The organism is Actinoplanes sp. NPDC023801 (assembly GCF_040639655.1).
GTDB lineage: Bacteria > Actinomycetota > Actinomycetes > Mycobacteriales > Micromonosporaceae > Actinoplanes.
In genome coordinates this window covers 57,672-115,342 of record NZ_JBFAAI010000023.1, presented here as the reverse complement: position 1 = coordinate 115,342, position 57,671 = coordinate 57,672, and the positions used below count along the sequence as shown (strand labels likewise).

48 protein-coding genes and 1 pseudogene (2 of these 49 cut by a window edge) are annotated in these 57,671 nt (G+C 71.5%); 27 read left to right on the top strand and 22 right to left on the bottom strand.

Annotation, left to right across the window (positions count from 1 at the left end; genetic code table 11):
• The 4 genes from AB0G04_RS32220 to AB0G04_RS32205 all read left to right on the top strand — a co-directional run.
• Positions 1–479 carry the 3' end of a Ppx/GppA family phosphatase gene (locus AB0G04_RS32220; protein WP_360990424.1) on the top strand. 514 nt of this gene lie to the left of the window's left edge, so only the last 479 of its 993 coding nucleotides appear in the window; its start codon lies off the left edge, out of view; its stop codon occupies positions 477–479.
• A gap of 76 nt (positions 480–555) precedes the next feature.
• Entirely contained in the window at positions 556–2,076 is a 1,521-nt protein-coding gene (locus AB0G04_RS32215; protein ID WP_360990421.1) for a methyl-accepting chemotaxis protein, read from the top strand.
• A 91-nt stretch (positions 2,077–2,167) separates the two neighbouring features.
• A complete protein-coding gene (locus tag AB0G04_RS32210) occupies positions 2,168–3,283 on the top strand; it encodes an exo-alpha-sialidase (protein WP_360990418.1) in 1,116 nt (371 codons plus the stop codon).
• Positions 3,280–3,576, top strand: coding sequence for a MoaD/ThiS family protein (locus tag AB0G04_RS32205; RefSeq protein WP_360990416.1), 297 nt, complete (start codon positions 3,280–3,282; stop codon positions 3,574–3,576). Before AB0G04_RS32210 ends, AB0G04_RS32205 begins: the two co-directional genes overlap by 4 nt.
• Before the next feature lie 54 nt (positions 3,577–3,630).
• On the opposite strand, the gene AB0G04_RS32200 is transcribed toward AB0G04_RS32205, so the two are convergent.
• Positions 3,631–4,542 (bottom strand): hypothetical protein, encoded by a 912-nt coding sequence (locus tag AB0G04_RS32200; RefSeq protein ID WP_360990413.1) that lies wholly within the window; start codon positions 4,540–4,542, stop codon positions 3,631–3,633.
• Positions 4,543–4,724: 182 nt separating this feature from the next.
• On the opposite strand from AB0G04_RS32200, the gene AB0G04_RS32195 reads away from it, so the two are divergent.
• A complete protein-coding gene (locus tag AB0G04_RS32195; RefSeq protein WP_360990410.1) occupies positions 4,725–5,312 on the top strand; it encodes a TetR family transcriptional regulator in 588 nt (195 codons plus the stop codon).
• Here AB0G04_RS32195 and AB0G04_RS32190 read toward each other — a convergent pair.
• Entirely contained in the window at positions 5,266–6,276 is a 1,011-nt protein-coding gene (locus AB0G04_RS32190) for an SDR family NAD(P)-dependent oxidoreductase (protein WP_360990407.1), read from the bottom strand. The genes AB0G04_RS32195 and AB0G04_RS32190 overlap by 47 nt on opposite strands.
• Positions 6,277–6,410: 134 nt before the next feature.
• On the opposite strand from AB0G04_RS32190, the gene AB0G04_RS32185 reads away from it, so the two are divergent.
• From AB0G04_RS32185 to AB0G04_RS32175, 3 genes are all read left to right on the top strand, one after another.
• Positions 6,411–7,613: a hypothetical protein gene (locus tag AB0G04_RS32185; RefSeq protein WP_360990404.1), complete on the top strand. Its 1,203-nt coding sequence runs from the start codon at positions 6,411–6,413 to the stop codon at positions 7,611–7,613.
• A gap of 82 nt (positions 7,614–7,695) precedes the next feature.
• Positions 7,696–9,954: an FdhF/YdeP family oxidoreductase gene (locus tag AB0G04_RS32180; protein WP_360990401.1), complete on the top strand. Its 2,259-nt coding sequence runs from the start codon at positions 7,696–7,698 to the stop codon at positions 9,952–9,954.
• Positions 9,955–10,075: 121 nt separating this feature from the next.
• Positions 10,076–10,639, top strand: a complete 564-nt coding sequence (locus AB0G04_RS32175) for a dephospho-CoA kinase (protein ID WP_360990398.1) — start codon at positions 10,076–10,078, stop codon at positions 10,637–10,639.
• Here AB0G04_RS32175 and AB0G04_RS32170 read toward each other — a convergent pair whose 3' ends face one another.
• The 5 genes from AB0G04_RS32170 to AB0G04_RS32150 all read right to left on the bottom strand — a co-directional run bounded on the left by AB0G04_RS32170 (position 10,640) and on the right by AB0G04_RS32150 (position 18,177).
• Entirely contained in the window at positions 10,640–12,130 is a 1,491-nt protein-coding gene (locus tag AB0G04_RS32170) for a glycosyltransferase family 39 protein (protein ID WP_360990396.1), read from the bottom strand.
• A 30-nt stretch (positions 12,131–12,160) separates the two neighbouring features.
• Positions 12,161–13,084, bottom strand: coding sequence for a PfkB family carbohydrate kinase (locus AB0G04_RS32165; RefSeq protein WP_360990393.1), 924 nt, complete (start codon positions 13,082–13,084; stop codon positions 12,161–12,163).
• Positions 13,085–13,159: 75 nt separating this feature from the next.
• Entirely contained in the window at positions 13,160–15,346 is a 2,187-nt protein-coding gene (locus tag AB0G04_RS32160) for an ATP-binding protein (RefSeq protein ID WP_360990391.1), read from the bottom strand.
• A gap of 164 nt (positions 15,347–15,510) precedes the next feature.
• A complete protein-coding gene (locus AB0G04_RS32155; protein WP_360990481.1) occupies positions 15,511–16,869 on the bottom strand; it encodes an NAD(P)/FAD-dependent oxidoreductase in 1,359 nt (452 codons plus the stop codon).
• Positions 16,870–17,013: 144 nt separating this feature from the next.
• Entirely contained in the window at positions 17,014–18,177 is a 1,164-nt protein-coding gene (locus AB0G04_RS32150; protein WP_360990388.1) for a S8 family peptidase, read from the bottom strand.
• Positions 18,178–18,368: 191 nt separating this feature from the next.
• Between AB0G04_RS32150 and AB0G04_RS32145 the strand changes: the two genes are divergently transcribed.
• On the top strand, positions 18,369–20,399 hold the full coding sequence (locus AB0G04_RS32145) for an ATP-binding protein (RefSeq protein ID WP_360990385.1): 2,031 nt from the start codon (positions 18,369–18,371) through the stop codon (positions 20,397–20,399).
• Between the two features lie 4 nt (positions 20,400–20,403).
• On the opposite strand, the gene AB0G04_RS32140 is transcribed toward AB0G04_RS32145, so the two are convergent.
• The 3 genes from AB0G04_RS32140 to AB0G04_RS32130 form a co-directional block, all read right to left on the bottom strand.
• Entirely contained in the window at positions 20,404–20,976 is a 573-nt protein-coding gene (locus tag AB0G04_RS32140; RefSeq protein WP_360990383.1) for a hypothetical protein, read from the bottom strand.
• 16 nt (positions 20,977–20,992) lie between these two features.
• The gene (locus tag AB0G04_RS32135; RefSeq protein ID WP_360990380.1) at positions 20,993–22,189 is read right to left on the bottom strand and encodes a GAF domain-containing sensor histidine kinase; all 1,197 of its coding nucleotides are present in this window, start codon (positions 22,187–22,189) and stop codon (positions 20,993–20,995) included.
• Between the two features lie 126 nt (positions 22,190–22,315).
• Positions 22,316–23,599 carry a histidinol-phosphate transaminase gene (locus AB0G04_RS32130; protein WP_360990377.1) on the bottom strand — a complete coding sequence of 428 codons (1,284 nt, stop codon included), beginning with the start codon at positions 23,597–23,599 and terminating at the stop codon, positions 22,316–22,318.
• Positions 23,600–23,967: 368 nt separating this feature from the next.
• On the opposite strand from AB0G04_RS32130, the gene AB0G04_RS32125 reads away from it, so the two are divergent.
• Positions 23,968–25,440, top strand: a complete 1,473-nt coding sequence (locus tag AB0G04_RS32125; RefSeq protein WP_360990375.1) for an alpha-amylase — start codon at positions 23,968–23,970, stop codon at positions 25,438–25,440.
• Between the two features lie 17 nt (positions 25,441–25,457).
• Here the strand turns inward: AB0G04_RS32125 and AB0G04_RS32120 are convergent, their stop codons facing one another.
• Positions 25,458–26,105 (bottom strand): hypothetical protein, encoded by a 648-nt coding sequence (locus AB0G04_RS32120; RefSeq protein ID WP_360990372.1) that lies wholly within the window; start codon positions 26,103–26,105, stop codon positions 25,458–25,460.
• Between the two features lie 116 nt (positions 26,106–26,221).
• On the opposite strand from AB0G04_RS32120, the gene AB0G04_RS32115 reads away from it, so the two are divergent.
• Positions 26,222–27,151, top strand: a complete 930-nt coding sequence (locus AB0G04_RS32115; protein WP_360990369.1) for a TAXI family TRAP transporter solute-binding subunit — start codon at positions 26,222–26,224, stop codon at positions 27,149–27,151.
• Here the strand turns inward: AB0G04_RS32115 and AB0G04_RS32110 are convergent.
• Complete coding sequence (locus tag AB0G04_RS32110) at positions 27,141–28,499, bottom strand: HAMP domain-containing sensor histidine kinase (RefSeq protein WP_360990367.1); 1,359 nt, start codon at positions 28,497–28,499, stop codon at positions 27,141–27,143. The two genes, AB0G04_RS32115 and AB0G04_RS32110, sit on opposite strands and share 11 nt — an antisense overlap.
• 15 nt (positions 28,500–28,514) lie before the next feature.
• Entirely contained in the window at positions 28,515–29,174 is a 660-nt protein-coding gene (locus tag AB0G04_RS32105; RefSeq protein ID WP_360990364.1) for a response regulator transcription factor, read from the bottom strand.
• A 204-nt stretch (positions 29,175–29,378) separates the two neighbouring features.
• Here AB0G04_RS32105 and AB0G04_RS32100 point away from each other — a divergent pair, with 204 nt between their 5' ends.
• Positions 29,379–30,188: a siderophore-interacting protein gene (locus AB0G04_RS32100; protein WP_360990362.1), complete on the top strand. Its 810-nt coding sequence runs from the start codon at positions 29,379–29,381 to the stop codon at positions 30,186–30,188.
• Between the two features lie 17 nt (positions 30,189–30,205).
• On the opposite strand, the gene AB0G04_RS32095 is transcribed toward AB0G04_RS32100, so the two are convergent.
• Entirely contained in the window at positions 30,206–32,689 is a 2,484-nt protein-coding gene (locus AB0G04_RS32095; protein WP_360990359.1) for an ATP-binding protein, read from the bottom strand.
• A gap of 157 nt (positions 32,690–32,846) precedes the next feature.
• On the opposite strand from AB0G04_RS32095, the gene AB0G04_RS32090 reads away from it, so the two are divergent.
• On the top strand, positions 32,847–33,395 hold the full coding sequence (locus tag AB0G04_RS32090) for a GNAT family N-acetyltransferase (RefSeq protein WP_360990357.1): 549 nt from the start codon (positions 32,847–32,849) through the stop codon (positions 33,393–33,395).
• Positions 33,396–33,496: 101 nt separating this feature from the next.
• On the opposite strand, the gene AB0G04_RS32085 is transcribed toward AB0G04_RS32090, so the two are convergent.
• Entirely contained in the window at positions 33,497–35,998 is a 2,502-nt protein-coding gene (locus AB0G04_RS32085) for an HAD-IC family P-type ATPase (RefSeq protein ID WP_360990354.1), read from the bottom strand.
• A 456-nt stretch (positions 35,999–36,454) separates the two neighbouring features.
• Here AB0G04_RS32085 and AB0G04_RS32080 point away from each other — a divergent pair, with 456 nt between their 5' ends.
• A complete protein-coding gene (locus AB0G04_RS32080; protein WP_360990351.1) occupies positions 36,455–37,432 on the top strand; it encodes a glycosyltransferase family 2 protein in 978 nt (325 codons plus the stop codon).
• Positions 37,422–38,582 (top strand): glycosyltransferase, encoded by a 1,161-nt coding sequence (locus AB0G04_RS32075; protein WP_360990349.1) that lies wholly within the window; start codon positions 37,422–37,424, stop codon positions 38,580–38,582. The genes AB0G04_RS32080 and AB0G04_RS32075 overlap by 11 nt, the downstream gene beginning before the upstream one ends.
• 61 nt (positions 38,583–38,643) lie before the next feature.
• Here AB0G04_RS32075 and AB0G04_RS32070 read toward each other — a convergent pair whose 3' ends face one another.
• Genes AB0G04_RS32070 through AB0G04_RS32060 form a run of 3 tightly spaced genes read right to left on the bottom strand, consistent with a single transcriptional unit; the run spans position 38,644 to position 41,794 of the window.
• Positions 38,644–40,110, bottom strand: coding sequence for a hypothetical protein (locus AB0G04_RS32070; protein WP_360990346.1), 1,467 nt, complete (start codon positions 40,108–40,110; stop codon positions 38,644–38,646).
• Positions 40,107–40,922 (bottom strand): hypothetical protein, encoded by an 816-nt coding sequence (locus AB0G04_RS32065; RefSeq protein ID WP_360990343.1) that lies wholly within the window; start codon positions 40,920–40,922, stop codon positions 40,107–40,109. The genes AB0G04_RS32070 and AB0G04_RS32065 overlap by 4 nt, the downstream gene beginning before the upstream one ends.
• Before the next feature lie 47 nt (positions 40,923–40,969).
• Entirely contained in the window at positions 40,970–41,794 is an 825-nt protein-coding gene (locus AB0G04_RS32060) for an SGNH/GDSL hydrolase family protein (RefSeq protein WP_360990340.1), read from the bottom strand.
• 71 nt (positions 41,795–41,865) lie between these two features.
• Here AB0G04_RS32060 and AB0G04_RS32055 point away from each other — a divergent pair, with 71 nt between their 5' ends.
• The 8 genes and pseudogenes from AB0G04_RS32055 to AB0G04_RS32020 all read left to right on the top strand — a co-directional run bounded on the left by AB0G04_RS32055 (position 41,866) and on the right by AB0G04_RS32020 (position 47,987).
• Complete coding sequence (locus AB0G04_RS32055) at positions 41,866–42,192, top strand: SelT/SelW/SelH family protein (RefSeq protein ID WP_360990337.1); 327 nt, start codon at positions 41,866–41,868, stop codon at positions 42,190–42,192.
• Positions 42,192–43,268, top strand: a complete 1,077-nt coding sequence (locus AB0G04_RS32050; RefSeq protein WP_360990335.1) for an ionic transporter y4hA — start codon at positions 42,192–42,194, stop codon at positions 43,266–43,268. Before AB0G04_RS32055 ends, AB0G04_RS32050 begins: the two co-directional genes overlap by 1 nt.
• A 96-nt stretch (positions 43,269–43,364) precedes the next feature.
• Positions 43,365–44,360, top strand: coding sequence for a permease (locus AB0G04_RS32045; RefSeq protein WP_360990478.1), 996 nt, complete (start codon positions 43,365–43,367; stop codon positions 44,358–44,360).
• The gene (locus AB0G04_RS32040; protein ID WP_360990333.1) at positions 44,357–45,076 is read left to right on the top strand and encodes a TIGR03943 family protein; all 720 of its coding nucleotides are present in this window, start codon (positions 44,357–44,359) and stop codon (positions 45,074–45,076) included. The genes AB0G04_RS32045 and AB0G04_RS32040 overlap by 4 nt, the downstream gene beginning before the upstream one ends.
• Entirely contained in the window at positions 45,073–46,122 is a 1,050-nt protein-coding gene (locus AB0G04_RS32035; RefSeq protein ID WP_360990330.1) for a hypothetical protein, read from the top strand. The genes AB0G04_RS32040 and AB0G04_RS32035 overlap by 4 nt, the downstream gene beginning before the upstream one ends.
• Positions 46,123–46,291: 169 nt before the next feature.
• Positions 46,292–46,645, top strand: a pseudogene (locus AB0G04_RS32030) (peroxidase); the annotation flags it as partial.
• Positions 46,582–47,262, top strand: a complete 681-nt coding sequence (locus AB0G04_RS32025) for a copper resistance protein CopC (RefSeq protein ID WP_360990327.1) — start codon at positions 46,582–46,584, stop codon at positions 47,260–47,262. The pseudogene AB0G04_RS32030 and the gene AB0G04_RS32025, both read left to right, overlap by 64 nt.
• Before the next feature lie 11 nt (positions 47,263–47,273).
• On the top strand, positions 47,274–47,987 hold the full coding sequence (locus AB0G04_RS32020; RefSeq protein WP_360990325.1) for a YcnI family protein: 714 nt from the start codon (positions 47,274–47,276) through the stop codon (positions 47,985–47,987).
• A 92-nt stretch (positions 47,988–48,079) separates the two neighbouring features.
• Here the strand turns inward: AB0G04_RS32020 and AB0G04_RS32015 are convergent, their stop codons facing one another.
• Complete coding sequence (locus AB0G04_RS32015) at positions 48,080–48,445, bottom strand: MmcQ/YjbR family DNA-binding protein (RefSeq protein ID WP_360990322.1); 366 nt, start codon at positions 48,443–48,445, stop codon at positions 48,080–48,082.
• A gap of 124 nt (positions 48,446–48,569) precedes the next feature.
• On the opposite strand from AB0G04_RS32015, the gene AB0G04_RS32010 reads away from it, so the two are divergent.
• On the top strand, positions 48,570–49,559 hold the full coding sequence (locus tag AB0G04_RS32010; RefSeq protein ID WP_360990320.1) for a sulfite exporter TauE/SafE family protein: 990 nt from the start codon (positions 48,570–48,572) through the stop codon (positions 49,557–49,559).
• A 66-nt stretch (positions 49,560–49,625) separates the two neighbouring features.
• Positions 49,626–50,705 carry a hypothetical protein gene (locus tag AB0G04_RS32005; RefSeq protein WP_360990317.1) on the top strand — a complete coding sequence of 360 codons (1,080 nt, stop codon included), beginning with the start codon at positions 49,626–49,628 and terminating at the stop codon, positions 50,703–50,705.
• Here AB0G04_RS32005 and AB0G04_RS32000 read toward each other — a convergent pair.
• The gene (locus tag AB0G04_RS32000) at positions 50,674–51,603 is read right to left on the bottom strand and encodes a diacylglycerol kinase family protein (RefSeq protein ID WP_360990314.1); all 930 of its coding nucleotides are present in this window, start codon (positions 51,601–51,603) and stop codon (positions 50,674–50,676) included. The genes AB0G04_RS32005 and AB0G04_RS32000 overlap by 32 nt on opposite strands.
• A 67-nt stretch (positions 51,604–51,670) precedes the next feature.
• On the bottom strand, positions 51,671–52,840 hold the full coding sequence (locus AB0G04_RS31995) for a cytochrome P450 (RefSeq protein WP_360990311.1): 1,170 nt from the start codon (positions 52,838–52,840) through the stop codon (positions 51,671–51,673).
• A gap of 341 nt (positions 52,841–53,181) precedes the next feature.
• Between AB0G04_RS31995 and AB0G04_RS31990 the strand changes: the two genes are divergently transcribed.
• Together AB0G04_RS31990 and AB0G04_RS31985 are read left to right on the top strand one after the other, a co-directional pair.
• Complete coding sequence (locus AB0G04_RS31990; protein WP_360990309.1) at positions 53,182–53,787, top strand: alpha/beta fold hydrolase; 606 nt, start codon at positions 53,182–53,184, stop codon at positions 53,785–53,787.
• A gap of 450 nt (positions 53,788–54,237) precedes the next feature.
• Positions 54,238–55,233, top strand: coding sequence for a TerC/Alx family metal homeostasis membrane protein (locus AB0G04_RS31985; protein ID WP_360990306.1), 996 nt, complete (start codon positions 54,238–54,240; stop codon positions 55,231–55,233).
• Here AB0G04_RS31985 and AB0G04_RS31980 read toward each other — a convergent pair.
• Positions 55,226–57,671, bottom strand: partial view of a PAS domain S-box protein gene (locus tag AB0G04_RS31980; RefSeq protein ID WP_360990304.1) — the 3' portion only. Its footprint extends 383 nt past the window's final position; 2,446 of the gene's 2,829 nt are visible here — the last part of the coding sequence; its start codon lies off the right edge, out of view; it ends in the stop codon at positions 55,226–55,228. The genes AB0G04_RS31985 and AB0G04_RS31980 overlap by 8 nt on opposite strands.

Below are 57,671 nucleotides of genomic sequence, written 5' to 3'. Positions count from 1 at the left end.
GCCGGCTCACCCGGGAGTTCCTGGCCGACGGGGACCCGCCCGCCCCGCGTGCCGTCCGGCGGCTGCGGCGGCACGTGCGTGAGCGGTTCGCCGAGGTCGCCGCCCGTACGTCCTGGGAGGCTCCGCGCACCTCGGTGGCCGCCTCCAAGACGTTCCAGCAGCTGGCCCGGCTCACCGGGGCCCCGCCGCTGCGGCTCGGCCCGTTCGTCCGGCGGGAACTGCGCGCCTCCGCCCTCCGGCCGTGGATCAACCGGCTGGCCGCGATGCCCAGCCCCAAACGGACCCGGCTGCCCGGGGTGTCGCCGCACCGGGCCCGGCAGATTCTGGCCGGTTCCATCGTCGCCTACGAGGTGATGCGCCGGCTCGGGGTCGAATCGCTGATCATCTGCCCGTGGGGCCTGCGGGAGGGCATTCTGCTCAGGGAGCTGGAGGCCCGCCAGCCGCCGCTGATCAACGCGTCGTGGGTGCCCTGGGACTGAACCGTTGCCTCAACCCGGCCGCGGATCCGCCGATGGTGGAGTGAGACCCGTCGCCCCGGTTGAAGGAGAACCTGCCATGCGACTGTTCGGCTCCCGGGCGGCCGGCCCCGAGGCGGCACGACCGATCCCGCGCGATGTCGAGGCGCTGGAGCAACTGGTGGTGGATCTCGAGGCGGCCACCGACGAGGACAGCGCCTGGCGGATCACCGTGGAGAGCACGGTCAGGTTCTACAAGTTCGGGTACGGCGCGGTCTGGGTGCCGGACAGCGGCGGCCGGCTGCGGTTGCTGCACGAGTACGGGCCGTTGAAGCCGCAGCTCACCTCCGCCGGTGAAGGTGAGCTGGTGGCACGGGCGTTCCGCGGCCGTTCCGCCATCTTCGAGGAGGAGCCGGAGAGCCCCACGGGCTGCCGGCGGTGGCAGGCCGCGGCGAAGGCCGGGATGGTCGCCGCCATCGTGCTGCCGGTGCGCAAGGGCACCGACGTGCCGGCGGTCTTCGAGTACTACTCGCCGGCACCGGTCTACGCCGACAGCGCACGCCGGGACAAGTTCGCGGCCCTCATCCGGCTCGTCGACCAGGCCCGGACCAGTGCGGTGGCCGCCGCCGAACTGCGTCAGGTGGCCACCGACCGGGAGGCGGTGACCACGGTCGTCAGCCGGGTCGGCGCCGCGTCGGACAGTCAGACCACGATCCGGGCCGCCCTGGACTCGGTGCGCACCGCGTTCGGCTGGGCGTACGGCTCGTTCTGGGAGATCGACCCGGAGGCGAACGTGCTGAAGTTCCATCTGGAGTCGGGTTCGGCCGGTGACGAGTTCCGCCGGGTCACGCTGGCCGCCGAGTTCGCCGAGGGCGTCGGGCTGTCCGGCCGGGCCTGGCGGGCGAAGGATCTGGTCTTCGTGCGGGATCTGGCGGAGATCACCGACTGTGTACGGGCGCCGGCCGCCCAGCGGGCCGGGGTGCGTTCCGGCGTCTGCTTCCCGATCATGAGCGGCGACCGGATCGTCGGCACCATGGACTTCTTCACCACCGAGTACATCGATCTGTCCGAGTCGCGGGCGGCCGCGCTGCGCAACGTGCAGCAGCTGGTGTCGCAGCGGCTCGACGTGGTGCGTGGCTCGGAGCGGGCCGCCGCCAACGCCCGCGATCTGCTCGACACGGTGCAGCGCCTGCGCAGCGCCAGTGACGACGCGACCACGGTTGCCGAACAGGCGGTGACCCGGGCCTCGGCGATGACCGCCGAGGTGGCCGCACTCGGCCAGGCGTCCAATGCCATCGGTGACGTCATCAAGATCATCTCGTCGATCGCCGAGCAGACCAACCTGCTCGCGCTCAACGCGACCATCGAGGCGGCGCGTGCCGGTGAGTCCGGCAAGGGCTTCGCGGTGGTCGCCGGCGAGGTCAAGGAGCTGGCCCGGGAGACCGCCGAGGCGACCCAGAAGGTGGCCGACCAGATCGCCGGCATCCAGGCCAGCGCGGAGACGGTCGCCAACGGCATCCACACCACGAGCGAGACGATCGGCAAGATGGACGCCGTGCAGGCGCGGATGAACGACGTGCTCGCCGAGCAGGCCGAGATGGCCCGCGCGCTGCAGGGGTGACCCCTTCCGATCGAACATTCGTCCTAGACTCCCCAGAGTGACGCGGAGCACACCATGATGCGTCCATATGTCTTCTCGAGGGGAGTGGCACATGAGCGGAGTTCGATTGCTGGTCGGGACCCGTAAGGGCCTGTTCATCCTGACCTCGGACGAGAACCGGCAGGACTGGAAGGTGGACGGGCCCCACTTCAGCGGCTGGGAGATCTACCATGCCAACGGTTCGCCGGTCGACCCGGACCGGCTGTACGTGTCACAGTCGGGCGGCTGGTTCGGTCAGCTGATCCAGCGGTCCGACGACGGCGGTGCCACCTGGCAGCAGGTCGACCACGACTTCACCTACGCGGGCGAGGTCGGCGACCATCTCTGGTACGACGGAACCCCGCGCCCGTGGGAGTTCAAGCGGATCTGGCATCTGGAGCCGTCGCGCACCGAACTGGACGTCGTCTACGCCGGTGCCGAGGACGCGGCCCTGTTCAAGAGCACCGACGGCGGTCAGAAGTGGGTGGAGCTGACCGGCCTGCGCACCCACACGTCGGCCCCGCAATGGCAGCCGGGCGCCGGCGGCATGTGCCTGCACACCATCATTCTCGACCCGGTGAAGCCGGACCGGATCTTCGTGGCGATCTCCGCGGCCGGCGCGTTCCGCACCGACGACGGCGGCGTGACCTGGCAGCCGATCAACCGCGGTCTGCAGAGCGAGGGCATCCCCGACCCGGACGCCGAGGTCGGGCACTGCGTTCACCGGATCGCTCAGCACCCGTCCCGGCCGGACACCCTCTTCATGCAGAAGCACTGGGACGTCATGCGCTCGGACGACGCGGGTGACAACTGGCGCGAGATCAGCGGCGACCTGCCGACCGACTTCGGTTTCCCGATCGCCGTGCACGCGCACGAGCCGGAGACCATCTACGTGGTGCCGATCACCAGCGACACGCTGCATTACGTGATGGACGGCAAGCTGCGGGTCTACCGCAGCCGGACCGGCGGTGAGCAGTGGGAGGCGCTGACCACGGGACTGCCGCAGGAACACTGCTACGTCAACGTGCTGCGCGACGCCATGGCGGTGGACACGCTCGAGCAGTGCGGCGTCTACTTCGGCACCAGTGCCGGCCAGGTCTACGGTTCCGCGGACAGTGGCGACACCTGGAAGGCGCTGGTCAGTGATCTCCCGCCGATCTGCTCGGTGGAAGCGCAGGTCCTGCCGTGATCCGCGTAATCCTCCCGCCGCACCTGCGCAACCTCGCGCACGTCACCGGCGAGGTGCGGGTCGAGGTGGCCGGGGAGGTGACCCAGCGGCTCGTCCTCGACGCGGTCGAGGAGCGGTTCCCGATGCTCCGCGGCACCATGCGTGACCGGGTGACCGGCAAACGGCGGCCGCTGGTCCGCTTCTTCGCCTGCGAGGAGGACCTCTCCAACGACTCCCCGGACGAACCTCTGCCCGACCGAGTGGTCAAGGGCGAGGAACCGTTCCTGATCGTCGGGGCGATGGCCGGGGGATGAGTCCCGCGCGGCGGCCGGGCAGTACCCGGCCGCCGTGGATCCGTCGGAGTCCGATCAGTGCCAGGGGTGGTGCCAGGGGCCACCGAACGGGTGGTGGGCGACCGGTACGACCGGAACCACCGGCACGGTGTGCGCCACCGCGACGACGTCGGTGCAGGTGGGAACCACGTCGACGCACTGCTCGTCGGCGTCGTATGCGTGCTGGCCGCCGGTGTTGTTCCCGTGCTGGCCGGACGTGTCGTACGCGTGCTGGCCACCGGTGTTGTTCCCCTGCTGGCCGGACGTGTCGTACGCGTGCTGGCCGCCGGCGTCGTTCCCGTGCTGGCCCGACGTGTCGTGCATGTTCTGGCCGGCAGTGACGTTCACGTGCGGGCCCGACGTGTCGTGCATGTTCTGGCCGCCAGTGTCGTACGCGTTGTGGTCGGCCATCATGTCGCCCTGCGGCGGGAGCTTGGGCGCCTTGTTCTTCTTGTGAGCGTTGTTGGACTTGACCTTCTTGTCCTTCTTGATGCTCTTGTCGGGCGCGGCCGGCGTCATGGCCAGCGCGTCCCCGGCCGGCTCCTGGGGTCCGACCGGCCGCTCCGCCACCGGCTCCTGTGCGACCGGCTGCTCGGCGACGGGCTGCTGGACGACCGGCTGCTGGATGACCGGCTGCTGGACGACGACCGGCTGCTGCACCACGACGGGCTGCTGGACGACGACCGGCTGCTGGATGACGACCGGTCTCTGGATCACCAGGGCGTAGGGCGTGGCGACCCTCTGTGGCCAGTAGTCACAGTCGTAGTCGTCTTCCCAGAGCACCAGTGTGGACGCGTAGGAGGAGCAGTCGCTGAACGAGTTGTAGTGGCCGAGCACGTGTCCGGGCGGCCACCAGCCCGGCCCGGCCAGCGCCGGGGTGGCCCCGAACGCGGCTCCGGCCACGAGGCCGGCGCAGGCGGTGATCAGTCCCCGAGTCGTTTTTCGCATGTTAGACCTTTCCGAATTGTCGGCTGTGTCCCGCATAGCTGAGCACGACGTCCGGAAAAGCGGGGCCGAGTTCGCCGGAACCCGATCGAACCGGGTCTTCTCTGGCCCTGAAAGGTCACCCGTGCGTGGCGCCAGTGACCTGCCGAGAAGCCTGATGCACCCGGCAACCTACGATCGGGGGCATGGCCAGGCGCAGCGGCGAGGCGACCCGCGAGGAGATTCGTGCCGCGGCCGCACGTCTGTTCCGGGAGCGAGGTTTCGCGCGCACCTCGGTTCGGGACATCGCCGCACAGGCGGTGACGAACCCGGCACTGGTAATCCGCCACTTCGGTACCAAGGAACTGCTCTTCCTAGACACCATGCGGTTCACCATCGACGACGAGCCGCTGCTCGACGTCCCGCTCGAGCGGTTCGGGGAACGGTTCATCGAACTCCTGCTCTCCGACGACGACATCCGGGGCGTCTATCTGGCGCTGGTGCGGGGCAGCAACGAGGAGCAGATCCAGGCGCGGCTGCGGACCATCCACGAGCGCACCTTCGTCGAGCCGGTGCGGGGGCGCCTCGGCGGGCCCGATGCCGACGTACGGGCGCGGATCGCCGCCGCACTGGTCGGTGGCCTGCTGTACGCGCTCTGGGTGGTCGAGGACGAGGGCCTGGTGAAAGCGGACCGGGGCGAGCTGATAGCCCGGTACGGCGCGCTGCTCCAGCAGGCCCTCGAGGGTCCTACTGGACCGACCAGCCGCCGTCCGACGGCAGCACCACCCCGTTGAGGTTCACGCCGTCGTCGCTCAGCAGGAAGGTGATCGACGCGGCCAGGTGCTCGGCGAGGGCCACCTGAGGAATCAGCTGCAGGAACGGGCCGGTCCGGCCACGTCCGAACTCGGACTGGTTCACCGGCGCCATCCCGGTGGCCACCCCGCCCGGGGCGACCGCGTTGGTCCGGATGCCGTCGCGGCCGTACATGAAGGCGATGTTCTTGGTGATGCCGATGACCGCGTGCTTGGACGCGGTGTAGGCGACGCCGGCCGCGTTGCCGCGCAGCCCGGCCTCGGAGGCGATGTTGACGATCGAGCCCCGGCCCGCCGGCAGCATGACCGGGACGACCGCCCGGGTCAGGCGGAACAGCCCGTCGACGTTGACCGCGAAGACCTTCTCCCAGATCGCGTCCGAGGTCTCGTGGATCGGGCTGAAGTCGTCCACCACTCCGGCGACGTTGGCGAGCCCGTCGATCCGGTCGCCGGCGGCCGCCACGATCCGGGCGATGTCCTCGGGGCTGGTGATGTCGGCCGTCACCGCGACGAACGAGTCACCCAGGTCGGCCTCGGCCTCCTTGAGCTTGCCGGCGGTGATGTCGACGCCGATCACCCGGCCGCCCTCGCGGACGATGCGGGAGGCGGTGGCCCGGCCGATACCGGAGGCCGCGCCGGTGACGATCACGGTCCGGCCGTCGAAGCGCCCGGCGACGATCCGCTCCCGCCACGCGCCGGAGTCCACCGCGGTGGGGACGACCCCGCCGTTGACCCGGAGCACCAGCTCGTCGACCACGGCCTGCGGCATCTTGCCCTGGCTGAGTTCGACCATCTGCTGCAGCGGCAGGCTCCGGATCGGCGCCAGCATCGACGGGTCCGCACCCCCGGCGGCGAGCAGCTCGCCCAGTGCCGGGCCGCCCTCCGGGTGGTCCAGCCACTCGCCGATCGAGCTGGCCGCGGTCAGCGGTTTCGACGGGTTCGCCATCTGAGGATTCCCTTCGTCGGGGGTGAGCGGGAGCGGAAGTGAACTTAGTTTACTTCCGCTCCGGACGTAACCCGCCGGGTCTGGCAACCGTCACCCGCGGAGCCCCGCGGCCCGGTGTCCGTTAGGGTCCACTGATGGGATTGCTGGACAGGTTCGCCGGTTCGCCGCGCCGCCGCTTCGCCCAGCTCGCACTCCGGGTGGCCCGGCGTACCCCCGGTGTCGAGCGTGCCGTCTACGAACCGGACGAGTTCGCCATCGCCATCCATCGGACCGGGGCCGACAGCCCCGCCCACCTCTATCTCGCCAACGTCTTCCGGGAGACCGCCGAGGCGACCCCCGCGGAACGACGGGAACGGCTGGAGAAACTCCTGCGGCTGATGGCGCCGATGCCCGAGGACGACTGGGAGACGGTACGCCCGAAGCTGCGCCCGGTGGTGCGCCCGGTGACGTTCGGCGCTGCCGGTCCGGCCGGGATGCGCCCGCCGCTGTCCCGCCCGGCCATGCCCTTCCTGCGCGAGCTGGTGGTCATCGACGCCCCGGACGCCATGGCGTACGTCCTGCCGGACCGGGCCGACGAGTGGGGCGTCGGCGTCGACGAGGTGTTCGCGGCGGCCCGGGAGAACCTGGCCGCCATTGCCCGTGACAGCTTCGACCGGGAGTGGCGCGACGGCTCCGCGGTCAGCATGTTCGACGACGGCGACGGTTACTACACGTCGTTGCTGCTGTCGCCCGGCTGGCTGGCCGAGGCCGGCGAGCGGATGGGCGGCCCGGTCATCGCCTTCGCCCCGGACAACAACACCCTGCTGGTGGCCCCGGTGCCGGAGGACGGCATCGAGCAGGTCTACGGGATCGTCGAGCACAGCTTCGGCGAGGCGGTGCGCTACCTGTCGCCGGTCGGCTACGTCGCCGGTCCGCAGGGGCGGGCCGTGCCGTACGCGCCGCCGCCCGGCCACCCGCACCACGTCCCGGCCCGCCGCGCCGCCGCGGTCCTGGCCCTCACCGAGTACTCCAACCAGACCGAGTGGTTGTCCACCCAGTACGCCAAGGCCGGGTTCGACGTCCACGTCGGAGACCTGATGGCCGTCGAACCGTCCGGCGGCGCCCCCGCCGAGACCATCGCCACCTGGACCGACGGCGTCGAGGCGCTGCTGCCCCGGGCCGACTCCATCGCCTTCGCCCGGCCCGGCATCGGCGTCGACTTCCGCGTCCCGTGGCACATCGCCGAGGAGCAGGCCGGTCTCGTCGCCGAGCCGCTGCTCGCGCCGGCCCGTTACCGCGTCGCCGGCTGGCCCGCCCCTGAGGTGCTGGCCCGGCTGCGCGAACATCGCCTCGACTGAGGTTGCCGATCCCGCACGGCGGGGCGCACGCTCGTCAGGGGAGACTGTCGGCGAACGTACGGCCGTGAATGGGGAGGTCGGAATGGCAGCCTTCGACGAGGAGGAGGCCCACCTGCGGGTGGGACCGCCGGCCGACCACGCGGCCGGGCTCGAGGCGGTGCGGCTCAGCCTGGCGAACGCCGTACAGAAGATGGGTGTGAAGAAGACCGCCCGTAACCTGGCCGTTCTGAACCAGCACGACGGTGTCGACTGCATGAGCTGCGCCTGGCCGGACCCGGCCGGACGCCGGCACACCGCCGAATTCTGCGAGAACGGGGCGAAGGCCGTCGCGTGGGAGGGCCAGCGCGACACCGTCGGCCCGGAGTTCTTCGCCGAGCACTCGATCGCCGACCTGGCCGGACGTACCGACCACTGGCTGGAGAAACAGGGCCGGCTCACCCATCCGATGGTCCGCCGTGACGGTGGCACCCACTACGAGCCGATCTCCTGGGCCGACGCGTTCGCGCTGGCCGGCGGCTTCCTGCGGGACCTGGACAGCCCGGACGAGGCGGTCTTCTACACCTCGGGACGGGCCAGCAACGAGGCCGCGTTCGTCTATCAGCTGCTGGCCCGGGCCTTCGGCACCAACAACCTGCCGGACTGCTCCAACATGTGCCACGAGTCGACCGGTACCGCGCTGATGCGCACCATCGGCGTCGGCAAGGGCTCGGTCACCCTCGAGGACCTGCACAAAGCCGATCTGATCGTGGTTTCCGGGCAGAACCCGGGCACCAACCATCCGCGCATGCTGACCGCCCTGGAGATCGCCAAGCGGGACGGGGCGAAGATCCTGGCGATCAACCCGCTGCCGGAGGCCGGGCTGATCCGCTTCGACAACCCGCAGAACGTCCGCGGCCTGGCCGGGCGCGGCACCCCGCTGGCCGACCGCCTGCTGCGCATCCGCTCCAACGGCGACCTGGCACTCTGGCAGGCCATCGGGCACCTGCTGCTGGCCAGGGGCGTCGCCGACAAGGACTTCATCGAGTCGTCCACCGTCGGGTTCGAGCAGTGGGCCGCGCACGTCGCCGGCATCGATCGGGACAAGGTGCTCGCCGCCACCGGCCTCACCTGGGACGAGATCGAGGCGGCCGCCGACATGCTGGCCTCGTCGGAGCGGATCGTGCACTGCTGGGCGATGGGCATCACCCAGCACCGCAACGCCGTCGCCACGATCAAGGAGTTCGTCAACGTGGCGCTGCTCCAGGGCATGATCGGCAAGCCCGGTGCGGGACTCTGCCCGGTACGCGGGCACTCCAACGTGCAGGGCGACCGGAGCATGGGCATCTGGGAGAAGCCACCGGCCGCCTTCCTGGACCGGCTGCGCGACGAGTTCGGTTTCGAACCGCCCCGCGAGCACGGCCACGACTCGGCAGACACGGTCCGTGCCTTCCGCGACGGCCGGGCCAGGGTGTTCGTCGCGCTCGGCGGCAACTTCGTCAGTGCCATGTCCGACACCGAGGTCACCGCGGCGGCGATGCGGAAGGCGGCGCTGACCGTGCAGATCTCCACGAAACTCAACCGCAGCCACGTCGAGGCCGGGCGGACCGCGCTGATCCTGCCCACCCTGGGCCGCAGCGAGCAGGATCTGACCGGCGGCCGGGTCCAGCGGGTCACCGTCGAGGACTCGATGTCCGCGGTGCACGCCTCCCGCGGCCGCTCGGAACCGGCCGGTCCGCTGCTGCGCTCCGAGGTCGACATCGTCTGCGGCATCGCGGCCGCCGCGCTCGGCGACGCCCACGGCATCCCGTGGGCGGGGTTCGCCGGCGACTACGAGGAGATCCGGGAACGCATCGGCCGGGTGGTGCCCGGCTGCGACGACTACGCCGCGAAGATCCGGGGTGGCGGCTTCACCATGCCGCATCCGCCGCGGGACTCGCGGACCTTCCCCACGGCTGAGGGGCGTGCCGTGTTCACGGTCAGCCCGCTCGAGGTTATGACCGTCCCGGAGGGACGGCTCGTGCTGCAGACCGTGCGCAGCCACGACCAGTTCAACACCACGATCTACGGGCTCGACGACCGGTACCGCGGCATCCGCTCCGGCCGTCGGGTCGTGTTCATCAGCGCGGCCGACCTGGCCGAACTCGGCTTCGCCGACGGTGACGTCGTCGATCTGGTGTCGGAATGGACCGACGGGGTCGAACGCCGGGCGCCGCGGTTCCGCCTGGTTGAGTACGACACCCCGAAAGGCTGCGTGGCCGCGTACTATCCGGAGACCAACCCGCTGGTGCCGCTCGACTCGCAGGCGGAGGAGAGTGGCACCCCCACCTCCAAGTGGGTCCAGATCCGCCTGGAACGCCCCTGACCCTCCAGCTGCGCGCTACCACGGTCTCAGGCGCGCTGAGACAGCGGTGTATTACAGCTGGGGGGTGCTCGGAGTTTGCGGCGGGCGCGGCGGGCACGGCGGGTGAACTATGGTGGCGGCGGTGGACGAACAGTGGCCGGACGGTTCGGCGCGGCGCGTGATCGCCTGGGCCACCGCCCTGCCGCCGTCCGCCGGAAAGCGCCGGATCGTCGCCGTCGAGGGCCGGTCCGGATCCGGCAAGACCAGCCTGGCCCGGGCCGTCGCCACCGCACTCGGCGCCCCGCTGCTGCACATGGACGACCTGTATGCCGGCTGGGACGGCCTGCGCGACGGTGTCACCGCCCTGCACGACCGGGTGCTCCGGCCGCTGGCCGAGTCCCGGCCCGCCGTGTGGCGCCGCTGGGACTGGACGGCCGGCGCCTACGCCGAGGAACACCGGGTCCCCGACAGCGACTGGCTGCTCGTCGAAGGCGTCGGCTCGGGTGGGCGCGTGCTCCGGCCGTACCTCAGCGGGGTTGTCTGGATCGACGCCCCGGCCGGGGTCCGCAGAGACCGCGCCCTGGCCCGGGACGGCCAGACCTACGCCCCGCACTGGATCCGGTGGGCCCGGCAGGAGGACGCCTTCTACGCCGAGGATCAGGTCCGCGAAGCCGCACACCTGATCCTCGGGAATCCCGGCTCCTGATCACCGTCGCTTCGGGGGTGGGCGGCGTTCCATCAGGGTGATGTTGAGGAGCTTGTAGTTCCAGCGTTCGACGGTGCGGTAACCGGTGAGAATGCGGTCGCGTTTCGCCTCGGACATGTTCTCCACCGGGTCGGCGGCGCTGTCGGTCCGGATGATCCAGATGCGGGACGGATCGCCGAGACAGGTGGCGTCCGGGCACTCGACAGCCAGGAAGTTGCCGTCGGCCCGCTGCCGGGTGACGGCGAGAACGTCGCCCGGACGCGGCTCAGGAAGGTAGTGCACGTAGAGGTCGCGGGCCGCCCAGCCGATGCTGGAGGGTCCCTCGGGGAAGACGGCCGCGTCGCCGGGCAGGTAGCGGGGGATGATCACCTCGGCGATCCGGGCCGAGTCCTGGCCGTGGCCGTCCGGCTCGCGGATCTCCAGCTGGGCCGGGTTGCCGAGGAACACGATCAGGGCGACGAACGCGGCGGCGTGCGTGCGACCGGCCCGGGCGGCGCCCACGACCGCCAGCACCACCAGCGCCGGCATCGCGACCAGCACGTAGCGCGGCACCCAGATCTCGGTGAACGCACCGGCCGTGAGGAGCAGGGCGGGTGGCGCGAGACCGGCCGCGGCGAGAGCCCAGCCGGTCCGGTCACGGCGTACGCCGGCCACGGCCAGAGCAAGGACCATGCCACCGGCGATCGGCGAGACGAAGAGCTGTTCGGGCAGCAGGCGCACGGTGTGCGTACCGGCCCGGCTGATCCAGGAGATCTGTTCGGCCTGGTCGCTCGCATGGTGCAGCAGGACCGCCGCGGGAGCGGCGCCGAGCAGCGCGGCGGGCGGCCACGCGCGCCAGGCCCGCCACCCGGCGAGAGCGTGCCCGGCGACCATGACCAGCGCGCTCAACGGGTGGAGGAGGCCGGTGACGGCCACCGCGGCGGCGTAGGCGGCGGCCCGCGGCACGGTGGGGCGGTCCAGCAGCCCGATCAGCGCGAGCAGGGCCAGGGCGGCGAAGAACATGGCGAGGGCGTACGGCCGCGCCTCCTGCCCGTAGCGTGAGGTGACCGGCAGCACCGCGAAGAGCAGGCCGGCGAGCAGCCCGACGAGGTGACCGCCGGCGTGGCGGCCGATCAGCGCGACCACCGCGGCGGTGGCGGTCATCGCGATCAGGGACGGCAGGCGCAGCGCGTGCGCGTCGAGCACACCGTCGCCGGTCAGATGCCCGAGCGCCAGGTAGTACGGGGTGAGCACGGCGTCCACCGTCCCGCTGAGCAGCCGGAGCTGTTCCCGGTCGAGCCGGACCGCGCCCCAGGTCGCCAGTTCGTCCGCCCAGAGCGACGGCCCGGTCAGCCGCCAGTTCACGAGCAGGTACGTGACCAGCGGCGGAATGATCCAGGCCAGGGGGTGCAGCCACCGGACGGCGGTCCGGGCAGGGCTCGGTACGGTGATGACGATCTCCGGTGCACGGTGACGGAGCGGCCCAGCGTAGGCGGCGCGCGGCACCGGCATCCGGCGCTGCGGGGAACGGCGCGTGAACGTTCAGGAGCCGTCGGCCGTGCGCAGCCGGACCCGCCCGGCCAGTTCGGTGATGGCCTCGTGCCGCCCGGTGCCGAGCCCGTGCCGGGTGACGTTGAGGGCGCCCGCCGCCGCACCGGTGCGGAGCGCCTCCCTCAGGTCGCCGCCGCGCGCCAGCACCGTGGCGACGCCCGCGGTCATCGAGTCACCGGCACCGCGATGGTCCACCACCTGCAGGGCGGGCAGATCCACGAGCAGTGCCTCGTCCTCGACCAGGGCGATGCCGGGCCGGTCCGCGCGGCTGATCAGCACCGACCGGGCACCCTGATCGCGCAGTTCATGGGCGGCCCGGATCAGGGACTCGTCGCTGTCGTCGTCGGCCCGCCCGGCGTCGATCAGCTCCTCGTGACTGACCTTCAGGAACGCGACGCCACCTTCGAGCACCGCGGTCAGGTGGTCCCCGGAGAGGTCGGCGACCACCGCGCCGCCGTGCTTGCCCAGGTCGGCGGCGAGCCGCCGGTACACCTCGGCCGGGACGACCTCGGGGGCGGCCGGTCCGCTCAGGATGCTGACGTCGGCACGCAGTCCCTCGGCCAGGGCGGTGCTGTACAGCTCGTCCAGGTCGTGCCGGCCCAGCGGAGCACCGGCGAACTCGGCGACCGTGTCCCGGGATCCGTCCCGGCGGTCGTGCACGTACCAGCCGGTGCCGCTGGCACGCCGTACCGTGCGTACCTCGATGTCCTCGTGGTCCAGCAGCGCAGCCACCGCGTCGCCGATCTCGCCGCCCACCGCCGCGCAGAGGGTGACGTCCGCGCCCAGCCCGGCGCACATCCGGGCCTGCCAGACGCCCTGCCCGCCGGGGTGGACATGCAGTTCCGGCCCGGCATCGGCCTCCTCGATGGTGACGGTGAGTTGTGGGACCGGTGCGAAGACCATGACCGCGGACATGGGCGGCGCATACCCGTGAGCAGGACGATCAACCCTTGATCATGCCCGCGGTGGTCCCGGCGACGGGGCGGCGCCTCAACGCGCGGTCACGTTCTCCCGTGGCATCAGGTCCGTCGACGCCTCGGGGACCGTGAAGACGAAGATCGTGCCGCCGCCCGGGTTCGGCCGGGCCTCGATCCGGCCGCCGTGCCGCTCCACGATCCGGCGGCAGATCGCCAGGCCCAGTCCGGTGCCGGGCATCGCCGTACCGTTGCTGGCCCGGTGGAAACTGTCGAAGACGGCGGCGTGCTCACCGTCCGGGATGCCGATACCCCGGTCCGCCACCTGCACCCGGACCGTCCCCGGGCCGTCCACCTTCGCCGTCACGTCGATCCGCGGCGCCTGACCCGGTGGCGTGTACTTGATCGCGTTGCCCACCAGGTTGTCGAGCACCTGACGAAGCAGCACGCGGTCGGCACGGACCCGCGGCAGCGCGCCGACGAACACGTCCGGCCGGCCCGCCTCCGGGTCCGGCGCGTCGGTCCGCGTCATGACCACGTCGTCGACCAGCTCGCGCAGGCTGAAGTCCTCGAGCCGCATGGCCGCGTCCCGGGCCGCCGTGTAGTCGAGCAACTCGCTGATCAGCGTCTGCATCCGGTCGGCGCCACCGATCACCTTCCGGGCACTGCGCAAGGCGTCGGCCACGGCGTCCGGTCCGGCCGCCGGGTCGCCCAGCTCCTCGAGGATCAGCTCGGCGTATCCGCGTACCGCCGCCAGGGGTGCCTTCAGGTCGTGCGCCACCACCCCGGCGAATCCGCGCAGCTCGTTCTCCACGTGCTTGCGGTCGGTGATGTCGTGGAACACGGCGACGGCCCCACGCTCCCCGCTGGTCGTGTCGACCGGCCGGGCCGAGACGCTGATCACCCGCCCTTCCGCGTGCGTCCGGTTGCGGACCGTCATCTCCTCCTGGTCGACGTCCTCGCCGGCCAGCGCGCGGGTCAGCGGCTGCTCTGCCACCGGGTACGGGGTCACCCCGTCCAGCCGGAACAACCCGGACCGCTCCGCCACGCCGCCGTGCCTCGTCGTCCCGCCGCCGTGCGCCCTCGTCTCGTCGTCCGGCGCCCTCGTCTCGTCGTCCGGTCCCAGGATCCGCCGGGCCGCCGGGTTGAGCAGCACGAAACGCCCGTCCGGGCCGACCATGCCCACACCGTCGCTGATCCCGTCCAGCACCGCCTGCAGCAGTCTGGCCTGGCGGCGGGACTCCTTCTCGCCCGCCAGCAGTTCGGCGGTGGCCTGCCGGACCCGTGCCTCGGCCCGTTCCCGGCCACTGACCAGGATCCACACCAGGATGGTGAGCAGCACCGTCAGGCTCATCCCCCCGGCTGTGACCGCCGGCGGCAGGCCGCTGGCCGCCCCCGGAAGCCGGTCGCCCACCGCCGCCAGATGCAGCCTCCACGTGCCGTCGGCCACGTCGACCTCGACCGTACGACGCCGGTCGCGTTCCCCCTCGACCGCCGCACGCAGCGAGGCGACGGTGACCTCCCGCCGCCCCGGATCGTCGGCGCGCAGCGCCAGATCCAGCAGGTTCTGCCCCGCCTGCGCCAGAGTGTCGCCCATGAAGTCCTGACCCCGGACCCCGAGCAGGACCCAGCCCAGGAAGCGGCGGTCGGCCCCCTGGTACACCGGCGCGCTCAGCACGAACGAGTTCTGCCGGCGCTCCGGTGCCAGGTGCTGGTCGACCAGCAGCTGGTAGGTGTCCGAAACGGCCACGTCCCCGCTGCGGCGCGAGTCGGCCATCGCCGCGGCCGCGGCCTCGGACCGCATCAGGTCTATGCCCGGGACGATGACGGTGCCGTCCAGCGGGGCCGTGAAAATCGCAAAAGCATGATCACCACGGCCGTACGGAACAAGCGTGAGATCCGGCAGGCCGCGCTCCCGCCACCGCTGCTGAACCTCGCCCACCTGGTCGTCCTCGGCTGGGACGGCGAATGCGATCGTGCTCGCCCCGGCCAGCTTCATCGACTTGAGCGGCGTGGTCAGTGCCGAGTACTCGGTCATGGTGAGCACATCCTGCGCGCCGGCGGCCGCCGCCATGGTCCGCAGGATGTCGACGTAGCGCTGCGTCTCACTGCGAACCGCGTCAGCCGCGGCGGCGGTCCGGCGATCCATCTGGACCTCGGTGTTCACGTCTTCGTGCCGTTCCAGCACGCCGCCGACGGCCAGCGTCATCCCGCATCCCACGACGGCCACCAGCGCGCTGATGACCGCCCGCTTTCTCGTCACGCCTGCCCTATCGGGCGCGGCGCTGGTGCGCTGAGTCGGTCCGCAGACGCCGCGGCACCAGAGGGCTCTCCGGTCGCGGCGGTTCACTCGCGTTCCCGGATGTCGAGCGGCGGTCCTCCGCACCACGAACGCCGGCTCCCACAGCGGGATGCGGAACCGTGGGGTCAGCGCGGGTGGGGGACCGCGGCGGGGACGGCCTCGCGGGCCCGGCCGGCCGGGAAGGACCCCTCGGCGGGCGGGGCAGCGGCAATGCCGGCCTGCCGGGCGGTCACGGCGCGTTCCGGGCGGCCGCGGCCGAGGAAGGTGACCGCCCACCGGATGAGCGAGCTGGCCCGGTTGCGGCCCTTCGGCAGGTACGCCCAGTGCACGCCGAGCCAGAGCAGCCAGCCGGCCAGGCCGGTGAGGCGCAGGCCGCGGAGGTCGGCGACCGCTGAGAACCGGGACACCGTGGCGATGTTGCCCTTGTCGAAGTAGTGGAACGGCCGGCCGGCGGGTTTGCCGGCGAGGCGGCGCCGGATGGTCCGGCCGGCGTAGGTGCCGCCCTGGATGGAGACCTGCGCGACGCCGGGCAGGCCGTCGAGGCTCGCCAGGTCGCCGACCACGAAGATCTCCGGGTGGCCGGGGACGGTGAGATCCGGTTCGACCCGGATGCGGCCGGAACGGTCGGTGGGTGCGCCGGTGGCCGCGGCGATGCGCGCGGCGAGCGGGGGAGCGGCCACACCGGCGCTCCACACCCTGATCATGGCTTCGATCCGTTCGCCGCCGGCCAGCTGGACGCCGGTGGCGTCGACGTCGGTCACGCGCGCGCCGACGCGGATCTCGACGCCGATCTTGCGTAGCCGGGCGGCGGCCGCGGCGGACGAGCCGGCGCTGAAGGTGGGCAGGATCCGGTCGACGGCGTCGATCAGGACGATTCGCGCCCGCGACGGGTCGATGCGCCGGTACTCGCCGGGCAGGGTGCGGTGGGCGATCTCGGCGATCTGGCCGGCGAGTTCGACACCGGTGGGTCCGGCTCCGACGATCACGAAGGTGAGCCAGCGTCCGGCGGCGGCCGGGTCGGTCTCGAGTTCTGCCATCTCGAAGGCGGTGAGGATCTTCGAGCGCAGCTCCACGGCGTCGTCGACGCTCTTCAGGCTGATCGTGTGCTCGGCGAAGCGGTCGTTGCCGAAGTACGACTGGGTGGTGCCGGCCGCCACGATCAGGGTGTCGTAGGGCACCTGGTAGGGCAGACCGCCGGGCACGGTCGCGGTGACCGTGCGGTTGCCGGTGTCGACATCGGTCGCCCAGCCGAGCAGCGTCTGGGTGTTGCGCTGGCGGCGGAACAGTTCGCGGACCGGGGTGGCCACCTCGCCGGGCGAGAGGACACCGGTGGCTACCTGGTAGATGAGTGGCTCGAACACGTGGTGGTTGGTTCCGTTGACGACGGTCACGTCGGCCGGTGCGTTCCGTAGCGCCCGGGTGGCGTACTTGCCGCCGAAGCCCGCTCCGATCACGACGACCCTGTGCCGTTGTTGTCCGATCATCTCTGTCACGCTCCTCGTCACCTCCAGTAGAACCCTTCTCCGGGGGCTGGAAGTCCTGCTGAGGGCGCGATGATGGGCACAGCCCGGTGCTGTCACAAAAGGCCGGGGAACGTCGTCCCCCGGCCTTTCGCGTGTGCGGCGCTGTTACTGGACGACGAAGAGGAGGCGGTTCGGCGATCCGGTGCCGGGGCTGGTCACCACGCCGGTGGTGGCGTTGGTGGTCAGCGCTGAGGCGACCTGGGCCGGGGTGTACCCGGTGTTGCGGGACAGGACGAGGGCGGCCGCGCCGGCGACGTGCGGGGACGCCATCGAGGTGCCGCTGATCGTGTTGGTGGCGGTGTTGCTGTTGTACCAGGCCGAGGTGATCGACGAGCCGGGCGCGAAGATGTCCAGGCAGGTGCCGTAGTTGGAGAAGCTGGACCGCGCGTCGGTGTTGGTGGTGGAGCCGACCGTGATGGCGGTGGGCACCCGGGCCGGTGAGGCGTTGCAGGCGTTCGCGTTCGAGTTGCCGGCCGCGACGGCGTAGGTGACGCCGGACGCGATCGAGTTGCGGACCGCGGTGTCGATGGAGGTGCTGGCCCCGCCGCCGAGACTCATGTTGGCCACCGCCGGCTTGACCGCGTTGCTGGTCACCCAGTTGACGCCGGCGATGACACCGGCCGTGGTGCCGGAGCCGGAGCAGTTGAGCACCCGGACGCCGACCAGCCTGACGGCCTTGGCCACGCCGTGGGTGGAACCGCCGACCGTGCCGGCGACGTGGGTGCCGTGGCCGTTGCAGTCGACCGCGCCGCTGCCGACAGCGTCGTAGCCGGGGGTGGCCCGGCCGCCGAACTGGCTGTGGGTGTAGCGGATGCCGGTGTCGATGATGTAGGCGGTGACGTTCGAGGCGGTCACCGGGTAGGTGTACGTGGTGCTCAGCGGCCGGTTCCGCTGGTCGATGCGGTCGAGGCCCCAGGTCGCGTTGGTCTGCGTCGCGGCCAGGGTGACCACCTGGTTCTGCTCGACGTAGGCGACCTTCGAGTTCGCGGCGAGCCGCTTGGCCTGGGCCTCGGTCAGGGTGGCCTCGTAACCGTTGAGGGCCTTGCCGAAGCTGCGCTTGACCGCGCCGCCGTAGGACTTGGTGAGGCCGGATTCCTGTGCGCCGGACTTGAGGACGACGATGTAGCTCCCGGGGATCGCGTCGGCGGTGCCGGCGAGCCTGATCTGACCGGTGGCCGGGGCGGCCGCGGCGGGGGTGCCCGTCGCTACCACCGCCAGTGCGAACAGACCGGCGGCAAGGATGCGGCCGCCATTGCGTCGAATCGCCATGTTGTTCCTCTCTCGCGCCTGCCGGCGTCGAGCACGGGATAGATGCTCATCGCTCGGACAGCTCCGAGGTGAGCGTATTCGTGACGGCCGTTCACATCTATATATCGATTTGTATATATCTTCGGCTCAGGGTTCGGCGCCGGGTGCCGACAGAAGGGAGAAAGGGGCACATCCCGATACGGGACGAACTGATGGGACTTCCGATGGCCGTACCGCCCGTTGTCGGCTTCGCGGCACTGCATCTGATCGCCGTGCTGGCCGGCGCCGCCACCGCTCTGGGCGACCCCGGCGAGCCGATGCTCTGGCCCGCGGCCGGTGTCGCGGCGGTGTGGCTGGTGACGCGCAGCGACTCCCGCTGGCGGCTTGCCGACGCGGCCGGCATCGGTGTCCTGACCTTCGCCGGCCTCGCCGCGGTGGGTACCGGACTCGGGACCGCGCTGCCGGAAGCCGTCGCGACGACGGCCGGCGCCCTGGTCTTCGCGGCCGCGGCGCGCCGCTGGCTGACCGGACTATGGACCGGTCCGGACGGCGGCCGGCCGCTCACCCGGCTGCCCGACCTGTGGCACCTGCTGCTCTGCGCCGGCCTCGCCGCGGTCGCCGGCACCCTGGTGTACGTGCTCGGCGAGCTCGTCGTCCCCGACGGCCGGCAGGTCTCCGCGGTCGGTGCGGTCATCCGCGTGTTCCGCGACGTCGTTGCCGTCCTGGTCTTCGGGGTGGCCGTCCGCCGGGCCGGCTACCTGATCCGCGATCGGTGGGCCGGCCTGCGCGGAATCGGCCGGGCCAGGTGGCTGGAGTGCGCCGCGGTCGTCGCCTTCTCCGCGGCCGCCTACTGGTACGTGTTCAGCGGCAGCGAGGACCTGCCGATCGGCTTCCTGCTGATCCCGCTGACCGTCTGGTCCGCGATCCGGATGCCCACCCCGCTCGCGATCGCCCACACGGCGGTCTTCGGCTGCACCGCCGTTCTGTACACCCTGAGCGGCCACGGCCCGTACGCGATGGTGGCCGACACCGGCGTGCGCGTCCTGCTGATCCAGCTCTACGTCGGCATCCTCGCCACGGTCGGCCTCGCCCTCACACTCACCCGCGACGAACGCGACAACCTGATCCGGCGGCTGCAGGACTCCGAGCAGGAGGCCACCGACAAGGCCTCGATGATGACGACGGTGGTCAACTCGATGACCGAGGGCCTCGCCATCCTGGATCACACCGGCCGTCTCGTGCTGCGCAACCCGGCCGCCGGCCGTCTGCTCGGCACCACCGCCGCGGTCACCGGCACCGTGGCGCTCGGCAGCGACCACGGCTTCTTCCGGCCCGACGGCACCCCGCTCACCGACGCGGAGCTGCCGCACGTACGGGCTCTCGCCGGTGAGGACGCCGCGCCGATGGACGTGCTCGTGCGCAACGCCGCGGTGCCGGAGGGGCGGGTGGTGCGGTTCAACGTGGCCCGCCTGGCGCTCGGCACCGGGCCGTACCACGTGGTGGTGGTCTTCCACGACGTCACCGCCGACCGGCGGCACCGCGACGAGCTGATGTCGTTCGCCGGACGGGTCGCGCACAACCTGCTCAACCCACTCACCACGATCGAGGGCTGGTCCGAGGTCCTGGAGCAGGAACTGGCCGGATATCAGCCGGTCGAACGGGTGGAACGCATCCAGCGGGCGGCCGCCCGGATGCGGACCTTCCTCAACGGGCTGCTCTCCTACACCGCGGCCCGCGACGGCAAGCTGATGCCCACCACGGTCAACCTGGCCCTTCTGGTCGGCGACATCGTCACCAGCCGGATCGACCACGCCGAGAGCACCGGCTCGGCGCCGCCGTACTTCGAGGTGGGCCGGCTCGACCCGGTCGACGCGGACCCGGTGCTGCTACGGCAGCTGCTGGAGAACCTGATCGACAACTCGCTGCGGATGATGGCGCCGGGCGTCGGGCCGTACCTCGCGATCTCCTGCCAGCCGGCCCCGAACGGGATGCTGCGCATCGACATCCTCGACAACAGCGTCGGCATCCCGCCGGGCAAGCGGCACGAGATCTTCACCAACTATCACCGGGACAAGGGCTCCAGCGCCAGCGGTCTGGAACTCGCGATCTGCAAGCGGATCGTGGAGCGGCACGGCGGGACGATCGAGGCGGGCGCCAATCCGTACGGCACCGGCACCCGGATGTCGTTCACCCTGCCGGCCGGCCGCTCCGCCTACGCCCGGGCGCTGACGCCGGCCCGCTGACCGCTCACGGCACCGCCCCCAGCATGTCGAGGACCCCGCCGAACAGGGCCGTCGTGCCGGCCTGGTCGAGGTGCTGGGCCTGCCAGCCGCGGTCCTGGATGCCCTGCAGCACGCCGAGCACGGTGGTCCGCGCCGTCCGCAGCGTGGCCGGCGACAGCAGCACCGCCGAGGTGCCGTCGGCGTGCGCGGCGCGGGCCCCGGAGCCGAGCGCCACCAGGGCGGCCGCGGCCCCGTTGAGGATCTGCGCGACGTGCAGACGGTCCCGGTCCAGGTTGAACGCGGCCACGTGCACGGCCAGCCCGAGAGCCGTCATCAGCCGCCCGGTCTCGTCGCCGCTGAGCACCGCCGGCATGGTGGCCGAATCGTCCTCGGGCACGGCGGCCCCGCTGCAGAAACCGTTGATCAGCTCCTCGGCGACCTCGGCCGGGACCAGGCCGATCTCGGCGGAGCGCCGGCGCAGGGCGGCCTCGATCGCGTCGCGGACGATGTACTCGGGTACCACCCGGCGCTGGTCCGCGAGCCGCCCGACGATCACGGCCACGACGTCGTCGACAGGCATCGCGCCGGGCTGCTCCATCCCCTCAGCCTAGGGCCTAGGCCGCCACGGGCAGGGTGACGCGAGCCGTGACCCCGGACTGCGAGCCCTCCACGGTCAGCGTCCCGGCATGGGCCTCGACGATGTTGCGGGCGATCGTCAGACCCAGGCCGACACCGGGTACGGCCTGCTCCCGGGCGTACTGCCCGCGGTAGAAGCGGTCGAAGACGTACGGCAGCTCGCCCTCCGGGATACCGACGCCGGCATCGGTGATCTCCACGAACGGGAGCGGCGCCGAACCGGTGGTGATCGTGATCGGACGGTCGGCCGGGGTGAACAGCAGCGCGTTGCGCACCAGCTGCGCGATCGCGTGCGCGAGGCGGGCCAGGTCGGCGCGTACCCGCACCGGAGCGTCACATCGCAGGCGTACGGTCTCCGCGCGCAACGCGATCATCGGACGGCAACCGGTGACCGCCGCCGCCACGACGGTGTCCAGCTCCACCGGGCCGATCGGGGCGGGCAGGGGTGCCTCGTCCGGCCGGGTGCCGGCGAGCAGGTGGTCGACCATGCTGACCAGGCGTTCCCCGTTGCGGTGGATCGGCTCGATCAGGTTCCGGTACGGGGCCAGGTCGTCCTGGTCGCCGAGGATCTCCAGGTAACCCTGGATGGACGCGACGGGTGTGCGCAGCTCGTGGGTGATCGTGGCGACCAGGTCGTCCTCGCGCTGCGTGGCCCGGGCCAGCTCGTCGCCGAGGGAGACCATCCGCAGCCGGTTCCGGATCGAGGCCAGGTGCACGGCGGCCTGCCCGGCGAACGTGACCAGGTTGCGGACCTGCTTGTCGTCGACCTCGCGCGGCCGGTCGTCGATCACGCACATGGCACCCAGGGTGTAACCGTCCTCGTCGACGATCGGCGCCCCGGCGTAGAACCGGATGTTCGGGTTGCCGGTGACGTTCGGCAGGCCGGAGAAGCGTTCGTCGCGGGTCGCGTCCGGGACGACGAGCGGCCGGCCGGCCGGGATGACGTGCTTGCAGAACGACACGTCGAGCGGGGTCTGCGCGTCGGCGAGGCCGTGACTGCCGGCGAACCACTGGCGGTCCCGGTCGACGAGCGACACGGCGGCCATCGGGGTGTCGAACATCGAGGCCGCGAGCCGGGTCAGATCGTCGAGAGCGGCGGGCCGCGGGTGGTCGAGCACCTCGTACGACCGCAGGGCAGCCAGCCTCGCCTGTTCGTCCCGGGGATCGCGGTCCACGACTGCTCTTCGGCTCCTCCCCGGTCGAGCTGAGCGGAATCGGCTCCTCCCCGGGTCGGGCTGAGCGGAATGGGCGGCGCCGCCCAGCGAGCGGGGGCCTCCCGCTGGACGGCGCGACCCGCCGGATCAGCCCACGGCGGCGCGGCGCGCGGTGTACTCGCCACCGGCCCGATGGTTCGGATACTGGAGCAGGCTTTCCGGCTGGTCGTCGTACGCCCCGGTGTCGGCCCATCGGCGGCTGGTGTCCATCCGGACGTTCTCCAGCGGGTCGCCGTCGTAGACCGACCGGCTGTGGAACCGCTGCGCGTAGTCGAGCATGCCGTCGACCAGCCGGTCCACGTCGCCGGCCGGACGCACCACGAGACGCATGAACTGGCTGGTCATGCCGAGCTTGTTGCCGCACTCCCGGGTCATGATGCCGTGGTTGGCGACCAGGTAGTCGCGCAGTGCCACACCCGACCACTCGTTCGGCAGTTTCACCAGGAAGAAGTTGCCCTGCGAGGGGAAGACGGTCAGACCCTGGATGCGCTGCAGCTCCCGGCCCATCGACCGGCGGTCCCGGCTGAGCAGGCGCAGGCTCTCCTCGTACTCCATCTCGTGGTCCTGAATCATGTGGACGACCTTCTCTGCGAGGGAGTTGAGGTTCCACTTGGGCAGATTCTTCGCGATCTTGCCGGCGATCGCCGGGTTGGCAAGCATGTAGCCGAACCGGATGCCGTGCAGGCCGAAGTTCTTGCCGAGGCTCTTGAGCACCACCGCGTTCGGGCGGATCACCGCGTCCGGCCCGACCGACGGGTAACGCTCGGCGTCGGAGAAGTCGATGAACGACTCGTCGACGACCACCAGGTCCAGGTCGCTGAGCGTGTCCATGAAGCGGATCACGTCGCGCCGCGGGATGTAGTGACCGTCCGGGTTGTTGACGTTGCAGACCACCGCGACCCGGGACTTGCGCTCCCGGATGAACTCGACGTACTCCTCCAGGTCGAGCCGGAAGCCGTCGCGCTCCTGCAGCGGGAACATGTCGACCCGCTTGCCGGTCTCCATCGGCTGGTCGGTCCACCTGCCGAAGGTGGGGATCGGGATCGCCACGCTCTCCTTGATCAGCAGATGGTCGATCCAGGTGATCAGCTCGGTCGAGCCGTTCGCCATGGCCACCGTCTGCGGGTGCAGGCCGAGCACGCTGGCCAGCTTCTTGGTGATGGCCGCGGAGTCACTGGGGTAGTACTTGAGGATGCTCTTGAGGTCCCGGCTCAGCTCGTCGAACATTTCCGGCGTGGGGAAGTACGGGTTGCACGGGATACAGAAGTCGACGATCTCGACGCCCTCACCCGCGGCGCGCGCCACGTCGAAGTACGACGCGCTGTGCGAACCCTTGTGCAGCATCGACGTATCGATTCCGGTTCGTGCCACGGTTGTCCTCCCGAACACCTCGGTGATCGTGCCGCCACGCAGTACGGGGCGAGAACAGAAAACGTTCGAGGCTTAAGGGACAGGAAAGGAAGAAGTTCCCGGCTTCTCCCGAGTCGAATGATCAACTAAGTCGTTCTCTCCGTCAGGTGGCCGTCACGGAGGGAAGTGGCATGCGCGGTTTGATCAGAGTGTTTCTGGCGAGTCTGGTGGTCGCGGGGGCGGTGATGACGGCGAGCCCGGCCCACGCCACGCCCGGCCCCACGATGCCGGCGAAGGTGGTCCGGAGTGTGCCGCTCTGCACAGACACACCCGGCCCCGGCTGCTGATCTCCCGCTTAGCATGGGAGGACGTACCAGAGGGGGGCATCAATGACCGGGTGGCCGACGGCGCCGGTGATCTACGAGATCGGCACGTGGCCGTGGCTGGCCGGGCTGAGCCGGCGGTACGCCCGCCCGGTGACCCTCGCGAACGTGCCCGGCGAGGTGTGGGACGAGGTCGCCGCACCGGGCCTGGACGCGGTCTGGCTGATGGGCGTCTGGGAGCGCAGCCCGGCCGGACTGGCGGTGGCCCGGGAGAACGCGTCGCTGCAGCGGGCCTTCCGCGCCGCGCTGCCCGACCTGGCCGGCCCGGACATCGTCGGCTCGCCGTACTGCGTGCGCCGGTACCGGGCCGACGACCGGCTCGGCGGACCGGAGGGCCTGGCGACGGCCCGCGCCGAGCTGAACCGGCGCGGGCTCAAGCTGATCCTCGACTACGTGCCCAACCACGTGGCCCCCGACCACCCGGCGACCGTCGACCACCCGAACTGGTTCATCCAGGGCAGCCCCGCCGACCTGGCCGCCGACCCGGGCGGCTGGTTCGAGGCGGCCGGCCGCATCCTGGCGTTCGGCCGCGACCCCTACTTCCCGCCGTGGCCGGACGTCGCCCAGCTCAACGCGTTCGACCCGGGCCTGCGGGAGGCCACCGTCGCCACCCTGACCTGGATCGCCGAGCAGTGCGACGGCGTCCGCTGCGACATGGCGATGCTGGTCACCAACGACATCTTCGCCGGCACCTGGGGCGCGCACGCCGGCCCTGCCCCGTCCGGCGAGTTCTGGCCGCCGATCATCGAGCGGGTGAAGGAGGCCCACCCCGGCCTCGTGCTGATCGCCGAGGCGTACTGGGACACCGAGTGGATGCTGCAGCGGCAGGGGTTCGACTTCTGCTACGACAAGCGCCTCTACGACCGGCTCACCCACGAGGGCGCCGAGTCGCTGCGCAAACACCTGGTCGCCGACCGCGGTTACCAGGACGGGCTGCTGCGCTTCACCGAGAACCACGACGAGCCGCGTGCCGCCGCCAGCATGCCCGGCGGCCGCGACCGGGCCGCCGCGGTGGCTGTCGCCACCCTGCCCGGAGCCACCCTCTGGCACGACGGGCAGTTCGAGGGCCGCCGTACCCACCTGTCGGTCTTTCTCGGTCGTTACCCCGACGAACCGGCCGACCTCGACCTGCGCGCGTTCCACCGCCGGCTGCTGGCCGTCGCCGCCGGGGTGCGCCGCGGCGAGTGGCGGCTGCTCGACACCCATGGCTGGCCGGACAACCCGTCGCACCGTGACGTCGTGGCCTGGTCGTGGCACGAGGGCACCACCCGTCACCTGGTCGTCGTCAACTTCGGTGACCAGCCTGCCCAGGCCCGCGTCACACTGCCCTGGCCCGGCCTGAACGGGCGGTCCTGGGAACTCACCGACCTGCTGGACGGCCGGGTCTTCGACCGCGACGGCGACGAGCTGGCCGGCGACGGCCTCTATGTGGAGCTGGCGCCGTGGGCCGCCCACATCATCGCCGTCGAACCGGCCTAGCGCCTGCGATACCGGCGCTAAGTGACAGCGCCGGCGCGCAACCTCAGCCGGGGCGGGGTCGCCGGCAACGCGGCGGCCTCCTCGGCGGCGACCGCCACGACGAGACAGCCGGGACGCCGCGCCACCTCGGCGGTCACTCCCAGCAGCCGTGCCGCACGAACCAGCACCGCCGCGATCTCCTGATCACGCAAGGTCACCCAGAGCAGATGGCCGCGCCGCCGCTGACCGGCCGCGAGCAGGGCGGCCCGCCAGGCGGCCTGCGCCAGGGTGAGCCGCTGCACGTGCCGCGGGGAGGACGCACCGAGCTGCTCGGTGCCCAGCAGCGCCTGACGGCCCTGCCGCCAGGCCGCCGCCAGCATCCGGCTGGTTGCGAGACGCTGCGCCTCCGGTACGACAACGCGCTGCACCTCATAACGGCGGCGCCCGCCCCCGATCCGTACCTCGCGCGCCGCCTCGCAACCGAGACCGTCCAGCAGATAGACCAGCCGGTCCGCGGCGTCCTCCCGGTCGAACTCGGCGAGCGCCTCGCCGGACCGCGGAACCGGCGCGGGAAGCTGCTGCCGCTGGGGCCGGGAGCTGTCCACACACTCGACCAGGCATGCCGACTCGAACGCACTGGGCAGTGCGTCGGCCAGGACGACCGGACGAATCGAAGTCGGGTCCATCGGCATCTCCCTCCCGTTACTTACGTCACGGTGACCCATGGGCCGTTCGGCCGGTACTGCGCTGGAGCAGACTTGAGGGAAACTTGCGCGGACCGGGCCGTCCCGCGTGGGGATCAGTGGTGACCCTTTTGAGCAGCCGTATGGCAATCGCCGGGCTGGCCCTGCTGCTGATCGTCACGGGCTGTACTGACGGGACTGCGGAGAAGCGTCAGGTGCGGATCGCGACCGGCAGCCCCACCGCCGTGTACTACGCCATCGGCACCGCCATGGGCGAAATCATCGAACGCGAACTGCCCGCCACCGACGCCACCGTCCTGGCCACCGCGGCCTCGGCCGAGAACATGGAACTGGTCGCGCGCGGCGCCGCCGAGGTCGGGTTCGCGCAGGCCGACGTGCTCGTCACCGGCGGTGAACCGGCGGCGTCGCTGGTGGCGCTCGCCCGCGTCTACGACGACCTGCTGCATCTCGTGGTCAGGTCGGACAGCACCATCGACGACCTGACCGACCTCGACGGCCGGCGCGTCTCGGTCGGCGCCCGCGGCTCCGGCACCACCGTCACCGTCGGGCGGTTGCTCTCCGTGGCCGGCATGTCCGACGACGTCCAGCGGCGTGAACTCAGCCTCGACGACTCGATCGTGGCCTTGGAACGCGGTGCGATCGACGCCTTCTTCTTCTCCGGCGGCCTGCCGGTCAGCGGCATCAAACAGCTCGGTGCCGAGGTCGGCATCCGCATCGTCGACCTGTCCGACTGGGCCGGCGAACTACGCGACGACTACGGCGACGTGTACGCGGTCCGGGATGTGCCGACCTCGGCGTACTCCCTGCCGCCGGTCGCGACGGTGGCCGTGCCGAACCTCCTCGTCGTCTCCGCCAACATGCCCGAGGACCTCGCCTACGACCTGACCCGGCTGCTGCTGGAACGCCGCGGGGAGCTGGCCGCCGCACACCCGGCCGCCGAACGGCTCGAACTGCGGGCCGCGATCTCCACCCTGCCGGTGCCGCTGCATCCGGGTGCGGCCCGCTACTACAAGTCCGTCAAGCCCTGAACCGGATCGTCGCGGCCAGGCCGCCGGTGTCCGCCGGAGTCAGCGTGAACCGGCCGTCGGACGCCTCCACCAGCACCGCCACGATGGACAGGCCCAGGCCGGCGCCGTCCACGTTCTGCGCGTCCGGGGCCCGCCAGAACCGTTCGGTGGCCTGCCGGCACTGCTCCTCGGTCATGCCGGGGCCGGTGTCGCGTACCGACACCTCGGCGTCGCCGTCCACCGACCGCAACCGGACCACCACCCGGCCGCCGGCCGGGGTGAATTTCAGCGCGTTGTCGATCAGCGCATCAAGCGCCTGATCCAGCGCGGTGGCCACCAGCCGGGCCGGCAGCGGGCCGTCCGGCAGCTCGGCGACCAGGGCGACGTCCCGCCGGTCGGCCAGCGGCTGCCATGCCTTCACCCGGTCCGCGGTCAGCGCCGTCGCGTCGGCGATCTCCACCTGGTGCCGGCCGCGCTCGGCCCGGGCCAGCGACAGCAGCCCGTCCAGCACGTCGGCCAGCCGGTCGGTCTCCTCAAGTGCGAATTCGTGCTCGGAACGCAGCTCCTCGTCGTCGAGGCGGCTACCCAGATCCTCGATCCGCAGCCGCAGCACGGTCAGCGGGTTGCGCAGCTGGTGGCTGGCGTGCGCGACGAACGACCGCTGGCGCTCCATCGCCTCGGCCACCGCGTCGGCCATCTCGTTGAAACTCGCCGACAGCCGGCGCAGCTCCGGCGGGCCCAGCCCCGGTACCACCCGCGCCGCGCTGTCCCCCTCGGCGATCTCGTGGGCGGCCGAGTCCAGCCGGGTCACCGGCCGCAGCACCCAGCTCGCCAGCCGGTCCGCCGTCGTCAGGCAGGCCGCCACCGCCAGGACCCCGACCAGCGTCAGCGCCAGCCACACGACCAGCACGTCCCGGCGGCTCCGGTCGGTCGGCGACACGGTCAGCACCACACCCAGCACCGCGCCGCCGTCACTGATCGGCACCGCCACCGTCAGCGGCTCGCGTACCCACGGCCACAGCGTGGCCGGCGAACTCACCTGATGTCCGGCCAGCGCCCCGCGTACCGCGACCACCGGCGACGCCGGGCGGGTGCCGAACGCGCTGAGCACCACCTGATCCTGATCGAACAGCAGCACACCGATGCCGTAGAGCTCCGAGTAGCGGCGCAACTCGTCGTTCAGCGCGTCCATGTCGCCGCTGCGGACGGCCGGAGCCGCCAGTGACGCGAACCGGGTCGCGTCGGCCATCCGGTCAGCGACGGCCCCGTCGGTCTCCCGGCTGGCGACGGTCAAGGCGAGCGGGATCTCCAGCGCGAGCAGCACCATGCACAGCAGCAGCAGGTAGGTGATCACCAGCCGCCTGCGCACGCCGTCTCCCGTTGCTCATGTGGTGCGCAAACGGTATCCGACGCCGCGGACGGTCTCCACCAGCCCGGGATCGCCCAGCTTGGCCCGCAGCGAGGCCACGTGGACCTCCAGCGTGTGCTTGCCCGACCAGGTGGTCTGCCAGACATCGAGCATGATCCGCTCCCGGGTCATCGCCACCCCCGGCTGCCGCGCCAGCGACGCGAGAATGTCGAACTCCTTGCGGGTCAGCGTCTTCGGCTCGCCCTCGACGGAGACGGTCCGCGCTGCCGGGTCGATCCGGATCGGCCCCGCCTCGATGATCCCGGCGGCCACCGGGCTCTGCCGGACCGTCCGCCGCAGCAGCGCCTCGATGCGCGCCTGCAGCTCGGCCATCGAGAACGGCTTCACCACGTAGTCGTCGGCACCGACCCGCAACCCGGTCACCCGGTCCCGTTCCTCGCCGCGGGCGGTCACCGCGATGATCCCGAGATTCTCGTTGCGGGACCGCAGGGCCCGGCAGACGTCCAGCCCGTCACCGTCCGGCAGATTCAGGTCGAGCAGCACCAGGTCGCAGGGCGCGGCCTCGAGCGCGGCCGTCGCGGTGGCGGCGTGCTCCACGGCGTAGCCCCTCCGCTGCAACATCGACGACATGACGGCTCCGACCCGGTGGTCGTCCTCCACCAGAAGTATCCGCATGAGTCATCCGCCCATCCTCGCCCCGACTCCCGAACGTTAACCGCCGTTTGTTTCCGGCGGCACCGCCGCACGCACGCTTGGCACACTCCCGGCCTTCGACCCCCGGCTGTCGCGTACCGCTGTCTCCGGCCCGCGGAGGGCGGCGGAGGGCGGTTACGCCCGCCTATGGACCGGGTGGGGCCATTAGGTTAGGTTCACCTAACTATGGCGAACTACAAGATCCGTAAGCCGGTCGATCCCCATGTTCTGCTGCTCGAGGTCACCAAGACCGAACGGATCTCGCCGAACGTGGTCCGGGTGACCTTCGGCGGCGAAGGGCTCGGCAAGTTCACCCCGCTCGGCTTCGATCAGTGGTTCCGGCTGTTCCTGCCCCGCCCCGGCCAGGACACGCTGAAACTGCCGACCCGCACCTCCGGCCTGTGGTACGCCCAGTACCTCGCCACCGCCAAGCCGAAGCGGCCCTACGTGCGCAACTACACGGTCCGGGCGTACCGGCCGGACGGTCTCGACGTCGACTTCGTGGTGCACGTGGACGCCGACGGACACAGCGGCCCGGCCAGCACGTTCGCTCTCGCCGCGAACCCCGGCGACCAGGCCGGCCTGCTCGACCAGGGAGTCGGCTACCACCCCAGGGCCGAGCACGACTGGACGCTGCTGGTCGCCGACGAGACCGGCCTGCCCGCCGTCGCCGGTGTCTGCGAGTCGCTGCCCGGCGACGCCAAGGGCGTGGCAATCGTCGAGCTGCCGTCCATCGAGGACCGGCAGGAGTTCCGGGTGCCGCCGGGCGTGGACCTGCGCTGGGTGGCCCGCGACGACCCGGCCGGGGTGCCGGGCCGGCTCGCCCTGGAGACGCTGCGGGCCGCCGAACTGCCGTCCGGCCCGGTCTACGCGTACCTGGTCGGCGAATCCGCGCTGGTCACCGGCGGACGCCGGCACCTGATCGAGGACCGCGGGGTGGCCAAGCAGCAGATCGACTTCATCGGCTACTGGCGTCACGGCCACGCCGCGATGTGAGCCCGAGCCCGGCATGGTCACGGGCTTGCCGGAGTGGTGCCGGGGGCGGGCAGCCGCACGGTGAACCGGGTGCCGCACTCCGGCCCCGGCTCGGCGGTGATGGTGCCACCGTGCGCCTCGACCAGCGCCCTGGTGACGGCCAGCCCCAGTCCGGTGCCCTTGATCTTGCGCTCCACCGCGGTGCTGGCCCGGAAGAACCGCGTGAACAGCTTCGGATACTGCTCGGCCGGTATCCCGATGCCGGTGTCGGTCACCTCGACGATCACCGCGTCGGCGGTGGCCCGCGCGCCGACCGTGACGGTCCCCCCGGCCGGCGTGTACTTGATCGCGTTGGAGAGCAGGTTGTCGAGCACCTGCCGCAGCCGCGCCTCCTCGCCGGCGACCATCGGCAGCGGCTCGATGTCGGTGAGCAGCTCCACCTGGGCGGTGATCCGGTGTTCCTCGACGGCCTGACGCACCAGCCGGTCCAGGTGCAGCGGCCGGGGGTCCAGCAGCGCCGGTCCGGCCTCGAACCTCGCCAGGTCGAGCAGGTCCTCGACCAGGTGCACCAGGTGGGCGCTGGTGCGTTCGATGGCGGCCAGCTCCGGCCGGCCGGCGAACTCCGGTTCCTCGAGCAACGAGTCGGTGTACGCCGCGATGATCGCGAGCGGGTTGCGCATCTCGTGACTGACGACCGCGACCAGCTCGTCCTTCATCCGGTCCAGTTCGCGCAACCGGCGTACCTGCTCCTGTTCCTGGGCGAGCAGCGCCTCCCGACGGTCGGCGAGCTCCCGTCGTTCGGTGACATTGGTGGCGATCCCGTCGACGTACAGGATGCCGTTCTCGAACCGGGGGAACCCGCGGCACCAGATCCAGCGGGTGACGCCGTCGAAGCCGGCGAACCGCGATTCGAACTCGGCCGGCCGGCCGGCGGACACCTCGTCGTGATAGTGCCGGAACTGCGGCAGGTCGTCGGGGTGGATGTGCTCGGCCATCACGTGGGCGAGAGTGTCCGCGGACGGCAACGGCCCGCCGAACACCCCGCTCTCACCCGGGCTCACGTACATCGTCCGCCAGCGGTCGGGCGGGTCGTACCGGATACTCCAGACGCAGTCGTTGACCAGATCGATCACCCGGTCGAAGTCGCGCCGGGCGGTGGCCAGCGCCAGGGTCAGGTCCTCGGCGCGGCGGCGTTCCACGAACCGGCCCACCTGTGCCGCGATGTCACGCAGTACAGCCAGGATGTCGTCGTCCCGGCGGACCCGGGTATCGGAGAAGAACGCCAGAGCGCCGGCCACCCGGGTGCCGGAGTACACCGGCATGCCGATCGCGGCGCGCAGTCCCAGCCGGTGCCCGAGCGACAGCCGGCCCGGATCGGCGAGGTCGCCGAGCAGATCGTTGCTCCAGATGTCGGCGCCCCGCTCCCAGACCGCCCCCGGCACGCCCTGGCCGATGCGGAAGGAGAGCGGATCGGCACCGGTGAACGCGGCCAGGTCGATGCCCGCCCGGCTCCACGACCCGGCCCGTACGATCCGATGTCCTTCCTCGTCGACCTCCCAGTACTCGGCGCACACCCAGCCGAGCTCCGCGGCGACGCCCGCGGCCGAGGCCATCGCGGCGTCCCGCGCCGAGACCGCCTCGGACAGCGCCTGCGCGACCGCGTGCCGGCAGCGGCGCAGCATCTCGGCCCGGTAGGCGTCGGTGATCTCGTGCATGGCGACGACCGCGCCGAGGCGCCGGCCCCCGTCGGTGTCGATCGGCCGGGCGTTGGTGAGGAAGCGGCGCGGCGGCCGGTCCGGCGCGCACACCACCACCTCCCCGTGCTGCACCGTCTCCCCGGCGAACGCACGGGCCAGCGGTACCTCCGCCGACTCCATCGGGGTACGTCCGTCGGCCGCGTACAGGTGATAGATCTGCGCCCAGGACTCCACCTCGATCGGCTGCAGGTCCTGTCCGTGGATCTCCCGCATCGCGGCGTTGAAGTGGGCCAGCCGCCCGTCGCTGCCGCACGCCGCCACCCCGGTGTCCAGGCTGTTCAGCAATGCCTGGAGGAAGGCCCGTTCCTGTTGCAGTTCCGCACGGGCGGTGGTCCGTGCCGTGATGTCGTGCAGGAACGCGTGATAGATCGGTTCGCCGCGCTCGTGCTGGAGCTGCAGGGTCATCTCGACCGGGAACTCCCGGCCCTGGCGATCGACAGCGGTCAGCTCGAGCCGGTGGCCGGCCAACTCGGAGACCCCGGTCCGGCGTACCCGCGCCATGCCCGCATCGTGTGCCTCCCGCAGCGCCGGCGGGATCATGAGCTCGGTGGCGAGCGACCCGATCGCCTCGTCGGCCGGCCACCCGAACAGTTGCTCGGCCGCCCGGTTCCAGGCGGTGATCCGGCCGCGGCCGTCCATCGACACGAACGCGTCCTGGGCGCACTCCAGGACCGCACGCAGGCGTGCCGCGGTCCGCAGCGCGTCGTCGCGCTCGTCTCGCAGCGCCGTCTCCGGTGCGGGGATGAGGTGGTTGTGTTGCGCCATCACCGAAACCGATCGGCAACCCGGCGCTTCCGCTGAGGGTGACCGCGGTCTCCTCACATCGGGATTTAACGATTCTTCCTCCGGAGCCGCCGCCCGCCCGTTGGCAAGAATGAGACTAGCCTCCTAGGAAGCCTTGAGGGCGGTACAGTTCGCGGGCGTGACTGACACTCCTCTGATCACTGTGGCCGGGCCCGGCGACCGGCAGCGCATCGTCGATTCGCTGGTGGCGGCGTTCCCGGTTGATCCCGTTCTGCGGTTCCTCTTTCCCGGCGACTATCCGCGGCAGGCGGCGGCCTTCTTCGGGTACCTCTTCGACAAGCGGGTGAACCGGGGCACCGTCTGGACCATCGACGGTGTGGCGGCGGCGATCTGGGAGCCGCCGTCCGGGGGCGACGACCCGGCGGACGGCATCGATCTCCCGGCTGACGCGGGCGAGCGGATGAAGGAGTACGACGCCGCCGTGCACGCGGCCCTGCCGGACGAGCCGTTCTGGTACCTGGGCGTGCTCGGCACCCGCCCCGAGGCGACCGGCCGTGGCTGGGGCAGGGCACTGATGGCCGCCGGTCTCCGCCGAGCCGCCGAGGACGGTCTGCCCGCGTTCCTCGAGACCAGCAAACCGGAGAATGTGGACTTCTACCGACGGGCCGGCTGGGAGGTGGCGGCCGAGTTCGACAGGCCGCTGCGTACCTGGGTCATGAAGCAGTAACGCGCTGGGCATTCCGCGGAACCCGGCCGGCGGCCCATGGCCCCCCAAACGGCAGCCGGCCGGGATCCGTGCGCCGACTGTCGGCGGGCTTCACCCGTACCTTAGGAAATGCCGGGTTGGTCCAGGCCGAGCAGGTGGTCGAAGAGCCGGAAGCGGAACACCACGGTGAGGGCCAGATACCAGAGGATCAGGGCCGGCAGCACCACGAAGAACACCGGCTTCGACGGGCCCATCAAACCGAAATAACTCCATAGCGCGGGTACGCAGAGAACTGCGCTGAACAGCACCGACAGCCCCAGCACGAGCAGGGCCGGCCGTTTGTCGCCGGTCGGCGCGGTCCACGCCGCGAAGAACCGCGAGCGCGGTGCCAGGAACAGGATCAGCAGGAACGACGCGAAGCAGAAGAACGTCGACAGGCCGGTCTGCGCCAGGATCGTCGCCGCGGCCGTGGTGAAGTCGGCGTCCAGCGCGTACCGCAGGCCGGTGATCCGTTCGAACTCGTGGATGATCCGTTCCGGCGGACGGCCGGAGCTGAAACCTTCCGACACCATCCGGTACAGCGCCGTGTAGACGGCTGTGCCGAACGTCGCCGTCACCACCGCGGCCGGCACCACGAACCGGACCAGGTTGCGCACCATGTGCGGGTCGGGCCGGTCGGATCTTGCCCAGAAGGTGAGGAACACCGTCGGGATGCCGACCGTGAACATGGTCAGTCCGACCTGCGTCGGCGAGTAGGGGAAGCCCAGCTGGAGCATGGTGACGGCCAGGATCACGAGTCCCTGGCTGGCGACCCGGGCCAGGAAGACGTAGAGCGAGAGCCCGATCCCGTTGATGATCCGCCGGCCCTCCCGCTGGGCCGGTGGCAGCGCCGCGAAGTCGTCGTCGACCAGCACGATGTCCGCGACGTCCCGGGTCACCGCGCTGCCGCTGCGCATCGCGACGCCGACGTGTGCCTGTTTCAGGGCGCGGGCGTCGTTCACCCCGTCACCGATCATCGCGACGTAGCGGCCCTGGCGGCGCAGCGAACGGACGATGCGTTCCTTCTGCTCGGGCGCCACCCGCCCGAAGATCGCGGTGCGGCTGACCAGCCGATCCAGTGCCGGATCGTCGAGAACGTCCAGGTCGGCACCGGGAACCGGTTCGGAACCGGCGATGCCGGCGCGGGCGGCGATCGCGGCGACGGTACGCGGATCGTCGCCGGACAGCACTTTCACGTCCACCCCGTCGGCGCGGAACCGGGCCACCGTCGCCACGACGTCCGCACGCAACTCGTCGGCGAGGACAGCCAGCGCGACCGGCGCCAGCATCGGCAGGTCCGGCCGTCCCGCCGCGTCACGCAGCCCGGCCTCCGGGTTCTCGGCGCGGGCCAGCAGGAGCACCCGCAGGCCACGTCCGGCCCGCTCGGCCACCTCGGCGGGCGGGACGTGCTGCCGCAGCCGTGCGGCCAGCGCGTCCGGGGCGCCCAGCACCCACGTCCCCGACTCGGTGACCATCCCCGACCAGCGCAGCGACGACGAGAACGGCACCTCGTCGCGGACGTCCCAGATCGGCCCGCCCAGCGACGAGGCGATCGCCAGCGCCGTCAGGTTCGGGGTGACGGCGTTGTGGGCCAGCCCGCCGAGCGCCTCCGCCGCCTCGCCGTACTCGTGCCCACCCAGCGGGACGATCTCCTCGAGGGTCAGCTGACCGGTCGTGAGGGTGCCGGTCTTGTCGGTGCAGATCACGTCCACGTTGCTGACCGACTCGACGGCGTTGACCTGCTGCACCAGCGCCCCGCTGCGGGCGATCCGGACCGCCCCGGCCGTGTAGGCGAGCGCGATCAGGAAGAACAGCCCGTACGGCACCAGCCCGGACAGCACCGCGGTGATCTGCACGACCCGCAGCACGCTGAACCCCTCGAGGGCCGCCTGCGCCAGGATGCAACCGCTCATCAGTACGGTCAGCGCCATCACCAGCCGGACGATGAACTCGATGCGGCGTTGCAGCGGCGTACGGTCGGTGGTGGCCCGCCGCGCCTCGGCCGTCAACCGGCCGGCATGACTGTGCACGCCCACGTCGCGGGCCAGCTGATGCCCGTCCCTGGCCACACAGAGGCTGCCCGAGCGCAGCTCGTCGCCGGGATGCTTGACCACCGGCTCGGACTCGCCGGTCAGCAGTGACTCGTCGGCCTCCAGGCGCCCGCCGTCGAGCAGCGGCCCGTCCACCACGATCTGGTCACCGGGCCGGACCCGTACCACGTCTCCGCGGACCACCTGGTCGGGCGTGATCTCCACCTCGTGGCCGTCGCGGACCACCAGTACGCCGGAGCGGTCCAGCAGCTGCAGCCGGTCGAGCTTGTGTTTGGCCCGGATCTCCTGGGCCGCGCTGATCACCGCGTTGATCAGGCCGAGGCCGACGCTGATCAGGGCATCGCTGTACTGGCCGAGGCTCAGCAGGGCGGCGCCGATCACGAACAGGATCAGGTTGAAGAACGAGAAGACGTTGGTCCGCAGAATCTCGGCATAGCCGCGGGATCCGCCCTGCACGGCGGTGTTCGCCTCGCCCCGCCGGCGCCGCGCCTCGGCCTCCACGCCGGTGAGCCCCTCAGCCGGCGCGAGCGTCATCTGTTCCATCGGATCCCAGCCCCCGACCTCAAGGTACATATCGCCCAGGAGGCTGCGATCCGATTCGCCGTCATTGGTGGTGGCCGGGCAGACGACGACGGCGGCCCGGGCGGCGCCCCGCACAGTGATCGGCCGGGTGCTGTTCGGGGCGGCGCAACCTCCCGTTCGATGTCCCGTCATCGATGGCCGTCGCCGGCGGGAGCCAGCCGGATCCGCCGCCCGGCCCTGCCGGCCCGGCAGTCCGCTCAGGACGGCTCCACGCTGTGAATTCCGGGTCGTGTCTGGACTGTGCAGGCCCGTGACGCCCGGGATCCGTATGCACGGTCTGCTCGTTTGCACAGCGCCGGGCCGCCTTGCGGCATTAACCTGCCCGCCGCCCGCCGCTCCTAGCGTCGAGTCGATCACGCCCCGGCCGCGCCCGCTCATCGAGCGGCGCCCCTGCGTAAGCGAGTCGACATGCCTGCACAACCGGATGTCACCGTCGTCATCCCGACGTGTGGCCGTCCACATCTGGCCGTCCGGGCGGTCGGCAGCGCCCTCGCCCAGACCCACCGTGACCTCGAGGTCGTCGTGGTCGTCGACGGTCCCGACGCGGACACCACCGAGGCGCTCGCCGCGATCGGCGACGACCGGCTGCGGGTGATCGTCCTCCCCGAGCGGGGCCGCGCCCCGAACGCCCGCAACGTCGGCGCGCGGGCGGCCCACGGCCGGTTCGTGGCCCTGCTCGACGACGACGACGAATGGCTGCCCAACAAGATCGAGGTGCAGCTCGCCCTGGCCGCCGGATCCCGGGCCGAGTTCCCGATCGTCGCCACCCGGCTGATCAACCGCACGCCCCGCGCCGACTCGGTCATGCCGCGCCGGCTGCCCGGCCCCGGCGAGCCGCTGAGCGAATACTTCACCGTCCGGCGTGGCCTGTTCTACGGTGACGGCTTCATCCAGACGTCGACCATCATGGTCCCGGCCGAACTCCTGCGCCGGGTGCCGTTCACCGTGGGGCTGCGCCGTCAGCAGGAACTCGACTGGGCGCTGCGGGCCGTCCGCGAGGACGGGGTGGAACTGCTCTACGCCGAGGAGCCGCTCGTGCTCTGGCACCAGGACGAGGACCGTGACCGGATCAGCCTGCACAACCCGTACGACGAACAGCTCGGATGGCTGCGCGACAACCGGCATCTGTTCACGCCCCGGGCGTACGCCGCCTTCACCCTCAGCGTGATCAGCTCGATGGCCGCACCCGGACGGCAGGGCCGCCACTTCCGCGAACTGCTCGCCGAGGCCCGGCGGCACGGCCGGCCCGGCACCCTCGACTACCTGACCCACCTGCAGATCTGGGCACTGCCGCCGGCGCTGCGTGCCCGCCTCCGGGACCTGGTCGTGGGCCGCCGCCCCGAACCGCAGACCACCGACTCACCCGAGCCGGTCGATGTCGCCTGACCCCGCCGCTCCCCGGCCGGATCTGCGCCGGGTCGCGATCTGGCGCAGCGCGATGCTTCTCGGCTCGGAGACGTTCATCCGGGGCCAGGGTGACGCGCTGACCCGCTGGACGCCGACCTACGTCGGCGCTACCCGGATCACCTCGGCACTGTCGCGTCCGGACGATGTGATCGCGTTCCCGGACGGCCCCGCCGGGCGGCGGGAGTTCCTCGGCCTGCGGCTCGGCGGCACCTCACCCCGGCTACGGGCGGTCCTCGCCCGGATCCGGCCCGACCTGGTGCACGCCCACTTCGGCGGCGACGGCTGGCTGATCAGCCGTACCGCTCAGCAACTCGGCGTGCCCCTGATCGTCACCGTCCACGGCCACGACGTCACCCGCCAGCCGCAGAGCCCCGGCCTGCACGGGCTTCGGTACCGCCGCAACCTGCGCGCCGTCTTCGGCAGGGCCGCCCTGGTCATCGCCGTCTCCGAGATGATCCGCGACCGCGCCGAGGCGTGCGGTGCGGACCCCGCCCGGATCCGTGTGCACCACACCGGTGTACCCGTGCCCGCCACCCCACCGGTCCTGCCGAAACGCTGGGACATCGCGTTCGTCGGCCGGTTCGTCGCCAAGAAAGGCGTCGACGACCTGCTCACCGCCGTGTCGCGGATCACCGCGCCGAAACCGCGGGTGGTGCTCATCGGCGACGGGCCGCTGCTGCGGGAGATGCGGGCCATGGCCGAGCGGCTCGGTGTCGACGCCACCTTCGTCGGCAGCCAGCCACCGGACTCGGTGCAACGGCACCTCGCCGAATCCCGGATCCTCGCCGCCCCGTCGAAAACCGCTCCCGACGGCGACACCGAGGGCCTGCCGACCACCATCCTGGAGGCGGCCGCCCTCGGACTGCCCGTCGTGGCGACCCGGCACAGCGGCATCCCGGAAGCGGTCCTCGACGGACGTACCGGCCTGCTGAGCCCGGAAGCCGACCCCCGGGCGCTGGCCGCGTCGCTGGTCCGCCTGATCGGCGACGCCGGCCTCCGCCGACGCCTCGGCTCCCACGGCCGTGACCACGTCATCGCCCACTTCGACCTGGACACCCAGACCCGCCGGCTGGAGGCCCTGTACGACGAGGCCATCGCCGAGCACCCGGCCCCCACCGCCCGCCACTGAACCCCGGCCGGCCCTGACCGCTGTCTCGGGCGCGCCGAGACAGCGGTGGTGTCCAGCTGGGTCAGCGGAGGCGGCGGAGGGCGGCGGTGGCCAGGCGTCTGCCTCGGCGGGCGCCGGCCAGGACCGCGGTGGCGGCACGGCCGCCGGGCGTGGCCTTCAGAACGGTGATGATCCGGTGGGCCCGGTTCAGTTCGGACTGCAGGGTTGCGGTCCTTTGCTCGTACCAGATGAGCTGGGTTTTTGCCTCGTCCAGCCGCCGTGCCAGGAGATCGTGCGCGGCGGTGAGCTCGCGCAGGGTCTCCGGGGTGGCGCGGGGCACGGCCGGCGGGATCTCGGAGTGGCCGGCCATGGCCGCCAGCAGCTGTCCGATGTCGTCGGCGGGCCACAGATGCGACAGCCCTTCGGCGTGCATGGCGGCTGCCAGCTGCGACAGGGCGGGAGCGGCGGCGGGCGCGGAAGCAGCAGCGAGTGCGGCGGCGGGAGCGGCGGGCGGCGTAGGAGGTGGGGCGTGCAGCGTGCCGTCGGGGGAGATGACGATCGCATCGGCCGGTACGTCCGCGTGCACCCCGGACTGCCAGGCGGTGAGCAGCGCCCGGAACGACGGCCGGTCCCCGGAGCGGGCCGCGGCCAGCAGAACGTCGTGCAGGCACTCGCCGGCCGCGACGGGAACACCGCCGGCCAGCCAGCCGCCGGGTGTCCGCAGTAGATGACCGTCCGCGACCAGACCGTCCGGGAGGGGCGCCGGACGGTGACCGGGCCGGGCCGCGACGACGATCCACGCCGGAGCGAGCGGGACGGCAAGACCGTGCCGGAGAAGGTCGTCCGCGAGCGGCCGTGGGTCGGCCAGCAGCGGCCCGCCGGGCAGTCCGGCGCGGCGCAGTGCCGTCGTCAGGTACCCGTGCAGCTGAGGATCGTTCAGGGCGTCCTCGCTGAGCAGCACCGTCGGTGACTGCGGCGCCGGGTACGCGGCGTAGGCGCGCAGCGGTTCGAGCCCGGCGGCGCGCAGGTGATCACGGACCGCGCCGGGCCCGGCCGGAGTTTCCCGCGAGAAAGGAGCCCAGGCGGAGTCGTCCGGCGGCAGCGCACCGGCGTAGAGGCGGTTCAGTCCGACCGGGTTCGTCACCGACAGCAGCAGCCGGCCGCCGGGCCGCAGCACCGCGAGCAGCCGGTCGAGCGCGGCCGGCCACGGCAGGTCGGCGGCCTCGGTGGAGCCGGTCCGGTCCAGGCCGTCCAGGGCGACGACGGTGTCGTACGCCGGAACGGCCGCGAGCTTGTCGAGACTGCCGCAGCACACCTGGACGCCGGGGCGGTCCACCCAGCGCGCGGCCAGTTCCTCCGCGTCGGGCACCCCGCGTACCAGAACCGTCACCTGCCGGGCCGGTATCGCGTCGACCAGTGCCGGGTCGTGCGGCCCCACCACGAGAACGTGCCCGTGCGCCGAACCGGCGAGTTCGCGCAGCGGCACGCCACCGGCGGGGGAGTGGTCGGACCAGTGCGGCATCTCGCCGCCGAGCAGAAGCGGAGTCATGCCGTCGTCCAATGGAACAGGTGCCGGAGTTCGGCAGGGGACAGGGTACGGTCGGCGCCGAGCTCGTCGGCGGCGATGTCACGGGCGGTGGCCACGTCGATGTGCGGGCCGTGCAGGTCGGCCCACTGGCGGCGGATCCGGGAACGGCCGCCGAACAGGTCCTGCTCGCCCTGCAGCTGCATCGGGTCGCCGTAGACGGCCGGTTCGCAGCCGGCCAGCACGCCGTAGAAGACGGCGCTGCACAGCCGGTTAGACGCCACCCGCAGATGCCGGCGCTGTTCGGCGAGCTGCCGGGAGAGGAAGTCCGGGTCGAGGTCCTTCCACCAGCCGCCGCGGTAACCGTGGCAGATCACCCGGAACCCGGCCTGCTCGTAGCGGCGGCGCACCCGGGGCGTCCGGTACTCCTGCCAGTAGAGACAGACGGTGACCGGGCCCGTCTCGGTGTCGCGGATCTCGGCGATCAGGCGGTCGTGGTCGCCTTCCACGTGCTGGCCCTCCCAGCCGTGGAACGGGTACCAAATCGTGCCTTCGCGCCGCTGGTCCGGCTTCTCCGGTTCCATTTCGGTGAGGTACGCCCACGGGGCGCCCACCACATGCACGTCACGCCGTCCCATCGACCAGGCCCGGCGGCGGGTGCGTTCGCTCCACACGAACGTCGGTACGCCCGGGACGAACTCGTGGTCGGGGGCGAGGCCGTCGCCGATGTTCCAGCCGTGCTGCAGATAGCCCTGGATGCGGGGCGGGTCGGCGTCGAACCCGCACCAGCGGGCCAGCACGTACGAATGGCCGTAGTAGTGGTTGGCGTGGTGCACGCCCCATCCCACCGTGGGAAGGCGTACACCACGCGAACAGCAGAAGATCAGCCGGTGACGGCGAGCAGGGCTTCGGCGTACGCCTTGTGGCCCTCGGCGGTCGGGTGGTACGACTCGGACAGGTTGTCGCGGATTCCGTGGATCCACGGCTCCTTGGTGCACGCGCCGTGACCCTCGAAGGCCTTGCGCACGTCGACGAAGGTGAAGCCCTGCTGGGCGGTGGCCCGGCCCTTGATCAGCTCGACGAGCGAGTCGGCGCCGGAATTGAGAGCCTTGCGGCGGGCGTCGGTCAGTGACTCGCAGGACACCCCGGACGAGCCCGGCTCGGCGACCAGGTGCGGGTAGCCGAGGACGTACACCTTCGCGTTCGGCGCCCGGTCACGGATGACCTTGTAGAGGGAGTCGAGTTCGGCCGGCAGCGTGCTCTCGGCCGCGGCGATCGCCGTGTCGACCGCCGACTGGCACGTCTTGTCGTCGGTGAGCAGACACTTCTGCAGGGTCCCGGACCAGCCTGCGTCGTTGCCGCCGACGGTCAGGGTCACCCAGCCGGTGGTCTGGCTCAGGGCGGTGAGCTGCTCGAACCGTACGTCATTGATCTTCGCACCGGCGCAGGTCGCGTCGGTGACCTTGCCCAGTCCGGTGGCAGCGCGCAGCTTGGCCCAGACCTGCGGGTAGCCGCCGTCCTTGCTCTGCACGCAGTCCGGGTTGTCGCCGTAGTTGCCGGCGCCGAGGCCGGCCGCGTACGAGTCACCGAGCGCCACGAAGTCGCGGGCGTCCACGGCCTTCGTGGCGGCATCCTCGGCTCCGCCGCAGGCGGTGAGGGCGGCCAGCGCCACCGCGGTGGTCGCGACCGAGATCCAGCGTCGCTTCAAAGCAACTCCTTACCGAAGAGTAGGTCCCGTGAATAATGCATGACGCCCGCATTCCGGCATACTTCTGACCCGTGACCTCACGTGAGCCCCGCCTGGAGATCGAGTACTGCACGCAGTGCCGCTGGCTCATGCGAGCGGCGTGGACCGCACAGGAGCTGCTCACCACGTTCACCACCGACCTGGGCGAGGTGGCATTGGTGCCGGGCGTCGGCGGGGTCTTCGAGGTCCGGCTCGGCGGGGAGACCCTCTGGTCGCGCAAGGCCGAGGGCGGTTTCCCCGAGCCGGCACAACTCAAGCGTCTCCTCCGGGACCGGATCGCCCCCGGCCGATCGCTGGGGCACAGTGACGGTCACAAGTCGGGCACGGCGGCCGGGAGTAGGGCAGAGTCGGACGGGTGATGTCCCGCTGGACGTGGTACGTCCCTCTGCTGGCACTGCTCGCCCTTGGCCTGACGTTCGGCCGTGACCTGCCCGCGGCGGTCGTCGCCGTGGCCTCGCTGCTGCTGGCCGGTGCGGTCCTGGCGGCCGTGCACCACGCCGAGGTGGTGGCGCACCGGGTCGGCGAGCCGTACGGTTCGCTGATCCTGGCCGTCGCCGTCACCGTCATCGAGGTGGCGCTGATCGTCACCCTGATGGTGAGCGGCGGTGAGAAGGCGCAGTCCCTGGCCCGGGACACCGTCTTCGCCGCCGTGATGATCACCTGTAACGGCATCCTGGGCCTGTCGCTGCTGGTCGGGGCCCTGCGCCGACGGATCGCGGTCTTCAACCCGGAGGGTACCGGCGCCGCGTTCGCCACGGTCACGGCGATCGCCACGCTCAGCCTCGTGCTGCCGACGTTCACCACGAGCCGGCCGGGACCCCAGTTCAGCCCGGCCCAGCTGGGCTTCGCCGCGGTCGTGTCGCTCGGCCTCTACCTGCTGTTCGTGGCCGTGCAGACCCGGCGCCACCGCGACGACTTCGTGCCGATCACCACAGCCGGCGAGGTGATCGAAACCGAGGAACACCTGGAACAGCCGTCGGCCCGGGCCGCGTGGCAGAGCCTCGGCCTGCTGTTCGTCGCCTTGGTCGCGGTCGTCGGGCTCGCCAAGGGTGTCTCCCCGACCATCGAGGCGGCGGTCGCCGGGGCGGGGCTGCCGCAGTCGGTCGTCGGCGTGGTGATCGCGCTGCTGGTGCTGCTGCCGGAGACCATCGCCGCCGTTCGCGCCGCCGCCCGCGACCGCATACAGACCAGCCTCAACCTGGCGCTGGGGTCGGCGATGGCAAGCATCGGCCTGACCATCCCGGTGATCGCCACGGCGATGATCTGGCTGGAGGGACCGCTGCTGCTGGGGCTCGGCGGCACCCAGATGGTGCTGCTGGCGCTCACCGTGGTGGTGGGCACCCTGACCGTGGTGCCGGGCCGGGCCAACATCCTGCAGGGCGGCCTGCACCTTTCACTCCTGGCGGTGTTCCTGTTCCTGGCCGCGAGCCCGTGACGCCTGGCCCGTGACGCCGTGAGCCGCGCCGTGACGCCGTGAGCCGCATGCCCGTGATCAACCGGGAACGGTAGATTGCAGCGGGTGACCGAGACGCTGGAGCGCGAGAGCGTAGCCGATCCCCCGCCCAGCGGGCGCCGAAACCGGCGCATCAGTTCCGTCGAGGCGCTGGCCGTCGTTCTGGTCCTGCTGGTGATCTTCCGGGACCGGCTCTCCGGGCTGGTCTCCGGCGCCGCCCTGCAGACCTGGATCACCGTGTTCGTCTCGGTGCTGGTGCAGGCCGTCCCGTTCCTGGTCTTCGGGGTGCTGCTGTCGGCGGTCATCGCGGTCTTCGTGTCACGCTCGTTCTGGGCCCGTGCGCTGCCGAAACACCCGGCTCTCGCGGTCCCGGCCGCCAGCATGGCCGGTGTGGTGCTGCCCGGCTGCGAATGCGGCGCGGTGCCGATCGCCGGCTCCCTCATCCGGCGCGGCGTGACACCGGCCGCGGCGCTCGCCTTCCTGCTGGCCGCGCCCGCCGTCAACCCGATCGTGCTGACCGCCACCGCGGTCGCGTTCCCCGGCAACCCGGAGATGGTGCTGGCCCGCGGCCTGGCCAGCCTCGTCGTGGCGATGCTGATGGGCTGGCTCTGGCTACGGCTCGGCCGGACCGAGTGGATCAGGCTGCCGCACCGCCCGGACCTGGAGGGCGCCTCGAAGGGGCAGGCGTTCTGGTCGGCGTGCCGGCACGACGTGATGCACGCCGGTGGCTTCCTGGTGGTCGGGGCCGCGGCCGCCGCCACGATCAACGTGGTCGTCCCGGAGGCCTGGCTGCAGACCCTGGCGGCCGATCCGGTGCTGTCGGTGCTGGCCCTGGCCGTACTCGCCGTGCTGTTGTCGATCTGCAGTGAGGCCGACGCGTTCGTCGCCGCCTCGCTGTCGCAGTTCTCGCTGACGTCGCGTCTGGTGTTCCTGGTGGTGGGGCCGATGGTCGACCTGAAACTGATCTCGATGCAGGCCGGGGTGTTCGGACGCCGGTTCACCATGCGTTTCGCGCCGGCGACGTTCGTCGTGGCGGTGCTCGCGGCGGTCGGCGCCGGGGCGGTGCTGCTGTGAACCGGCAGGCCCAGGCGGTCGTCCTGTTCCTCTTCGGCGGGGCGATCCTCAAGGCGTCGCTCACCGACCTCTACCTGAATTACGTCAAGGAGAGTCTGCGGCCCTTCATCGTCGCGGCGGGTGCGGCGCTGGTCGTCGCCGCGATCATGACGATCTGGTACGACCTGCGCGGCACCCCGGAGCAGCACGAGGACGACGGGCACGATCACGGGCACGGGCACCACGAGCCGCGCGTGGGCTGGTTCCTCATCCTGCCGGTCCTCGCCCTGCTGCTGGTGGCGCCGCCCGCGCTCGGCTCCTACACCGCCGGCCAGTCCGGAACGGTGCAGCTCAGCGCCGAGTCCGACTATCCGCCGCTGCCCGCCGGCGACCCGGCCGTGATCGGACTGCTCGACTACGCGTCCCGGGCCGTCTACGACGACGGCCGCAGCCTCGACGGCCGCCGCGTCCAGATGACCGGCTTCGTGTCCGTCGGCGACGACGGCGTCCCCATGCTGGCCCGCATCGTGGTGAGCTGCTGCGCCGCCGACGGCCGCCCGATCAAGGTCGGGCTCACCGGCGGCCCGCTGGTCGACGTGCCGGCCGGGACGTGGCTGCAGGTCACCGGCCGGTACACCGCCCAGCGCGGCAAGGACCCCGTCAACAAGGCCGACATCGCGTACGTCGAGGTGGAACAGTGGCAGCCGGTCAACCCACCGAAGCAGCAGTACGAATGAGCGTCCGTACCCGGATCGCGCTGGCCGCCGCCCTGCTCGCGTCCGGCGCCCTGATCGCCGGGAACCTGCCCGAGCAGCCGCAGCCCGCCGCCGTGGCCGCCGTCCGGCCCACCGTCGAGCAGGAGTGGCCCGGCGCCGCCCGCGCCGACCTGCGGGACCTCACCGTCGAACCGCAGCTCTTCCTGGACGCCACCACCGCCGTCGGCACCGTCACCGACGGGAACTTCGTGCGGCTGCTCGTGGAGAAGGACGGTATCGGCCGGGAACTGCGCCGTCTGCCCGCCGCCGCCGAGCCCCGTTTCGAGGCGATGACCGTCTCCGGCGAGGAACTCATCTGGGCCGAGTCGTCCGGCAGCCGCCCGGTCGAGATCTGGGCGATCCGGCGCGACGGTGGCGACGCACGGCTGCTCACCGCGGACACCGGCAACACCCTCTTCTACGGCAACCAGTACGACCTGGTGGTGGCGGACGGCCGGGTCCACTGGGTGGCCGGCGAGGGCGACGAGACCACCCAGATCCGTTCGGTGGCGCTGACCGGCGGCGACGTCAAGGTCCGCGAGGAGAAGGGCCGCTGGGCGCAGTCGGCCTGGCCGTGGCTCACCGATGACACCGGTGCACAGTCCGGCACCGTCCGCATGCGCGACCAGACCACCGGCCGCGACGTGCGGGTGCCGTTCTCCGGCGCGGAATGGGGCATGTGCGGGCCGGCCTGGTGCCGGGTGATGGTGATGAACGGCGAGGGCCTGGCGCGGATCGATCTGATGCGCCCCGACGGGTCCGATCGCCGCCGGATCGCCGGTCCGAACACCCAGGCCGCGGTGAGCGACGTGGCGGTACTGGACCGGTTCGAGATCCTGTCCGAGCCGGGTCCCGAGTTCGACCTCACCGGAACCGCCGGCCTGATCGTCCACGACCTCAAGAGCGGTCGCACCGTGACGCTCTCCGCGGCCGCCGACCTCGCCGCCACCAAGGACGGCGTCCTCTGGTGGTCGACCGGCACCCGCGACGCCGCCGTCTGGCACACGCTCGACCTGCGAACGGTCTGACCCCGCTCCGGTTGACGGTCGACCGGAAGCTCACCGGGTCGTGGAAGTTCCCGTGAACTGCCGGGAACTTCGATCGGTGCTCCGCCGACTAACGGGCATCGCCGAGCTTGAGGAAGATGATGCCGACTCGTACCGTTCTCGCCACCGCGGCTCTCGCCCGTACGGTTCTCGCCGGCTGCGGCGCGGCCCGCTCAGCGGTGCGACGGAGTTCGACGAGCCCGACTTCACCGTCCCGGACACGACCGGCCTGCCCGCGATGCCGGACTTCGCGCACGTCACCCGGGCCAGGATGACGGATCCGCGATTCAAGATCCTGCGACGGCCGTACCACTATGACGAGGCGCCGGACGAACAGGGCCGCCCCGGCAGCGGGCTCGTGTTCGCGTCGTACCAAGCTGACATGGTCCGGCAATTCCTCCCCATCCAACGACGTCTCGCCGAGAAGGACCTGTTGAACGAATGGACCACACCGATCGGATCCGCGGTCTTCGCCGTACCTCCCGGCTGCTCCGAGGGCCGCTGAATCGGCGAGCGGGTGCTCGCCTGACCCGGCCGCTGCTCGCCCTCGCCGCGCTGCTGGCCGTGCTGCTGCCGGGCGTCCCCGCCTGGGCCCACAACGCGCTGGCCGAGGCGAACCCGGCCAAGAACGCCACGCTGAAGAAGTCGCCGTCCGAGGTGAGACTGCGGTTCCTGCAGAAGCTGGACCCCGGCTACACCACCATCACGGTCAGCAACGCCGGGAGGGAGAAGGTCGGCACCTCGGCGCCGGAGGTGGACGGCTCCACCGGCTCGGTGACCATCGACGCGCCGCTGGCCAACGGCGTCTACACGGTCGCCTACCAAGTGGTCTCCACCGACGGGCACACCGTGAAGGGCTCCTACGAGTTCACCGTCGCCAACCCGGCGCCCGCTCTGGAGCCGGGTCCGGTGGTCGAGGACTCGGAGGCGCCCGCCGATCCGGAGGAATCGTCCGCCGCCCCGTCGTCCGCCGTGACGGCCGCGTCCGAGCCGCCGCTGCAGGCCGGGCCGGCGCAGACCGTCTCGACGACCTACGACCCCACCTACCTCATCATCGCCGGCGTCGTGGTGCTGCTCGCCGCGGCCGGTGCTTTCCTGTTCCTCCGTCGCCGCAAGGCGTGAAAGGTTCCCCCATGAAGCAGACAGCGCTGCGGCACGCCGCCACCGTCACCGCCGTCGCGGCGGTATTCGTGCTCGCCCTGGCCGGACCGGCGGCCGCGCACGTGACCGTCAACCCGAGCGGCACCGCCACCCAGGGTGGCTACACCAAGGTGGCGTTCCGGGTCCCGAACGAGAGCGACACCGAGTCCACGACCAAGCTGGAGATCACCCTGCCGGCCGACAGCCCGATCGGGTCGGTGTCGGTGCGGCCGGTGCCGGGCTGGACCGCGGTCGCCGAGAAGTCGAAGCTGGCCACGCCGGTCAAGGTGCACGACAGCGAGATCAGCGAGGCGGTCACGAAGATCACCTGGACGGCGGCCGCCGGTTCGGAGATCAAACCGGGCACCTTCCAGGAGTTCGACGTGTCCCTCGGCCCGCTGCCGCAGACCGAGCAGATGGTGTTCAAGGCGCTGCAGACGTACTCCGACGGCACGATCGTCCGCTGGATCGACGAACCGACCACCGACGGCACCGAGCCGGAGAGCCCGGCGCCGGTGCTCAAGCTGGCCGCCGCCGGGGCCGCCGCTCCGTCCGCTGCCGCGCCGGCACCGACCGCCGGGGCCGCCGCTGAGGAGAGCGACAGCGGCAACGGCACCGCCTGGGGCATCGCCGGCCTGGTCGCCGGTCTGGCCGGCCTGGTTCTCGGCCTGCTCGCCTACCGCCGGGCCGCGCAGACCACACCCTGACGCCCGAGGCCTGACGCCACGCGTCCGGCGCCGACCGCCGTACCCGTCCCACTCCTTGGGGCGGGACGGCGGTCAGCCGTACGAAACGACGGTCACTGACCGTAGGCGGCTTCGACGTCGGCCGGGGCCCGCATCCGCCAGGCGTCGGTGATCAGCTCCGTCAGTCGTCCGGGTGAGACCCGCTCCAGTCGCAGCATCACCAGCGGCAGCCCGTCGTAGCCGGGTGTGGTGAAGAACAAGTCCGGCTCGCCGAGGAGCAGTGCCTGCTTCTCCGCCTCGTCCCCGACGAACAGCACGGCCACGTCGGTACGGATCACCCGTGGTTGTCCGGGTAGACGTTCCGGATATGACCAGACGAACCCCTTGCCGGCCACCCGGAAGTCGAAGCCGTCGCTGTCGATCTCCTCGACCTCGGGCAGGGCGAGGGCCAGCCGTCGCACGTCATCCGCGTCACTCACGGTGGTCATTCTGCAACATGCCCGGCAACGCCCGTGGCATTCGATGCCTTGCCTAGTGGTCAGCTAGGCTTCTATTCTCCGATCCAAGAAATAGGAATTCCCCCACAGCCCTGGCGGTCGGCACATGCAGAAACTCCTTCTCCTAGCTCTTGTCGGGCTCGGCGCGCAGCTGGTCGACGGCAGCCTCGGCATGGCCTACGGCGTAACGTCGACCACCCTCCTGCTCGCGATCGGGACCAACCCGGCGGCCGCCTCGGCCACCGTGCACCTCGCCGAGATCGGCACCACCCTCGTCTCCGGCATCGCGCACTGGCGGTTCGGCAACGTCGACTGGAAGGTCGTTCTCAGGATCGGTGTGCCGGGCGCGATCGGCGCCTTCGCGGGCGCGGTCGTCCTCTCCGGTATCTCCACCGAGGTCGCGGCGCCGCTGATGGCGATCATCCTGCTCACCCTCGGCCTCTACGTCTTCCTCCGGTTCACCTTCCAGGGCCTGCCGAAGGGCCAGCTCGGCAAGCCGCTGCGCAAGCGGTTCCTCACGCCGCTCGGCCTGGTCGGCGGCTTCGTCGACGCCACCGGCGGCGGTGGCTGGGGCCCGGTCGGCACACCCGCCATCCTGGCCAGCGGCCGTCTCGAGCCCCGCAAGACCATCGGCTCGATCGACACCAGCGAGTTCCTCGTCGCGATCGCCGCCAGCGCCGGCTTCATCTGGGGCATCGGCAACGAGAACATCGACTACGGCTGGGTCGCCGCGCTGCTGATCGGTGGTGTCATCGCCGCACCGATCGCCGCCTGGCTGGTCCGGCACATCCCGCCGCGTGTCCTCGGTGCCGCGGTCGGCGGTGTGATCATCCTGACCAACACCCGCTCCCTGCTCCGCAGCGACTGGATCGACGCCCCGGACAGTCTCCGTTACGTCCTCTACGGCGTCATCTACGTCGCCTGGGCCGCCGCGATCGTCTACTCGGTGCTCCAGTACCGCAAGAACAAGAGCGAGGACCAGCGCGTCCTTGCCGAGGCGGAGAATGCGGCCGCGGCCGGCGACGCACCCGATGACAGGGACAAGGCATCCGCCCACGCCCCCGACGACAAGGACAAGGCACCCGCCAACGCCTGAGCCGTCATCAAGTGCGGTGTCCGGGGTGGTCCCCTGCGATCGCGATCAAGTCCCTACGATGCACCGATGTGGTGGAAGCGTAAGCGCGGGCTGCCGGACTTCTGCGGGGATTTGGGGCAGGGTGTCCTCGACCGGGACGAGCGGGCGTCGGAGGCGGCCTTCCGCGGCATCGTCGGCTCGATCGAGAAAGCCGGCCCCGACCAGCTGACCGAAGGCGCCCGGCGGCTGCGTCCGGCGCTGGAGCAGGTGTCGATCGGCAACGGCGGCCAGCTGGCGCAGGTCGCGGCCGGGCTCGTGGAGGCCGGTGCGGACCCGTTCGTGCTGCTTGACGTGCTCGTCGAAAGGGTCACCGACGGGCTCGAACACGGCGTCCGGTTCCCCGCGCTGGCCGAGAAGGACGGCGGCGAGTTCGAGGCCCCGGCCAGCCAGGCGGAAGCCGACGCGCTGATCGACCGGGTCGCCCGGGTCGCGGCGCAGGCCGGGATCGACCGGGCCGAGGGCATCCGGATCACCGAGGCGTACTTCACGGTCGAGGAATGGATCCCGGGCCTGCTGCTGCCGGCCCAGCAGAAGCCGGTCCGGCAGGCGTTCCCGCAGCGCGAGCGGCTCGCCGCCGCGGCCGACGCGATGTCCGAGCACACCGACGCGGCACCCTGGCTGTACGGGTTGCTCCGGGTCCTCGACGACGAGCCGTTCCTGGTGCTGCACCGGCCGAGCGGACGCGGGTACCGGCTGACCGTCAGCGGTGTCGGCGACAACTTCCAGCTGCACACGCTGCTCGCCGCCACCCTCGTCGGCGACCCGGCGCGGGGCCTCGTCGACGGCGTCCGCCCCGAACCGGCGTGGATCGCCGCGGCCACCGACGGACCCGAGATGATGCCGCCCGGCGGGGTACGCGGACAGTTCGAGCTGTTCGACGCGCACGGCGACCGGGTCTGGGGCGAGGGCCGCCCCGCCGACATCCCGGTGCTCGACGGCCACCGGGTCGTCGTGCTCGACAAACCGTCGTACGAGCGGGTCTGGAACACCGGCCGCGTCTACCCGCTGATGCACCCGGAAGTCACCCTCGACCGCGTCCTGCCCGACGCGGAGGCCGCCGCATGGCTGGAGCGGGTCAGTGGTCGGGAGACCCCGGAGGCGCCATGATCCGCAGCGCGTTGGGGTCGACAGACACCCGCAGCGGGGTCTGCCCGCACGGCTCGCCGTCGACCTCGACGTGCGCCGGTCGGTCGGTCTCCAGCCACAGCTCACCGACCGCGATGAACGGCTGCTCGCGCAACGTGCGCCGGTGACCGGTGAAGGCGTTGCGGGCGGTCTCCCGGATCAGCTCCAGCTTCGACCGGCCGCCGACCGGATAGGCCACCAGCAGGCGGTCGTCGGCGTGCGCGTCGGCGGTGATCGGGCGGCCCGCGTGGAAGCCACCGTTCGCCACGTACACCTGATGGGTGATGAAGACGATCTCCCGGCCGTCGGCGCGCAGCGTGGCCCGCAACGGCCGGTGCCTGGTCAGCAGGCCGAGCGCGGTGAGCGGGTAGGCGAACCGGCCGATCACCCGCTTCAACCGGCCCGGCACGTTGATCATGATTTCGGCGGAGAGACCGGCGCCGACGTGGTTGGTGAACGGCATGTCCCCGGCGACACCCAGATCCACGTCGATCACCTTGCCGTCCACCAGGGTGGCGAGGGCGTTGTCGAGGTCGGGGAGGATTCCGACCGTACGCGCGAAATTGTTCGTCGTCCCCAGGGGAAGCAGGCCGAGAGCCACGTCGCGGTGGGCGAGGAACCGCCCCGCCGTGCTGATCGTGCCGTCGCCGCCACCCGCCACCAGCAGGTCCGGCTTGTGCGCGAGCGCCGAACGCAGCGAGTTCTCCAGTTCACCGGGCCGGTCCACAGCGTACGCCCCGAGCAGGTCGAAACCGGCGTCGAGCAACCTGGCGTGCGCGTCGGCGTAGAGCTGCCGCCCGCGCCGTGACCGTGCATTGACGACGAGCGCCGCCCGCCGCTCGCGCCGGATGTCATCGGTCAACTCCTGCTTCGTCCGCACCGGCCGACCCTATCTGCTGACGATCACCGCGTGCCGAGCCGGACAGCCGGGTGTCCGTACGCGGCGTTCACCGTCCGCACAGCCGGACCGACGCGTACCCGCGCAGCACGAAACCGGGGCTGCGGACCGGATCGGCGGCCAGTTCCAGCCGCGGCGCGTGCTCCAGCAGCGCGGCCAGGGCGGCCCGCAACTCGATCCGGGCCAGCGGTGCGCCGAGACAGAAGTGCAGGCCCGCGCCGAAACTCAGATGTGGATTGGGCACCCGGCCGGCGTCGAACCGGTCCGGTTCGGCGAACACCGCCGGGTCCCGGTTCGCGGCACCGAGCAGCGCCGCCACCTCCGCGCCCGCCGGAACGGTCACCCCGGCGACCTCCACGTCGGCGGCCGCGGTCCGTACGAACAGCTGCGACGGCGAATCGAAGCGCAGCATCTCCTCCACCGCGGCCGGGAGCAACGCCCGGTCCGCCCGCAGCCGCAACACCTCGTCCGGGTGCCGCAGCAGCGCCACCACCCCGTTGCCCAGCCCGTTGACCGACGCCTCATGACCGGCGTTGAGCAGCAGGATCGCCGACGCCACCAGCTCGTCGCCGCTGAGCCGGTCGCTGTTCTCGCGGACCGTCACGAGATGGCTGATCAGATCGTCGCGAGGCTTCGCGGCCCGGCTGGCGGCAAGCTCGCCCAGGTAGCCGGCGAACTCCCGGCATGCCGCCAGGGCCTCGGCCTCCACCTCGGGGGTACGGTCCATCTCGTACATCCGGACCATCGCCGCCGACCACGGCCGCAGCCGGTGCCGGTCCGCGGCCGGAACTCCCAGCAGCTCGGCGATCACCGTCACCGCCAGCGGCTCGGCGAGTTCCGCCAGCAGGTCGAACTCGTCTCCCGCCACGGTCAGCAGCCGGCTCGCCTCAGCCGCGACGGCCGCCCGCAGCCGGTCCACATGCCCGCGCGCGAACGCCTTCGCCACCAGCGACCGCAGCCGGGTGTGCACCGGCGGCTCGTTCTCCATCATCTGATTGCGGTGCAGCAGATTGAACGGCTCGAACATGTCGGCCGGCTCCTCGTCGCGCCAGAACCGCCCGAGCCGCCGATCACGCAGCACCGCGTCGGCGGCGGCGTGGCTCGCCGCCAGCCAGCGGCCGCTCGGCGCATGAAAGCTCAGCGGCGTGCTCTCCCGCAGCCCGGCCAGCCCGGGATAGGGGTCCGCGACGAATGCCGGATCTGAGAAGTCGATGCCCACCCCGGAACGTTATCCATTTTGGTACGGAACAGTCCGCCCCGCCGACGACATCAACCCCCAGCCGTCTCACACCGCTGTCCAGCTTGCCCGAGCCAGCGGTGCGAACCAGCCAGCCTCGTGAACCCGGTCCTGGCCGCCGACAGCGGATTCAACCTGGTCGTCGCCGCGACCCGGGCCGGGGTCACCCGAGGATTGCCCGCCACGGCGAGAGCGGACGTCCGTTGGACAGGTCGTAACGATACGGACCGTGGACCGCAGTGGATCAATACCCGGCAATGTTTGGTGAACCGGGGGAGACCGGCGCATGTTTGGTGTCCCCCCGAATCAGGAAGTCCATCGCCGTGCATCCTCAACCCCCGCGCCGCACCACCCACGCCTACGGAACTCCGAAGAATCTGCTGGTCTACGACCGCTGGGGCCGGTACGGCCGGCCGGTGGTCCTGTTGCACGGTCTCTTCTACGACCGGACGATCTGGTGGCCGGTGGCGGCCGAGCTGGGCGACGCGTGCAGTGTCATCGCCGTCGACCTGCCGGGGCACGGGCAGTCCGCCACGCGGGGCGAGAACGCCGTCGACGGCCTGGCCCGGGACCTGGCCGTGCTCGTGAACGGGCTGGGCCTGCACCGGGCGCCGGTGCTGGTCGGGCAGGGCGAGGGCGCACTGCTCGCCGAGGCGTTCGCCGACTCGTACGCGACCAGGGCGGTGCTGACCTTCGACGAGCCGCACGCGCCTCCGGAGTGCCCGGAGAAGCATCGGGCCACGGCTGATCTGGCGGGTGTCCCGGCACCCTACCGGCAGTTCGCGGTGTCGCGCTGGGACAAGACGCTGCTCCGGTCGTATAAGTGCTGGTACTCGAACCGGAAGCAGTCACGTGCCGCCAAGCGCCCCTGTTTCCCGCATCTGCGTGCCCCGGTCCGCTTCGCGGCGACACTACGGGACCTGATCTGAGCGGCCGCGAGGGGACCTGATCCGGGCAGCTGCGGGAGATGAGCAGCCGCCCGGACGGGCGGCTGCTCGTGGTTCGTCAGCTGTGCCTGTGCCGCCGATGCCGATGCCGATGCATGGGCGGTGTCATGGCGGCCGTGCTGATCACCAGGCAGATGATCAGCAGCGCGCCGACCAGGATGTCGACAAACATGGCGGTACCCCCCTGGAACCGCTGGTGGGCTGCGGTGGCAGCCGGACTCTCCACGTTCCCCTCGCGGCCCCGGCCCGTCAACCGGAATGCCGTAATCACCGGTTGGCCTGGTCCGCCGGAACCGGCCTGCCTAAGCTGGCCCGCGAGGGGAGTACCTCCGCGAGAGCGTGGCGGTCACCACGGGCATCCGATGTGCCCTCGTGCGTTCGCCCGCCGGCGCCGGCTCCGCGGCCGGCGGCGGGTGAGGGAGACCTCGGACGATGACACGTGTCCGAGGAGGCTCCGTGTTCGACCTGCCGTCCATTGCGTCCACCCAGCTGTGGGTGATCAGCATCGTCGTGCTGCTCGCCCTGCTCACCGTCGATTTCGTGATCACCCGCCGTCCGCATGACGTGGCGATGCGCGAGGCGGTCGGCTGGTCGCTGTTCTACCTGGCGCTCCCGGGCGCGTTCGGGGTGCTGATCTGGCAGCTGTACGGCCGGGCGCCCGCCATGGAGTTCTACACCGGCTATGTCGTGGAGAAGTCACTGTCGGTCGACAACCTGTTCGTGTTCATGCTGCTGCTCGCGGCGTTCGCGGTGCCGCCGGAGCTGGCGCAGCGGGTGCTGCTCTACGGCATCGCCGGGGCGCTGGTGCTGCGCGCGGTCTTCATCGCGGCGGGCGCGGTCGTGCTGCAGAGCGGCACGTGGGCGTTCCTGCTGTTCGGCGGGATCCTGCTGCTGACGGCGGTGAAGGTGTTCCGGGAGGCGATGCGCGACGAGGACTACCAGGTCGACATCGACAGCATGCGCAGCGTACGGCTGATGCGCCGGCTCATGCCGGTGACCGGCCGATGCCAGGGCGGCAAGCTGACCGTGGCCGAGCACGGCCGGCGCGCTCTCACCCCGCTCGCGCTGGTGGTGGTTGCGGTGTTCATGACCGATATCGTCTTCGCGGTCGACTCGGTGCCGGCCGTCTACGGGGTCACCGAGGACCCGTACCTGGTCTTCGCGACGAACGCGTTCGCGCTGCTCGGGCTCCGGGCGCTGTATTTCGTGCTGCACAACGTGCTGGACCGGCTGCGGCACCTGAACTACGGCCTCGCGGTGATCCTGGCGTTCATCGGGGTGAAGCTGGTGCTGCACTGGGCGCACGGCATCTGGGCCGGTGTCCCGGACATCCCGACCGACGCGTCCCTTGCCGTCATCGGCACCACCCTGGTGTTCGTGACCGTGACCAGCCTTCATGCCGACCGCAAGGAGCGGGTCGTCACCTGAGGGACTCGGACGGGGCCGCCGGGACGGGATTGCGGCGGATCTGGTCGGCGGCGTCCCGGGCCATCATGATCAGTGGGCGCGCGGCCGTGTAGGACGCCACCGCGCCGTCCAGGTCCCCGGTCCGGGCGGCGGCCTCGATCTGCCCGCAGGCGGCCGTCGCCGCGCTCGCACCCAGGTTCGCCAGCACGCCCATGAGCTGGTGGGACTCGGTGCGGAGCAGGGCCGCGTCGTCGAAGGCGAGGGCCTGCTGCATCCGGTCGAGGTGCTCCGGGATCTTCGCCGAGAGGGACGCCAGCAGCCCGGCCAGTGCCCCGGCGGTGGACGCCGGGTCGGGTCCGCGCAACTGGCTCATGCGCCGTTCGATCTCGGCGGTCACGGTCTGCGGGCTGGGCCGGTCCGATGCCGGGCTGACCCAGTGGTCCAGCACCCGCGCCACGTCGGCCGGGACGAGCGGCTTGGCGATGTGCTCGTCCATACCGGCGGCCAGGCAGCGGGCCCGGTCCTCGGCCAGGGCGCTCGCGGTCAGCGCGATGATCGGCACGTGCCGTCCGGCTGGCTCACGCCGGCGGATCTCGGCGGTGGCCGCGTACCCGTCCATCTCCGGCATCAGGCAGTCCATGAAGATCGCCTGGTAGTCCCGGCCGGAGGCGCGTTCGACCGCCTCCAGGCCGTTGACCGCGACATCGGCGCTGTAGCCGAGGTTGGCCAGGATGCCGAGCGCCACCGTGCGGTTGATGTCGTTGTCCTCCACCACGAGCAGGTGACCACGGCCGGTCGGGGTCGCCGCGCCGGCGTCGCTCGGGCGGCCGGCGGCCGGTTCGGCCAGCACCCCGACCAGCGCGTCGTAGAGCTGGGACTGCCGCAGCGGCTTGGCGAAGGCGGCGGACACCCACACCAGGTCAGGCTCGGCCGGCAGCCGATAGGGGTTCTCGGCGAGCAGGATGGTCTTGGGTGTCGGGCAGTCCGGCGGCACCAGTGCGAGGGCCTCGCCCGGTGCCGTGATCATGTCGAAGATCAGCAGGTCGATGGGGCGCCCGGTGGCCGCCGCGTCCCGCATCACGGCGATCGCGCCCTGCGTGTCGGCCACCCCGACGGCATCCATCGACCAGGCGCTGAGCTGCTGGGTCAGGGTGGTCCGGTCGTCGTCGTCCCGGTCGACGACGAGCACCCGCAGCCCGTTCAGCGAGTGCCGGTCGGAGAGATCCAGGTCGGCGCGGGCGGTCCGCAGCGTGATGGTGAACCAGAACACGCTGCCGTGCCCCGGCTCGCTCACCACCCCGATCCGGCCACCCATCAGCTCGACCAGGTCCCGGCTGATCGCCAGGCCGAGCCCGGTGCCGCCGAAGCGCCGGGTGGTGCCCACGTCGGCCTGGGTGAACGCCTCGAAGAGATCCTCCTGCCTCGGCAGGTCGATACCGATACCGGTGTCCTGGACCTCGAAGCGGACCGACACTGCCTCCGGCCCGCAGGCATGCCCGGGATCCGGTCGCGCGGTGATCGTGACCTGCCCGCGCGGGGTGAACTTGACCGCGTTGCCGGCCAGGTTGAGCAACACCTGGCGCAGCTTGGCGGGGTCGCCGCAGACGGTGGCGGGCACGCGCTCGTCGCAGACCCCGGTCACGGTGGGCCCGTGATGGGTGTCCGGTGGGGCGACCAGCGCGACCACGTCGTCGAGCAGTCTGCGGACCTGGAAGTTCGCCTCCTCCAGAATCACCTTGCCGGCCTCCAGCTTGGAAAAGTCCAGGACGTCGTTGATCACCGATAGCAACGCGGAGCCGGCCGCGCCGATCCCTTCGGCGTAGCGGCGCTGGCGTTCGTCGAGCGTCGTGCCGAGCAGCAGGCCGGTCAGGCCGATCACGCCGTTCATCGGGGTGCGGATCTCGTGGCTCATCGACGCGAGGAACTGCGACCTCAGCCGTGCTGCCTCGATCGCCTGGTCGCGTGCCTCGGCGAGGGCCTGTTCGGTCTGCAGGCGGGCGGTGATGTCACGGACGAAGCCGTGGAACTGGGCGCCGCCGCTGTGCCGGATCTGCCACATGGTCAGTTCGACCGGGATCTCGTGGCCGTCCCGATGTGTCGCCGCCATCTCGGTGGGCCGGTCCAGCAGCCAGTTCAGCCGCCCGTCGAGCAGCCGCCGCAGAGCCGGCCGGTAGCGCTCCGGCAGGATCGTGCCGGCCACGTCGCGGCCCAGGATCTCGGTGCGCTTCCAGCCGAAGACGTGCTCGGCCTGCCGGTTCCACTCGGAGATCACCCCGTCGTCGTCCATGCTGAAGAAGGGGTCGCTGGCCGCCTGCATGATCATTTCGAGCTGTTCGCGTTCCACCCGGCGGCGCTGGTCGGCGCGGACCCGCGTGGTTATGTCGTGCGCCACGGTCGCGGTCCCGATCACCGCGTGATCGGTGTCGCGCATCAGCGCCATGCTCAGCGACACCTCGATG

Coding starts and splice junctions, on each gene's coding strand:
- AB0G04_RS32195 (WP_360990410.1), top strand. CDS start 4,725: ATGGCCAGGCGCAGCGGCGAGGCGACCCGCGAGGAGATTCGTGCCGCG.
- AB0G04_RS32180 (WP_360990401.1), top strand. CDS start 7,696: ATGGCAGCCTTCGACGAGGAGGAGGCCCACCTGCGGGTGGGACCGCCG.
- AB0G04_RS32120 (WP_360990372.1), bottom strand. CDS start 26,105: ATGGACCCGACTTCGATTCGTCCGGTCGTCCTGGCCGACGCACTGCCC.
- AB0G04_RS32085 (WP_360990354.1), bottom strand. CDS start 35,998: ATGACGCTCGCGCCGGCTGAGGGGCTCACCGGCGTGGAGGCCGAGGCG.
- AB0G04_RS32125 (WP_360990375.1), top strand. CDS start 23,968: ATGACCGGGTGGCCGACGGCGCCGGTGATCTACGAGATCGGCACGTGG.
- AB0G04_RS32025 (WP_360990327.1), top strand. CDS start 46,582: ATGGACCACACCGATCGGATCCGCGGTCTTCGCCGTACCTCCCGGCTG.
- AB0G04_RS32050 (WP_360990335.1), top strand. CDS start 42,192: ATGTCCCGCTGGACGTGGTACGTCCCTCTGCTGGCACTGCTCGCCCTT.
- AB0G04_RS32100 (WP_360990362.1), top strand. CDS start 29,379: ATGGCGAACTACAAGATCCGTAAGCCGGTCGATCCCCATGTTCTGCTG.
- AB0G04_RS32005 (WP_360990317.1), top strand. CDS start 49,626: ATGTGGTGGAAGCGTAAGCGCGGGCTGCCGGACTTCTGCGGGGATTTG.
- AB0G04_RS32150 (WP_360990388.1), bottom strand. CDS start 18,177: ATGGCGATTCGACGCAATGGCGGCCGCATCCTTGCCGCCGGTCTGTTC.
- AB0G04_RS32155 (WP_360990481.1), bottom strand. CDS start 16,869: ATGATCGGACAACAACGGCACAGGGTCGTCGTGATCGGAGCGGGCTTC.
- AB0G04_RS32035 (WP_360990330.1), top strand. CDS start 45,073: ATGAGCGTCCGTACCCGGATCGCGCTGGCCGCCGCCCTGCTCGCGTCC.
- AB0G04_RS32215 (WP_360990421.1), top strand. CDS start 556: ATGCGACTGTTCGGCTCCCGGGCGGCCGGCCCCGAGGCGGCACGACCG.
- AB0G04_RS32145 (WP_360990385.1), top strand. CDS start 18,369: ATGGGACTTCCGATGGCCGTACCGCCCGTTGTCGGCTTCGCGGCACTG.
- AB0G04_RS32210 (WP_360990418.1), top strand. CDS start 2,168: ATGAGCGGAGTTCGATTGCTGGTCGGGACCCGTAAGGGCCTGTTCATC.
- AB0G04_RS32165 (WP_360990393.1), bottom strand. CDS start 13,084: ATGTCCGCGGTCATGGTCTTCGCACCGGTCCCACAACTCACCGTCACC.
- AB0G04_RS32170 (WP_360990396.1), bottom strand. CDS start 12,130: ATGCCGGTGCCGCGCGCCGCCTACGCTGGGCCGCTCCGTCACCGTGCA.
- AB0G04_RS32080 (WP_360990351.1), top strand. CDS start 36,455: ATGCCTGCACAACCGGATGTCACCGTCGTCATCCCGACGTGTGGCCGT.
- AB0G04_RS32095 (WP_360990359.1), bottom strand. CDS start 32,689: ATGGCGCAACACAACCACCTCATCCCCGCACCGGAGACGGCGCTGCGA.
- AB0G04_RS32200 (WP_360990413.1), bottom strand. CDS start 4,542: ATGCGAAAAACGACTCGGGGACTGATCACCGCCTGCGCCGGCCTCGTG.
- AB0G04_RS32185 (WP_360990404.1), top strand. CDS start 6,411: ATGGGATTGCTGGACAGGTTCGCCGGTTCGCCGCGCCGCCGCTTCGCC.
- AB0G04_RS31985 (WP_360990306.1), top strand. CDS start 54,238: ATGACACGTGTCCGAGGAGGCTCCGTGTTCGACCTGCCGTCCATTGCG.
- AB0G04_RS32190 (WP_360990407.1), bottom strand. CDS start 6,276: ATGGCGAACCCGTCGAAACCGCTGACCGCGGCCAGCTCGATCGGCGAG.
- AB0G04_RS32075 (WP_360990349.1), top strand. CDS start 37,422: ATGTCGCCTGACCCCGCCGCTCCCCGGCCGGATCTGCGCCGGGTCGCG.
- AB0G04_RS32140 (WP_360990383.1), bottom strand. CDS start 20,976: ATGGAGCAGCCCGGCGCGATGCCTGTCGACGACGTCGTGGCCGTGATC.
- AB0G04_RS32105 (WP_360990364.1), bottom strand. CDS start 29,174: ATGCGGATACTTCTGGTGGAGGACGACCACCGGGTCGGAGCCGTCATG.
- AB0G04_RS32020 (WP_360990325.1), top strand. CDS start 47,274: ATGAAGCAGACAGCGCTGCGGCACGCCGCCACCGTCACCGCCGTCGCG.
- AB0G04_RS32010 (WP_360990320.1), top strand. CDS start 48,570: ATGCAGAAACTCCTTCTCCTAGCTCTTGTCGGGCTCGGCGCGCAGCTG.
- AB0G04_RS32070 (WP_360990346.1), bottom strand. CDS start 40,110: ATGACTCCGCTTCTGCTCGGCGGCGAGATGCCGCACTGGTCCGACCAC.